Below are 57,131 nucleotides of genomic sequence, written 5' to 3'. Positions count from 1 at the left end.
CGGCGTCTTCGCGGTCGCGTCGACGACCTCCTGCGGCGTCTGCGCGGAGTAGGCGGTCGCCTCGCGCACGTACTGCATCGTCAGCGTCGACGCGCCCTGCTGGTCCCCGCCGTTCTCGTTGTTGACGAACGCCCGCGCGACGCCCTTGAGGTCGACGCCCTTGTGCTCGTAGAACCGGGTGTCCTCGGCGGCCACGATCGCCTGCTGCATGGGGGTGGCCACGTCGGCCAGCGGCACGTCGCGCCGGTTCTCGTCGTACATCATCGCGAGCAGCGTGGTGCCGTCGCTGGCGTAGATGTAGGAGATCTGCGGCGAGGGCAGCACGTCGAGGTTGTCCGACATGTCGTCGAACGTGTCGGCGCCGCCCTTGGCCGCCAGCCCGGTGGCCGCCAGCCCCGGGAACACGGCGGCGGCCACCACCACCCCGGCGAACAATCCACACAACAGCAGGGACGCAAGGGCCTTCAGGGCCGCACCTCGACGCAGACGCACCCTACGAGGTGTACCCGGCGGATTCCCTCGCGACACGTGAAATATGACACCGGCCGTTATGACAACCGAACGTGACGATCACAGCGTGCGCAGATGGAAGCCCCCGTCCACGTCGATGACCTGGCCGGTCGAGAAGGGGAACAGGTCCCGGGCGATCGCGGCGACGGCCCGCCCGACGTCCTGCGGGGTGCCCCACCGGCGGATCGGCGTCACGCCCTCGTCATAAATGAGACGGTCGTACTTCTCCTGCACGCCACCGGTCATGTCGGTGGCGATGATGCCGGGCCGCACCTCGTAGACGTTGATGCCGTGCTCGGCCAGCCGCGCCGCGTACAGCTTCGTCAGCATCGACAGCCCGGCCTTGGTGATGCAGTAGTCGCCGCGGTTCACGCTGGCGGTGTAGGCGCTCATCGACGAGACGGTGACGATCTTCCCCGGCGTGCCGGCCGCGATCATCCGGTTGGCCACGAGCTGCGTGAGGAAGTACGGCCCCTTGAGGTTGATCCCGACGAGCCGGTCGAACGACTCCTCGGAGGCCTCCAGGATGTCGGCCCGCACGGACGGCGCGACGCCGGCGTTGTTGACCAGCAGCGCGATGTCCCCGAACGCCGCGTACGCCTCGTCCACCAGCCGGGCCCGGTCCCGCGCGTCGCCGACGTCGCCCTGCACGACGGCGGCCCTGGCCCCCGCCCGCTCGACCTCGGCGGCCGCCTCGGCGGCGGCGCCGGCGTTGCTCGCGTAGTTCACGATGACGTCGAGCCCGGCCTCGGCCAGCGCGACGGCGATGCCGCGCCCGATGCCGCGGGAGGCCCCGGTGACAAGCGCGGCGCTCACGCCGTCACCTCCGCATCGCTGCGGCGCCGGCGCGAGAGAATCCTGCACTTATGGTGAGCGGCCACTCCGCTTCGCTGCGTACCGCTCACGCCGTCACCTCCGCTTCGCTGCGGCGCCGGCGCGAGAGAATCCTGCACTTATGGTGAGCGGCCACTCCGCTTCGCTGCGTACCGCTCACGCCGTCACCTCCGCTTCGCTGCGGCGCCGGCGCGAGAGAATCCTGCACTTATGGTGAGCGGCCACTCCGCTTCGCTGCGTACCGCTCACGCCACACCGCCGAAGAACGTGTAGTACGGCCCGCTGTCCAGGCGCAGCAGGTAGAGCCCGAGCTCGCGCAGGTGGTAGTCGCCCCACATGCTGGACTCCCCGTTCGGCACCCGCTGCCCGGCGTGGACCTGGTCCCACCCGTTCGGCCGGTGGTACACCGAGTGCAGCAGCAGCCCCTGGTGGTCCGGGTCCGCCGAGAGGTAGGGCTCGGACAGCAGGGTCCGGGCCACGGTGAGCCCGGCCTGGGTGTACCGCGGGTCCTGCAGGTGCCGGCCCAGCCGCAGCAGGCCCTGCGCGGCGATGGCGGCGGCGCTGGAGTCGACGGGCTCGAAGTCGTTGAACGGATCCGCGGCGGCGGACGGGTCGAGCCGGTGGATGCCGGGCGCGCCGGTGTCCCAGTAGGGCACGCCGTCGGCGGGCGTGGAGTCGATGTAGAAGTCGCACGTGGCCCGGGCCGCCTCGGCGAACGTGTCGTCGCCGGAGAACTCGAGCAGCTCGGCGAAGCCGAGCATCGCCCAGGCCAGGCCCCGCGTCCAGGTGGAGAACGGCGAGTAGCCCTGCTGGGTGGAGGGCGCCCGGAACCGCCCGTCGTTGACGTTGAACAGCGCCTCGTGCGCCGTGCGCCCGCGCACGTCGTAGGCGTCGCGGCCGGCGCCGTAGTAGACGTTGTACCGCGCGGTGTTGTACGCGTGCTGGCGCAGCCGGTCGAGCAGGTCGATCCGCTCGTCGTGCTCGCCCATGAGCACATGCCCCAGCCGGTGGGCCACGGCGAGCGAGCGGCACGACCGGATGGTGTCGACGAACAGCGACTGCGGGCCGTTGAACGAGTAGATGTACCCGCTGCCGTCCTCGGTCTTCTGCCACCGCGCGGCCTGGACGGCCCCGGACACCTTGAGCGCCAGCTCCGCCGCGCCCTGGTCGCGCCCGTCGATGCGCCCCTCGGCGTGCAGGCGCAGCAGCGCACCGTAGGTGCTGACGTTGTTGAACCCGTGGTCGTGCACCCCGACGTGGCTCACGTGCGGCGCCATGAGCCGCCGCGTCCACTCCCGCCCCAGCTCGAGGAAGCCGGTGTCCCCGGTGGCGTCGAACTGCAGCAGCGCCGAGCCCACCTGGAAACCCTGGGTCCACTCGGTCCACCCGCGGGCGGTGTAGCGCCCGTCCACGGTGAACACGGGCGCCCCGGAGCCGGCCTCGCCCGCGCCGATCGCCAGGATCTTTCCCGCGGAGAGCTCGAACATCCGCTCCACGCCGGCGAGCAGGTCCTTGCCGGCCAGTCCCTCGTCGATGCGCAACATGCCCCGGATGGTACCTAGGAAAGCCCTTTCCTGGAACCCCGGGGGCGGCGCCATGGCGCGTGCGGCCCGGCGCGGCGGGCATGCGAGGATGAGCGCGATGGAAAACGCGGTGGAGGACGTCGCCGGCCGGTGGGTCGCGGCCTGGACCACGGGCCGCACGGCCGAGCTGTTCCGCTTGCTGGCCGCCGCACCGGCGATCGAGTCCAACCTCGACCCGGACGGCGACTTCATCGAGCTGCTGACCGCCTACGCCGCGGCGCTCGACTCGATCTCGGTCTTCTCGCAGACGGTGCTCGACCGCCGCGCCGCCCTCGTCTACGACTGCGCCCTCGGCGGCGAGACCTTCCGCCTCGCCGAGTTCCTGACGGTGAGCGACGCCGGGCTGGTCACCGAGATCCGCCGCGTCTACGACCTCGACGCGGTCGAGCGGCTCATGCCGCACCTGCTGCTGACCGGCCAGTAGCCCGGACACGGCGACGGCCGGGCCCGGGGGAACGGGTCCGGCCGTCGCGGCGGGATGGGTCACATCGCGCCGGTACGGGTCAGGAGCTCATCGCGGCGGCCGAGACGAAGCTGTAGCCCAGGCCCTGGATGCCCTCGACGGTCTGCTTCAGGTACGAGGTGCCGAGGTACGGGTGGTAGAAGAAGCTCGCCACCCCGTCGCGCACGGCCAGGTTGGCCTTCGCGTTGGCGACCAGGTCGGCCGGCAGCACCGCCGGGTGCTGGTTGAACGGCTCGGGCTCGATGTTGCCGATGTTCTCCGGGACGACCGTCGAGCCGTAGACGTCGCGCACCGTGTACGGGAAGAACTGGCCGACCATGTGCGCCACCGAGTTGTCCACCGTGGTGCCCGACAGCACGCCCGGGAAGTACAGGCCCCGGTCGTAGCGGACGCCGAAGAGCGTGTTGAAGGTCTTGTAGTCCAGCGCGCTCGCCGCGTAGTGCGGGGGCTCGAAGATCGTCGGCTGCGACAGGCCGGCCAGCATCCAGTCGGCGCGCGACGCGGTGACGCGGGCGGTCACGTTCAGGGCCGAGTCGTTCTTCACCGGGCCGTCGTAGATGACCGCGTCGGCGGCGTCGACGTGGGCGAGGAAGAACTCGAAGTCGTTGGCCGAGACGCCGTCGTACGGGTTGTTCAGCGAGTCGAGCTGGTGGGTGTAGCCGTGCATGAGCAGCGTGCCGCCCTTGCTCTGCATGTACTTCAGGGCGCTGACCACCAGTGGCCGCTGCCGCAGCGTGTAGTCCTCGGCCTTGCCATTGTTGTTCACGCCCTTCGGGTCGCGGTAGCGGCTGTAGACGGCGACGGTGAACGGGACCTTCCTGCCGCCGAGGTAGTCGGCGACCGCGCGCAGCTGCGCCGGGTCCGCGTCCGGGCCGACGTCCTCGATGCGCACCAGGGCCCGGTGCCGCGCCGCCGCCTGCGGGGCGAGGGCGTCGTAGAGCAGGTCGGAGAAGGCGAGGTACCGGTCGCTGGACGTGATGTATGAGAACGGGATCTCGCCGATGTACGTCAGGTTGCCGGACCGGATGCCCCACGGGAACTTCGTGCCGTCGGCGCGCACGGCGTCGGCGACGCTGACCGCCTTGGCGCTGTCGTAGACGGCGTAGTCCATGATGCCGGCGTTGTTGCGGGTGTCGCGGGTCAGCGCGGTGCCCTTGTAGTCGACCTCGGCGACGGTGGAGACGTCGAAGCCCTTCCACATGTACCCGTACCTGGTGGCGAAGTCCGCGGAGCGCGCGGTCAGCTGCCAGATGTTGTCGTACAGCCACACGACCGGCTTCGCGGTGCCGAGCACGTCGTCGAGGAACGCGGCCGGGATCGGCTCGTCGTAGGTCGAGCCGACGTAGACCACGGCGCTGTACCGGCTCAGCTCGCCGGCGGTGTAGGTGCCCACCGGGTGCGCGGTCCACGCCCCGAAGTGCGAGACCAGGTTGGTGGCCATCATCGCGTAGTCCTCGCCGAGCCACCCGTACGCGCCGGTGCTGTCGTAGAGGACGAGGGTCTTGGTCGAGGCGCTGGAGCCGGGGGCGCCGGCGCCGGAGGCCACCTTCGCGGCGGTCGCGGCGGCGGCCGGCGCCGCGGCACCGAGCACCGCCGCGAACACCAGGGCGAGCAGAGCGGAGAGCTTACGCATGTGAGTGAGCACCAATCAGACGAGCGAGGCGGACGTCGGCATGGGGGAGGGGATCGGGGCGAGGCCGAGCATGGCGGCGACCGCCTGCTCCGTGCGCTGCGAGGCGAGGCCGTCGCCGTACGGGTTGCCGCTGGCGGTCATCGCCTGGCGCAGCACCGGGTCGTCGAGCAGCCTGGCCGCCTCGGCGACGATGAGGTCCTCGTCGGTGCCGACCAGCTTGGCGCAGCCGGCCTGCAGCGACTCGACGCGCTCGGTGACCTCGCGCAGCACCAGCGCGGGCACCTTGAACGAGGGGGCCTCCTCCTGGATGCCGCCCGAGTCGGTCAGCGCCAGGTAGGCGTGGGACAGCAGCCGGGCCAGGGCCGGGTACGGCAGCGGGTCGGTGATCGTCACCCGCGGTACACCGGCCAGGCCCTGCTCGACCTGGGCGCGGACCGCCGGGTTGGCGTGCGCCGGCAGCACGACGCGGAGGTCCGGGTAGGCCTCGACCAGGCGCCGCACGGCGGCCAGGATGCGGTCGAGGGGCTCGCCCCACGATTCGCGGCGGTGCGCGGTCACCAGGACCAGCCGGGCCTCGCCGTGCTCGGCGGCGTCAACCGCGGCGGCCACGCCGGCGTCGTCGAACGGCAGCTCCTTGGCCGCGATCTCCAGCGCCGCGTCGACCACGGTGTTGCCGGTGATGAGCACGTTGGCCGGGTTGACGCTCTCGTCGAGCAGGTTGGTGGCGGCCAGGGCCGTCGGCGCGAGGTGCAGCGCGGCGAGCTGGCCGACCAGCTTGCGGTTGGCCTCCTCCGGGAACGGCGAGTCCAGGTCGCCGGAGCGCAGGCCGGCCTCGAGGTGCACGACCGGGATGCGCCGCCAGAACGCGGCCATGGCGCCGGCGAGGGTCGTGGTGGTGTCGCCCTGCACGATCACGGCGGCCGGCTTGCGCGTCTCCAGCAGCGCGTCCAGCTGCTTGATCATCTCGGTGAGCAGCTCCGGCTGGCTGCCGGTCACGCGCTGCAGCGGCAGCGTCACGTCGGCCTCGGCGCCGAACGCGGCCAGGGCCTGCGTGACCATCGCCGGGTGCTGGCCGCTGGCGACGAGCACCGGGGCGAGGCGGCCCGCGTCGCGCATCGCGGCGGCGACGGGGGCGAGCTTGATGGCCTCGGGCCGGGTGCCGGCGATCAGGAAGACTTCAGGAAGCATTTGCGTCACCTTGGGGTTCGTAAGTGCCGCATCCGTGCGGAAATTCGAGCTTGTGGGAGCGATGCGAGGCGCCGACAACGCTTTCGGGTTTTGTGGGGGAGCGGAGCGAGCATGGGGGTCCGGGGTGGGAACCCCCCGGCGCGCCCCGAGCGGAGCGAGGCGCCAACAACGCTTTCTATTCAGGCGGCTACGGGCTCGTCGGCCAGGCGCTCGGTCTTCGCCCAGGCCTGCCGCCGGCTGATCTGCCGGCCGATCGCCCGCCAGGTCGCGACCAGGCCGAGCATCAGGAAGAAGGGGTACACCAGCGCCGCCCGCAGCAGCGTGGTGAGCTTTTCGTCGCGCAGCTGGGCGCGGTGCACGAGCGACCAGACCAGCCCCGGGGCGGTCATGCCGATCGCCCAGAACAGCCCGACCTCGCCCATCTGGCCCCACGAGTGGATCATGAAGCTGTCGCCGTGCCCGGGGACGAGCCGCCACATCGCGTAGCCCCACAGGCCGAAGACGGCCGCCGTGCCGAAGGCGTTCATCCACGGCGCGAGCAGGTAGTACAGCATCTCCAGCAGCGCGTGGTTGCGGATCTTCCGGGAGGCGATGAGCCGCGGCACGTAGGAGACGCACTGCAGGTTCCCCTGCGCCCAGCGGGTGCGCTGGCGCACCAGCCGCTTGACGTCGACGAGGCCCTGCTGCTTGACGTGGGCCAGGGACGTGTACCGGATGCGTTCGCCGCCCAGGTGCATGCGCAGCCCCAGCTCCAGGTCCTCGACCAGGCAGTGCGACCAGGGCGCGCCGCCCAGCCGCATCAGCGACGACAGCCGGGCGAACTGCCCGTTGCCGCCGAGCCCGACCGTGCCGGCCGCGTCGCGCAGCAGCTGGCTGGCGTTGGCGACGGCCGCGAACTCGAGGTCCTGCACGGCGCCCAGCACCCGGTTGCGGTTGTGGATGCGCACCCGGACCTGCACCGCGCCGACCTCGGGGTCGCGCATGAGCCGCGAGACCTCGGTGAGCAGGTTGGCACTGCCGCGCCCGTCGCCGTCGATGACGCCGACCGCGACCCGCTCCGGGTCCTCCCCGTTGTGCAGCGTCAGGTCCCGGATGGCCCGGAACGCCGCGTTGAGCGCCTCGCCCTTGCCCTTGCGGGCGTCGGGAAAGTCCCGGCGCAGGACGGTCAGGCCCGGGTGGTCGATGGCGGCCAGGACGTCCGGGGTGCCGTCGTCCGATCCGTCATCGACCACCAGGACCCTGGTGCGCGTGCCCTCCGGGCCGGTCAGCGCCAGTGCGGCGGCGACCGTGTTGCCCACGACCCGCTCCTCGTTGAGGGCGGGCACGACGATCCAGAAGGTCAGCGGTTCGTTGCCGTTCGGCGCGATGGCGTCGCGCCGGCGCCGGCGCCCGGCGGTTGCCGCGTCCCGGGCGGACAGCGCCACCAGGGCCAGGTTGTACGCCGGCCACAGCGTGAGCAGCGTGAAGCCGACCAGAAGGATCGCCGTCATGTGTCAGGCGGCGCTGCGAGTGAACAGGCGGTGCTCGCGGTTGAAGCGGGACGCCCGGACCATCAGGAAGCCGGTGATGACGAGCCCCACCCCGGCGACGACGATGGCGAAGACCGGGCTTCCGGTGACGGGCAGTGACCCGGCGGTCGCGCCGCCCGTCACAACCACGCCGGTGACCTTCGAACCTGACATGACAGCTTCCCCTCGGCTAACCGTTGGTGGTGCGTGACGGCTCCCTGCCGGCAACCGTCGTGCACCTGGTCCGAGAAGCTTGTCGCGCCGCGACGGCGATTACAATGGGTGATGGGGTTCCGGCACCGAAGTCCGACCGAGCGCCCGACAGAGCCCTTACGCAGCCAAAAGTTGGCAGTTACACACCGTGATGAGACGGCGTGCCGTAGCTCTCAGTAAAGATCCCTGGCTGTTGCCAGTTGGTTGCGAACTCGGCCCACAGCTCGAGGGCGACCGCGGCGCTGTCCGGGCGCTCGTCGGGGCGCTTGGCCATGCAGCGGCGGCACAGCTCGGCTACGGAGCGTGGCACCCCCGGTGCGATGACGACCGGGGTGGGCGCGGCCTGCAGGAGCCGGGCGCCGGGCGCGTGCGGGGACCGGCCGGTGAGCATGTGGTACAGCAGGACGCCCAGCGCGTAGACGTCCCAGGCCGGCGCGTTCTGGTCGCGCCCGCCGGCCGAGGGGTGCGCGAACGGCACCGCCAGCCCGAAGTCGATGATCTTGACCCCGGCGGTGGTGAGCATGACGTTGTCGGCGGTCAGGTCGCGGTGCGCGATGCCGCGGCGGTGGGCCACGGCGAGCATCTCGGCGACCGAGGCGGCGATCTCCACCGCCTCCGGCCAGGGCATCCGCCCCTCGGCCAGGCGCGCCTTGAGGGGCACCCCGTTGAGCAGCTCCATCGCGACCGCCGGCACGGACGCGTGGTCCGCGTCGACCTCGCCGAACGCGAAGACCTTCGGCACCGTGGGGTGCCGCATCCGCTGCATGAGGTGGGGCTCGCGGCGCGCCGCCAGGCAGGCCCGCGTGTTGGCCGCGAACGCCGGGGCGAGGATCTTCAGCGCGGCCGGCCGGATCTGCTCGAGGTCGAACGCCTCGTAGACGAGCGACATCCCGCCCCTGGCGATCGGACGGACCAGCAGGTAGCGGTCGAGCACCCTGCGGCCAACCTCGATCCCGGACACAATCGTCGACTATTCCCTATTCGGTCGGGCTCGCGATAGCCCCAGCGTGGTTCGGCACAGCGTAGTTTAGGGCGAATTGCAGGGAGCTTAAGGGTGATCGAAACCGATAGTTGACATCGCGGTAACTCGTGACTGACGCTGACCGCAGGAATCGCTCCCACAGGAGACTTGATGCCTGACGAGCCCGCACCGCCAACCGTCACCGAGGTCGCCGCCGCCGCGGGGGTCTCCGCCGCCACCGTCTCCCGGGTCCTCACGGGCCGGGTCCGGGTCAGCACCTCCGCCCGGGTGCAGGTCCATGACGCCATCGCCCGGCTGGGGTACGTCCGCCACCGGGCCCCGCGCCGCACCGAGCAGGCCGCCGGCCTGCCCGTCGCCGCCGTGGTGTTCGAGCCGGCCGGCCGGCTGTTCCGCGACGGCTACTGCGCGCGCCTGCTGGCCGGCGCCGAGGAGGAGCTGGCCCGCCGCGGCGTGCCGCTGCTGACCATGTCGGCGACCCGCGGCGCCGTCTCCAGCGCCACCCGCTTCCTGACCGCCGGCGGCGTCGGCGGCGTCATGATCGTCGGCGCGCCCGGCGGCCACCCCCTGGCCGTGTCCCTGGCGGCGTCGCTGGTCCCGGTGCGCTCCGCCGGCCGCCCGGAGCTCGCCGTGCCCTACGCCGACGTCGACAACCGCGACGGCGCCCGCCAGGCCGTCGAGCACCTGCTGCTGCGCGGGCGCCGTACGATCGCCGCGATCGCCGGGCCGCCGGACTCGCCGGCGGCGGTCGACCGCCTGGAGGGGTACCGTCGCGCCATGCTCGCCGCCGGCCGCCCGCCCCTCGCCGCGTACGGCGACTTCACCAGCGCCTCGGGCGGCCACGCCGCCGCCTGGCTGCTGGATCGCACCCCGCGCCTCGACGCGCTGTTCGTCGCCTCCGACACCATGGCCGCCGGCGCCCTGCAGGCTCTGCGCAAGGCGGGCCGCCGGGTCCCCGAGGACATCGCCGTGGTCGGCTTCGACGACGCCCCGCTCGCCGCGTTCACCACGCCCGCCCTCACCACGGTCCGCCAGCCCGTGGAGGAGCTCGGCTCGGTGATCGCCGCCCTCCTGCTCGACTCGGATCTCGATCGCGACCCCGAACTGGAGCGAGAGAACCCGATCCTGCCGACGGAGCTCGTTGTGCGGGCCTCCACGTAGGATGCGCCACGCACAGCTGCGGGAGGGCGACATCCTCGCCCGCCGCTACATCCTCAGACAGCCCCTCGGGGCGGGCGGTATGTCGGTGGTCTGGCGGGCCTGGGACTCCACCCTCGAGCGCACCGTCGCCGTCAAGGTCCTCGACGGCCCCATCGCCTCCGACGGCGGCCAGCGCGACCGCATCAAGCGCGAGGCCCGCGCCGCCGCGCGGATCGAACACCCGAACGCCATCGGCGTCTACGACTACGGCGAGACCGTCACCCCGCGCGGCCGGATCGCGGCGTACGTCGTCATGCAGCTGCTCGACGGCGCCTCCCTGGCCGCCCGGCTCGAGGGCGGCCCGCTGCCGTGGCCGGAGGCGGTCGCGGTGGCGGCCACGGTCGCCGACGTCCTGCACGCCGCCCACCGCCGCGGCGTCGTGCACCGCGACGTCACTCCCGAGAACGTCATGCTCACCACCGACGGCGTGCGCCTGCTCGACTTCGGCATCGCCGCCGACATCGGCCAGCGCGAGGAGGCGATGACGTTCGGCACCCCGCCGTACGTGGCCCCCGAACGCCTGGTCGGCGCCCCCGCCAGCGGCGCCACCGACGTCTACGCCCTCGGCGTGCTGCTCTTCGAGATGCTCACCGGCGCCCCGCCGTACCCCGCCGGCACCTGGGAGGAGCTCGAGCGCGCCCTGGCCGCCGAGCGCCGCCCCGCGCTCACCGTCCCGGGCCTGCCCGCCGGCGTGGCCTCCGTGTGCCTGCGCAGCCTCTCGCGCGACCCCTCCCGCCGGCCCACGGCCGCGGAGGCGGCCACGATCCTGGGCGCCGGGACGTCCGCCCCGCTCGCCCGCCGCCGCGCCTGGCTGGCCGTCCCGGTCGTGGTGGCATTGGCGGCGGTACTCGCCGTGCTCCTGCTGCGCGACGACGACCCCGTCCAGCCGCCCGGCGGCAACGCCGCCCCCGCCCCGTCGGTGAGCATCCTGGTGTCGTTCGTCCCCGCCCCGACGGACGGCCCCGGCGCAACTTCTCCGGCCGGGGGCCGCCCGTCGTCGCGCCCGAGCACCCAGCCGTCCGGCGGCCCGGGGGCGTCCCCGGCCGTCTCCGGCTCGCAGACTCCGCAGGCGGCCGGGAAGGCGGTCCTGGACATCGTCGACCGCCGCGCCCAGACCGGCGAGATCCGCTCGGACGTGGCCCTGGACATCCGCAACCAGGTGAACAACCTGCTCTCCGGCGGCGCCGACCTCGCCCGCCGCGTCGACGAGCTGCGGCACAACCTGAGCGACCGCACCCGCGACCATGCCATCAGCGACGCCGCCTACCAGGAGCTCGACGCCGCGGTGGTGAACTTCGGCCGCGCCCTGACCGCCTGAGGGCGCACGCTGAGCGCCCCGGCGGCGACCCCTCTGTGCCGGCGGCCGTCGACGGCAGGCGGAGGCCGCGCCGTCAGCCCTTGTCGGCGCCCTCGTTGGCACCGCGGATGAAGTACCGCTGGAAGATCACGAAGATGACCGCGACCGGGATCGTGGCCAGCAGCGCCGCGCCCAGCTTGAGCGGGTACTGGTTGCCCTTGCCCAGCGAGCCGCTCACCAGGTCGGCCAGGCCGCGCGGCAGCGTGAACAGCGACGGGTCCTGCACCGCGACGAGGGTGTGCGGGAACTCGTTCCACGAGCCCTGGAACGACAGGATCGTGAGGGTGATCAGCGCCGGGCGGGCCATCGGCAGGACGACGGACCAGAAGGTGCGGAACGTGCCGGCCCCGTCGATGTGGGCCGCCTCCTCGACGCTGACCGGGATCGACTCGAAGAACTGCTTCATGATGAACACGCCGGCCGCGTCGGCCAGCAGCGGGACGATCAGGCCGGCGTAGGAGTTGTAGATGCCGAGCTGCTTGAGGACGAGGAACTTCGGGATCAGCAGCACCACGCCGGGCACCGCCATCACCGCGAGGACGGCGCCGAAGACCGCGCCCCGGCCGCGGAAGCGCAGCCGGGCCAGGGCGTAGCCGGCCAGCGAGTCCAGGAACACGCGGCCGGCCGTGACGACGAGGGTCACCAGCACCGAGTTGCCGAGCCAGAGCGGGAAGTCCGTGCCGAACAGCTGGTGGAACCCGGCCAGGTTGACCGCGGCCGGGATCGGCGACAGCGGGTTCGCCGACGCGTCGGCCTCGGTCTTGAACGCGTTGCCGATCTGGATCACGAACGGATAGAGAAAGACCAGGCCGAAGAAGACCAGGATGGCGTACCCCAGGAAGGCACTCACCAGCGCCCGTGGATCCCGGCGGCCGTTCATGCCGCGCTCCCTTCCGCCCGGTCGCGCTCGCGCAGCATCCGGCGTTGCAGCAGCGTGAGCAGGATGATGATGAGGAAGAGCACGAACGAGATGGCCGCGCCCGAGCCGTAGTCGAAGTTGCGGAAGGCCGTGCGGTACGACAGGTAGGCCGGCGTCAGCGTCGTCTTGGCCGGGTCGCCCTGGCTCATCACGTAGATCTGGTCGAACACCTGCCAGGTGCCGATCAGGCCCAGCGTCAGCACCAGGAACATCGTCGGGCGGATCATGGGCAGGGTCACGTGGCGGAACCGCTGCCAGCGCCCGGCCCCGTCCAGGGTGGCCGCCTCCTCCAGGGCCACCGGCACGTCCTGCAGCGCGGCCAGGAACATCAGCATGAACGTGCCCGACGTGGTCCAGACGACGAGCATGATGATGGCGCACATCGCCACGCTCGGCCCGGAGAACCACTCCCACCAGCTCAGGCCGAACGGCCCGCCGCCGGCCAGGGCGGCGGGCGCGTCGTGGACCCCGAACACTCCCAGCAGCAGGTGCACGATCCCGCGGGGATCGGAGAACCACTGCGGGCCGGAGAGGCCGACCATGGACAGCAGCTGGTTGAGCGCCCCCGAGCTGGAGAAGATGAACAGGAACACGACGCTGATCGCCACCGAGCTCGTGACCGACGGGAAGTAGAACGCGGTCCGGAAGAACGACTTGCCCTTGAGCCTGCGGGCGTTGACGATCAGCGCCAGCCCGAGGGCGAGCGCGGTCTGCAGCGGTACGACCAGCGCGACGTAGTACAGGTTGTTGCGCATGGCCGTCATGAAGTCGCGCCGGTCCAGGCTGTCCTCGGTGAACAGCTTGGTGTAGTTGTCGGCGCCCACGAACGGGGTCCCGGCGGTGAACGGGCTGCCCTGCCCGCGCCAGTCGGTCAGGCTGACCCACAGCGCCATGAGGATCGGCAGCAGCATGAACAGGCCGAGGATCAGGATCACCGGGCTGACGAACAGCCAGCCCGCGATCCCTTCGTTGCTACGGATGCCCTTGCCGCGTCGAGACATGGTTGCTTCCTTCTCCCGGTTCGGGCTTGCGTGGTCTCCCCGTTCGGTCGGTGCCGGGTCAGCCCTTGAGGGCGGTCTCGGTGTTCTTCTGCACCCGGGTCAGCAGGGCCTTCGGGTCGCCGCCGGCCAGGCCCTGGATGCCGGTGTCCAGGTCGGCCAGCACGCTGTCCATCTTCGGCGCGTTGACCGGGCCCTGCGCGTAGGCGGCGCCGTCGATGAACGGCTTGTCCGCCGGGAACGCGGCCGTGTACTGGTCCTTGACCGACTGCCGCGACGGCATGACGCCGAACGCCTTGGCGAACGCCATCTGCTGCTCGCCCGCGGTCATCGCCTCGACGAACTTGATCGCCTGGTCCTTGTACTTGCTCTTGGCCGCGATGCCCCAGCAGTTGGTGAACGACAGCGTCGCCTGCGCCTTGGGGCCGGCCGGCAGCGGGTGCACCGTGTACTTCACGTTGGGGAAGTCGGTCTGCAGGGCGCCCTTGATCCAGTTGCCCTCGATCGTCATGGCGGCCTTGCCCTTGCCGAACGCCTCGCCGGCCCAGCCGGAGTCGAGCTGCTTCGGGTACTGCACCAGCTTCTCCGTCAGCAGCATCTTGACGTACTGCAGGGCCTGCAGGTTCTCGGGGCTGTCGGCGGTCGCCTGCTTGCCGTCGGGGCTGAGGAGCCAGCCGCCGGCGCCCTTCATGAACGCGCCGACGCGGTCGCGGGTGTCGCCGAGCGCCATCGGCGTGATGCCGGCGCCCTTGAGCTTCTGCGAGACGGTGGTCAGCTGGTCCCAGGTGGTCGGGACGTCGGCGTCGGTGAGCCCGGCCTTCGCCCACAGGTCGGTGTTGATCTCCAGCGCCAGCGTGGAGAAGTCTTTCGGCGCGCAGTAGAACTTGCCGTCGTACGTGAACGTCTTGCGCAGGCTGTCGTAGAAGTCGTTCCCGTTGCTGATCTTGTCGCCGTACGGCTCGAGCGCGCCGACGCTCGCGTAGTCGGCGAAGCGGCCGGCGTCGACGTAGAACACGTCGGGCGGGGTGCCGCCCGCGAGGGCCTGGCCGAGCTGCTGGGTGAGGTCCTGGGCCGGGGTGACGGTCGCGGTGTTGCCGCTGTCCGAGGCCCACTTGGCCGCGGCGTCCTGCACGGCCTTGGTCTCGGCGGCGCCGGACGAGCCGATCAGGATCTGCAGCGACGCCTTGCCGGACTGCTGCTGCGGGCTGCTCTTGTCGTCGTTGAAGCCGCCACCGCAGGCGGCGGTGCCGAACAACGTTGCCGCCGCGACACCCGCGACGGCGGCTCGGCGGAATCCGGTGTGTTTCATGGTGTTTCTCCTGATCAGGCGGGGGGCGTGTTATGCCGTCTGGCGCAGGACCAGAGCCGGCTGGAGGAGCATGGGTTCGCGGCGCTCGACGGGGTCGCCGTCCAGCGCCGCGACGAGCAGGTTCATGCAGCCGGCCGCGGCTTCGGGGAGCGGCTGGCTGACGCTGGTGAGGCCGACCGCCTGGGCGGCCGGGGTGTCGTCGAAGCCGGTGACGGCGACGGTCGCGCCGGCGGCCCGGACGGCCTGCAGGGCGCCCAGCGCGAGGGAGTCGCTGGCGCAGACCAGCGCGGTCGGCGCCCCGTCGCCGCGCAGCAGCCCGCCCGCGGCCGACGCACCCTGGGCGATCCCGTCCGGGGTACGGCAGTCCAGCGCCGCGTCCGGCTCCAGGCCGGCCGCGCGCATCGCCCGCACCCACCCGGCCCGGCGGTCGTCGCCGACGCCGGAGCCCGTGGGCCAGCCGATGAAGCCGATGCGCCGGTGCCCGGCCGCGATGAGGTGCGCGGTGGCGTCGGCCGTGCCGGAGGCGCCGTCGACGTCCACCCACAGGTGCCGGTCGGGGTTGTCCCACGGCCGGCCGAACGTGACGAACTGGACGCCCCGGGCGGCGAGCCACTCGGTGCGCACGTCGCCGTGGTCGGTGCCGGTCAGCACGAAGGCGTCCAGCTCGTACGAGCTGAGCAGGTCGTCGAAGGTGTCGATCTCGTCGGCCGGCCCGTCGGCGGTGTAGAGCATGACGCGGTAGCCGGCGGTCGCGGCGGCCTCGGTCAGCCCGTGCAGGAAGCGGTCCAGGACCGACCCGTTGATCCCGTCGCGCGTCGGCTCGATGCGCACGGCGATGAGCTGCGAGCGCCCGGTCCGCATCTGGCGGGCGGCCCGGTTGGTCCGGTACCCGAGCGCCTCGATCGCCTCGAGCACCCGCCGCCGCGTATCCTCGCGCACGACATCGGGGCTGTTCAGGACGTTGGACACGGTCTGCCGGCTGACCTGCGCATGCCGCGCGACGGTGGAGATCGTAACCTTTTCCGCCATGTACGCCCTCTACGGTCTTGATCGTTCAAAGGCTGGTATGCAGAATTAGATCGTTCAAAGTTTCGGGGATGTTTCGCACTGTGCACCGCCTGACACCGATCTGTCAAGGAGTCGCTCATGACGCCGCCGCTCCAGCCGCTGCAGCCACTGCTGCACGACCTCGTCGGGGTCGTGCGCGCGCCGGCGAGCGCCCTGAGCGACCCCGCCGGCCAGATTCACCCGGGCGTGGGCGTGCAGGGCGTCTTCCGGGCCGACGCCCGCGTGCTGTCGGGCGCCGAGCTGCGCATCGACGGCCGCGAGCCCGAGCCGATCGCCCAGGCCCCCGAGGGCCCGCACGGCGCCCGGTTCGTCGGCCTGGCCCGCTGGCTCGGCGACCCCGGCCCCGACCCGACCGTCCGCGTCGAGCGGCTGCGCCGCCTGGAGACCGACGGCCTGACCGAGGAGATCCAGGTCCGCTCGACCGCGGCCGTCCCCGTCCGCGCCACCCTCACCATCGACCTGGCCTGCGACCTGGCCCCCATCGAGGTCGTCAAGTCCGGCGGCTCGGCCCCGCCGCTGCCCCCCGCGGCCGAGGCGGACCGCGTCACCTGGCGGGCCGGCGGCATCACCGTCACGGTCACCGGCGAGGACGCCACCGTCACGCCCGGCCCCGCCCTGAGCTGGCCGGTCGACCTGCCCCCCGGCGGCGCCACCACCGTGCGCTGGCACCTGCGCGTCGACGACCCGAAGGCCGTGGTCGCCGCCCCGTCCGGCCCGCCCCCGTGGTCCCGCCCCGAGGTGACGGCCGGCGACCACCGCCTGGCCCGCCTGCTCGAGCGCTCGCTCGACGACGTGCAGTCGCTGCGCCTCACCGAGGCCGGCGACCCGGACGGCACCTTCATCGGCGCCGGCGTGCCCTGGTTCCTCACCTTGTTCGGCCGCGACAGCCTGTGGGCCGCCCGCATGATGCTCCCGCTGGGCACCGACCTGGCCGCCAGCACCCTGCGGGTCCTGGCCCGCCGCCAGGCCACCGCTTCGGACCCGGCCTCCGGCGCCGCCCCCGGCAAGATCATGCACGAGCTGCGCCGCGGCGAGTTCCACCTGGCCCCCGAGGGCCTGCGCCTCCCCGCCGCCTACTACGGCACGGTCGACGCCACGATGCTCTGGACGATCCTGCTGCACGACGCGTGGCGCTGGGGCCTGCCCTCCGACCAGGTCGAGCCGCTGCTGCCGCACCTGGAGGCCGCCCTCGCCTGGCTGTCGGACTCGGCCGACCCGGACGGCGACGGCTTCGTGGAGTACGTCGACACGACGGGCCACGGCCTGTCCAACCAGGGCTGGAAGGACTCCGGCGACGCCGTGCGCTTCCGCGACGGCCGCCACGCCACCGCCCCCATCGCCCTGGTCGAGGTCCAGGGCTACGCCTACCAGGCCGCCCTGGCCGGCGCCGCTCTGCTCGACGCCTTCGACCGCCCCGGCGGCGACCGCTGGCGCGGCTACGCCGCGGACCTGGCCGAGCGCTTCCGCTCCGCCTTCTGGGTCGACGGCCCTCTGGGCGCCCACCCAGCCCTGGCCCTGGACGCCGCCAAACGCCCCGTCGACTCGCTGACCAGCAACATCGCCCACCTGCTGGGCACCGGCCTGCTCACCGCCGAGGAGTCCGCCCAGGTCGCCGCGGTCCTGGCCACCCCGGAGATGTCCGGCGGCTTCGGCCTGCGCACGATGTCCACGTCGGACGCCGGCTTCAGCCCGCTGTCGTACCACTGCGGCTCGATCTGGGCCCACGACACCGCGATCGCCCTGTCGGGCCTGGCCTCCACCGGCCACGCCGCCCCCGCCGCCCACCTCGCCGAGGGCCTGCTGAGCGCGGCCGAGGCCTTCGACTACCGGCTCCCGGAGCTCTACGGCGGCGACGACCGTTCACTGCTCGGCCGCCCCGTGCCCTACCCGGCCGCCTGCTCCCCTCAGGCCTGGTCGGCGGCCGCATCGGTCGCCATCCTGCAGGCCGTCCTCGGCCTCTACCCTGACGTGCCGGCCGGCCGGCTCGAGCTGCGCCCACTGCCAACCCTGCCGTTCGGCCCGGTGACCGCACGTGGCCTGCGCATCGGCGGCGCGTCGGTCGACGTCTCACTGGACGCGACCGGCACCGCCAAGGCCAGCGGCCTCCCCCCAGGCATCACGGTGACACCGTCCTGACGAGAGCCCGTCGCCACGCGAACGCCCAGCATCGGCCTCGGTGTCCCCAACCTGACGGACCGGGTCACCACCGACTACGGGCCCGGCGTGAGCTGGCCCGAGGACCGCAACACGCTGCACTGGCTCGAGAACCGGGGGACGATCCCGGCCGTCGAGGTGTCGGTCGACATCGACGCGAAGGACTGAGCTACTTGTTCTTGTCGACCTCGATCTCGGCCCGGGCCTGGGGGAGCAGCCGGTCCGCGTCGGCGGCGGCGCCGAAGAAGAAGTAGATGATGCCGGTCGCGTACTCGTCGGCCCACAGGCACAGGGTGGTCGGGGTCGCTCCGGCGGTCGCGTCCGCGCACCGGCCCGCGCCCCGCGCCCCGGCGTCGACCGGCCGGAACCGGTACTTGGCGAAGCCCTGCGCCGCCACGTCGTCCAAGAACGCGGAGGGGTCGCGAATGTCGGCGGTCGACGCGGCGAAGAGCATCACGTTCTTCTTGCCGGTCGTGCCGTAGGCGCCGGAGACCGTGGTGCGGCCGGACTCCGCGCCCCACGCGTTGCCCACCTTGGCGCCCTGTTCCTTGATGCCGGCCTCGGTGGCGGGGGCCCGGCCGAGCAGCGTCTTCGGCTGCGCGACGGTGTACGCGACCACCTCCGCCGCGGCCGGCGTGGCGACCGGCGCCGCCGACGTGGGCGACGCGGGCGTCGGCGCGGGCGCGGCGGCCGATGACGCCGGGCCTGCCGCGGCGGAGGACGGGGCCGCGGGCTCGCCGCCGCAGCCGGCCAGCGCGATCATCCCGACCGCCAGAACGCCCACCATCGCTCGCACCGCGGGAGGCTAGCATGATCGTCCGATGGGTGACCTACACGACTACGTGAGGACGGAGATCACCGCGGAGCTGGTGCGGGATCTGGTCCGCGACCAGCACCCCGACCTCGCCGACCGGCCGGTCCGGCTCGGCGCGCGCGGCTGGGACAACCAGCTGTGGCGGCTCGGCGACGACCTGGCCGTGCGGCTGCCCTGGGCGACCGACTCCGCGGACGCGCTGCTGCGCAAGGAGCACGCCTGGCTGCCCGAGCTGGCCCCGCGCCTGCCGCTGCCGATCCCCGTCCCGCAGCGGCTCGGTGAGCCCTCCGAACGGTTCCCCCGGACCTGGATCATCACCACCTGGGTTCCCGGCGCACCCGCCGACCAGGTACCCGTCACGCGCGCGGCGGAGGCGGCGGAGTCCCTCGCCGCGTTCCTGACGGCGCTGCACCGGCCCGCCCTCGGCGGCGCGCCCGCCGGGCGGGGCCGCGGCGGGCCGCTCGCCGAGCGGGACGAGCCGTTCGCCAAGGGGCTGGCCGCCGCCACCGAGCTGGGGCTGGTCGACGATCCGGACGCCGTCCGGGCCGTGTGGGACGACGCGCTCGGCGCGCCGCCGTGGGCGGGGCCGGCGCTGTGGATCCACGCGGACCTGCACCCGGCCAACGTGCTCACCCGGGACGGCACCCTCTGCGGCGTCATCGACTTCGGGGACCTCTGCGCGGGCGACCCGGCGTACGACCTCGCCGCGGTGTGGCTGCTGCTGCCGGACGGCGCCGCCGGCCGGTTCTACGCGGCCTACGAGCCGAGGGCGGACGCCGCCACCATGCGCCGCGCCCGCGGCTGGGCGATGGCCCGCGCCCTCAGCGGCATCCTCATCGGCGACGCCGGCGTCAACGGCCGTCCCGGCGGCAAGGCCACCTGGGGGCCGCCCGCCCGCGCCGCCCTGCAACGCCTCGTTGCCGACGGGCCGGGAGGCCGATAGGGCCCGGCTACAGCATCGGGGTGCGGTAGCGCTCCAGGTAGGCCTCCACGTGCTCGGCGTGGTCGGGCGGGCAGATGATGAAGCCCTGGCCCAGCGGGCAGGCGGCGGCGCGCACCACGTCCACGTGGGACTGCGTCTCCAGTCCGCACGCGATCACGTCGATGCCGAGGCGGCGGGCCAGGCCGACGACGACGTCGACGATCGGGGTGGCCGTACCGTCGCGGCCGGGGTGCTCGCTGAACAGCGCCTGGTCGATCTTCAGCACGTCGATGGGCAGGCGGCGCAGGTGGGCCAGGGCCGTGGGGCCGGTCCCGAAGTGGTCCAGGGCCGTGCGCACGCCCAGGGCGCGCAGGCCGGCCAGCTGCTCGACGGCGTGGGCGTCGTCGGGGAGGGCGGCCTCGGCGACCTCGACGACGAGGGACTCGGCCGGGACGCAGTGGGTGTCGACGGCCGTGGCGACCGCGGCGAGCCAGCCGTCGCCGGCCAGCTGGGCGGCGGTGACGTTCACCGACACCCACATGGGGCGGCCGTCGCGGTGCCAGCGGGAGAGCTGGCGGCAGGCGCGGTGCAGGACCCAGGTGCCGATCTCGTCGGCGATGCCGCCGCCGATCTCCTCGGCGATCGGCAGGAACTCGGCCGGGGGGATCGCGCCCAGGCGCGGGTGGCGCCAGCGCAGCAGGGCCTCGGCGCCGACGGGGGAGCGGGTGGCGAGGTCGGCGACGGGCTGGAAGACGAGGTCCAGCTCGCCGCGGCCGACGACGCCGGGCAGCTGCTGCTCGATCTCCGTGCGGCGCAGCAGTACGGCCTCGAACGACTTGTCGTAGCACTCGACGCGGCCGCCGTCGCGGGTGCGGGAGAGCTGCCGGGCGCGGCGGCGGGCGACGTCGGCGTGGCGCAGGGCCTCCTCGGGGGTGCCGGCGCCCTCCAGGTCGGCGACGCCGGCGTCCGCGGACAGGTGCACGGTCAGGCCGGGGAGCAGGAACGGCTCGGCCAGGGCGGTGGCCAGGCGGGTGGCGAGGGCGAAGGCGGGTACCAGCCGGGCGTCGGTCAGGACCGCGAACGCCGCGTCGCCGAGGCGGGCCGGCACGTCGTCGCGGCCGGCGGCGGTGCGCAGGCGGCGGGCGGCCTCGATCAGCACGGCGGTGGCGACGGCGGGGCCGTGCAGGCCGGCGATGCTGGCGTACCGGTTGAGCTCCAGAACCAGCAGCGAACCGCTGGGCCGTGCGGAGGCCGCGGCGACCAGGCGGCGGCGGTTGGCCAGGCCCGTCTGGTCGTCGGTCCAGGTGACCTCGTCGAGGCTGCGCTGCAGCTGGGCCCGCTCGCCGACGTCGCGGACGTGCACGACCAGGCCGGCGACCTCGGGGGCCGAGCGCTGGTCGCTGACCGTGGACTCGGTCTCGCGCCAGTGGCCGAAGCCGTCGCGGAGGCGGGCGTGGACGAGGACGTGCTGGCGGCCCTCGAGGACGGTGCGCAGGGCGGCCGCGGCCGGTGCGGCGTCGGCCGGGTGCAGCAGGTCGGTGAACGGGCGGGCCAGGGCGTCCTGGTCGGACAGGCCGAACTGGCGGGCCGCGGCGGGGGACTGCCAGCGCACGACGAGGTCGGCGTCGAGCACGATCGCGACGTCGGTCGAGCCGGCGACGAGGGTGCGGAAGCGGGCCTCGCGGCCGGCGAGCGTGCCGGCGTACCGCCGGATGTCCCGCGCGGCCAGCATCTCCCGCACGGCGAGGGCGGCGAACGCGCCGACCCCGAGGGCGACCGAGGTGCCGTCGAAGCGGCCGCCGGTGAGCAGGTGGAACGCCGACACCGCGACGGCCAGCAGCGCCGGGCCGATGAGCAGCGGGTAGCCGGCGAACGAGCCGCCCTCGTCGACGGCGTGGGGGCGGGTCGGCTCGTCGTCGGCGCGGCGGGCGCCGGCGGTGATGAGGAAGGGGCCGGCGACCATCGCCAGGCCGGCCGGGACGAGGCCGGCGGTGACCGCGGCGGGCGCCGCCGTCCAGGCGCTCTCGTGGCCGAGCAGCAGCAGCGCGTACACGTCCACGCCCACGATCGACAGCGCCGCCCCGCCCGCGCAGCCCAGCGCCGCCGGCCGGTGGCGCACCGCGCGCAGCCCGGTGATGACGGCGACCGCGACGGCGACACAGCCGGCGAGGGCGACGGCGAGGCGCAGCGGCGCGGGGCCCGGCGCCGAGCGGCCCAGCGTGAGCACCCAGGCGCAGTAGAAGAGGCTGACCCCGATGCCGGTCCCGTCGAGGAGGCGGCGCAGCCGGGCACCGAGGGTCGGCGCGGTGCCCGGCAGCAGGAGGAGGCCCAGCAGGTACAGCGGCGCGGCGAGCAGCGTCGTCGCGGCCGCGACCGGGCCCGGGTCGAGGGCGGGCAGGCCGGTCACGGCGGCGCCCAGGCCGGTGATGAGCGCGCCCAGCCCGAGGAACCCGGCGCCGCGGCACGGGCCGAAGTCGCGCCGGCCGTGGTGGATGCGCAGCGCGAGCCGGATCAGCGCCCCGGCCTGCACCAGCGCCGCCGCCCCGCTCACCGCGGCGACCGCCGCGAGCCCGAGGACCGGGCCGGCGGCGGCCGCGGCGCCGAGGGCGGCGCCGGCGCAGAGCAGGACGAGCCAGAACGTGCGCGGGTTGCTGACCATCGCGTGGTGCCCGCTTTCACTTCAGGAGCGCTAGGGGTGTGCCCATCCGGTCAAACGACAGGAGCCGCCTGAGGTTACGAGCGTGAGCCGGGATCAGCGCTCCGGGGCGAGGCGGTGGCGCACGGCCCACAGCGCGGCCTCGGTACGCGAGGCGGCGCCGGTCTTGCGCAGCAGGTTGGACACGTGGACGGTCACGGTCCGCACGGAGATCCCGAGCGAGCTCGCGACCTGCTGGTTCGTCATGCCGGCGGCGAGGCACCCGAGCACCTCGAGCTCCCGCGCGGTCAGGTCGCCGCCCGCGCGCAGGCTGTGCAGCAGCGTCTCGGCCTCGGTGAGCCGCCAGCCGGGCCAGTGGGCCAGCAGCGCGACCGCGCGCTCGGCGTGCCGCCGGGCCTCGCCGGCCTTGCCGAGCCGCAGCAGCGCGTGCGCGACCGCCGTGTGCACGGCCGCCTCCTCGGCCCGCGCCGGCACCTCGTCGTCGCCGGCCCCGTCGGCCTCGCCCCCGAGCGCGGCCGGCAGCAGCGCGACGGCCTCGGCGTCGCGCCCGGCGTACACGGCCAGCACCAGCCGCAGCCGCGCCGGCCGGTCGGCGACGCACTCCTCCACGACGGCGGCGGGCACGCCCCCGTGCAGCGCCCAGCGCGCCGCCTCGGCCAGCTGCCCCGCGTCGCACCGCCCCACACAGTCGCGCAACACTTCCGCCGGATTCGCCGGGTGTACCCCCCGAGCCGCCACGGCCACGCGCAGCACCCGGATCAGCCCGGAGTCGCGCCCCTCGGCATCGGCCCGGGCGAGCATCCGCACGGCGAGCGGGTCGTCGCCGCGCTCGAGCGCGAGCAGCCCCGCCCGCGCCGTGAACCCGGCCCGCTCCACCGGATCGCCCTCGATCGGCAGCCGCGACCACACGAGCGCCTCGGCCCGCGCCAGGTCCCCGGCGCGGATCGCGTGCGCGATGCCGAGGCTGGTGGTGCGCCCGGCGCAGAACTCGAGCCCGTACCGCCCGAGGGTCGCCATCGCCTCGTCGAACAGCCGCCACCCGGCGACCTCGCCCAGCCGCGGCAGGCTCACCACGACGAGGTTGTGCACGGCCCGCCCGATCGCCACCGGGTCGCGCTCCCGCGCCGCGAGCTGCCGCGCGGCCCGCAGCAGCGCGACCCCGCGCTCGGCGGCGCCGGTGAGCGCGAGCGCCGTGCCGAGCGTGACCGACGCCGACGCCGTGCCTGCGCCCGCCCGCTCGGCCGCGGCCAGCGCCGCCTCGGCGAGCGCCAGCGCGGACGCGGCACCCTCCATGCGCAGCGCGCTCTCGGCCTCGGCGGCGCGCTGCCGGGCGAGGGAGCCGGGCGACCCGCCGATGGCCGCGGCCCGGTCGAGCGAGCGCCGGTGACCCTCCGGTTCGCCGAGGCACCACCGTACGGCGGCCAGCATCCGGTGCGCGTCGGCCCGCTCGTCGTCGCACGCGCCGGCCTCGTTGATCCAGTCGGCGGCGTAGTCGGCCGCGAGCCCGAACCGCGCGCTCACGAACGCCGCCGCCGCACCGGCCGCCGTCAGGGCCCGCTTCTGTACGCCCACGTCGTCCGCGGTCGCGGCCTCGTCCTCCGGGCCCGGGCGGTCGGGCAGGCGCAGGCCCAGCGCGACGAGGTCCAGGGCGGTCTCGGCGAGGCCCTCGGCCAGGCACGCGGCGGCGCCGCGGACGGCGGCGGCGCGCGCCTCGGCCGTGCGCCCGAGCGCCGCCGCGTGCCGGGCCAGGGCCGCGTCGTCGCCGAGCTCGGCGGCGAGCCCCCGGGCGAGGGTGTGCACCCCGGTCCGTTCCCCCGGCATCGCCCCGGCGGCCAGCGCCTCGCGCAGCAGCGGGTGGCGGAACCGCAGTGAACCGGCCGGCGCCAGGTCCGGCGCGATGAGCAGGATGCCGAGGTCGAGCAGCCGGCGCAGCGCCGGCTCGACGTCGCCGCCGCACACGTGCACGAGCACGTCGCTCTCGACCGGGTCGCCGAGCAGCGCCGCCGCCCGCGCGACCCGCCCGACCAGCGCCGGCTCGCCCGCGACCGGCTCGACCAGCAGCCCCACCACGTGCGCGGGCAGTGGCGCGCTTGCGAGGTCGTCGGCCGTGCCGTACGCGGCGAGCAGCTCCGTCAGCCAGAACGGGTTGCCGCCGGTGCGCCGCAGCGCACCGCGGACGGTCTCGGGCGCGGGCGCGCTGCCGTACCTGGCCTCGATCAGCTCGGCCGTCTCCCGCGCGGTGAAGGGCGCGAGGTGCACCCGCCACACGGACGGCCCGCCCCCGAGCCGCCGCAGCGTCCGCGCCGCGGCGGGGGCGAAGGCCGCCTCCTGCGGCGGCCGGCTCGTGACGAGCAGCAGCGCCGGCAGGCTCTCGGCGGCCGCGGCGAGCTCGGCGACGAGCGCCAGGCTGGCCGGGTCGAGGTCGTGCAGGTCCTCGACCAGGATGATTCCCAGCCGCCCGCCGGGGTGCTCCGGGCAGGCGTCGGCGTCCGCGGGCGCCGCTTCCGGGGCGTCCTGCGGGCCCGCGCCGCGAAACTTCGCGAAATGCCGGATGAGCCCGGACCCGGGGCGCCTGGGGGTATCCGGGTCCGCCGCGGGGTCGTCGCCGAGGTCGCCGCCCGCGCGCTTCGGGGCCTCGGCGTGCAGGAGGGCGCGCACCACGTCGACGGCGGCGCGCAGGGTCGTGGCCGGGGCCAGGCGGGGCTCGGCCGCGTCCGGGGCGCCGTCGGCCGAGCGCTGGGCCAGCCGGTTGAGCAGCGACTCGTCCAGCGGGAGGCCGGCGGCCGGGCGTCCGCTGAGTACCGAAGCCAGCCAGTCATGGGGCGCGGCCCCGAGCGACCGCGCGGCGCCGCGCACGACGGGCGTCGCGGTCAGGTCGAGGCCCGCCAGAGCCTCCGCGACGAGGCGGCTCTTGCCGCTGCCGCCCTCGCCGGTGATCAATATGATGCCTGGTCGCTGCGCCTGCCACGCCTCCGTGATCTCGGCGAGCTGGGCGGCTCGGCCGATGAACGGGGCGGTTGGCATGCGGCCACGATACGCACAAGTGCGTAGAGACGCCCGCCGTCTGCATACGGCACGCTGTCACGCATGGCAGAGGGCGTGGCAGAGGGCGTGATCGACGGGGGTCATCAGCCGCTCGCGTTGCACTGGGCGGCGCGCACCGACGTGGGACTGGTGCGCAGTACCAACCAGGACTCGGTGTTCGCCGGGGACCGGCTCCTCGCCGTCGCCGACGGCATGGGCGGCATGGCGGCCGGTGACGTCGCCAGCCGGCTCGTCATCGAGGCGATGGGCCCGCTGGACGAGGAGTTCGCGGGCAACGACCTGCTCACCGCCCTGCGCACCGCCGTGTCCGACGCCAACCGCCGCATCCGCGACGAGGTCGAGGCCGACCCGGCCAAGCTCGGCATGGGCACCACCCTCACCGCGATCCTGTTCTCCGGCGACCGCATCGGCCTGGTCCACGTCGGCGACTCCCGCGCCTACCTGCTGCGCGGCGAGGAGTTCGCGCAGATCACCAAGGACGACACGTACGTGCAGCTGCTGGTCGACGAGGGCCGCATCACCCTGGAGGAGGCGGCCACGCACCCGCAGCGCTCCCTGGTGAGCCGGGTGCTGCAGGGCCAGCCGACCGATCCGGTGTACTCCGTGACCGCCGCCCGCGCCGGCGACCGCTACCTGCTGTGCAGCGACGGCCTGTCCGGCGTGCTGCGGGCCGAGACCATCGAGGAGGCCCTGCGCGAGTACGCCGACGTCGACGAGTGCGTGGAACGCCTCATCGACCTGGCGCTGCGCGCCGGCGGCCCGGACAACATCACCGCCGTGGTCGCGGACATCGTCGGCGACGACGTGCCGGCCCCGAAGGGCCTGCGCAACCGCCTGCGCTCGTGGCTCGGCCGCGACGAGATCACCGGGGCCCGCCTCCCGGCCTGAGCCGCGCCCGGTCTCCTCCCGGACTGCGTTGCGTCGCGTTGCCTTCCGCGGCCGGTGACGGGTGCGCGGGTGCCTACGTCACCGGGCCCTGCGTTGTCACCGGGCCCTGCGTTGCGTCGCGTTGCCTTCCGCGGCCGGTGACGGGTGCGCGGGTGCCTACGTCACCGGGCCCTGGGTTGCGTCGCGTTGCCTTCCGCGGCCGGTGACGGGTGCGCGGGTGCCTACGTCACCGGGCCCTGCGTTGTCACCGGGCCCTGCGTTGCGTCGCGTTGCCTTCCGCGGCCGGTGACGGGTGCGCGGGTGCCTACGTCACCGGGCCCTGGGTTGCGTCGCGTTGCCTTCCGCGGCCGGTGACGGGTGCGCGGGTGCCTACGTCACCGGGCCCTGCGTTGCGTCGCGTTGCCTTCCGCGGCCGGCGACGGGTGCGCGGGTGCCCACTCGGCGATGCGCTGCGCGGCCCGGGCCGTCGCGCTCGACGGCGTCAGCCGGGCCAGCGCCCGCACGGCCGCGCTCGCCAGGCGCCCCCGGGCGCCCGCGACCCGCCCGACCTGCCACGAGCGCCGCGCGACCAGCGCGACCCGCGGCCGCCGCTCGGCGTCGTAGCGGTGCAGCGCGTCCGCGAGGCCCGCCGCCGTACCGTTGCGGCCGTCCGGCACCAGCCCCGCGAGCGTCACCGCGTCCTCGAGCGCCTGGCACGCCCCCTGCCCGAGGTTCGGCGTCATCGCGTGCGCCGCGTCGCCGACGAGCGCGATCCGCTCCCCGAACCGCATGGGCGCCACCGGATCCAGGTCGAGCAGCGGATGATGCAGCAGCGCCGCGGCGTCGGTGGCCTCCAGCAGCTGCGGGATGGGCGCGTGCCACGAGCCGAACGCCCGCCGCAGCTCCGCCAGCTGTTCCGCTTTCGATGTGGTACGCAGCGGAGCCGGCGCCACCGCATACCAGTACACGCCCCGTCGCCCCATCGGCAGGTACCCGAACCGGAGCCCGTCCGCCCCCATCGTCTCCCCGCCCCCGGGCGCATCGCCCGGCGCGACGGCTCGCCACGAGACCTGACCGCTGTCGCGGATGCGGACCTGCGGGGCGTACCGCATCCGGATCACGCTGCCGATCCCGTCCGCGCCGACGATGAGGTCCGCGTCCAGCTCCCCCGGATCGCTCACCGCGACGCCGGTGCGCACGCGGACCCCGCCGGCGAGGATCTCGTGCAGGTCCGCCCGGTGCACGACGATCGGCCCGCCGCTGGGGTCCATCGCCACCCGGGTCAGCCAGCCCCCGCCCGCGGTGCGCAGCCCGCCCCCGACGACGGGCGCGCCCGCGCCCCGCACGCGGTCGCCGACCCCGAGCCAGTCGAGCGCGCGCAGCGCGTTGGGCCACAGCGACAGCCCCGCCCCCGCCGCCTCGAGCCTGCGCTGCCGCTCGAGCACCGTGACGTCCCACCCGCGCAGCCCCAGCCCGCGGGCCGTGGCCAGCCCGCCGATCCCGCCCCCGACGACGATCGCCCGCATATGCCCCTCGCTTCGCTGATTGCTACACCTGTAGTGACTGCTACATCTGTAGTATGCGCGTCGTGGGCGACGATCGGAAGGGCCGGCTGGCTGACGCCGCGATCGAGGTGCTCGGCACGGAGGGCCTGCGCGCCCTGACCCACCGCGCCGTGGACACCCGGGCCGGCCTGCCGCAGGGCACGTGCAGCTACCACTTCCCGACACGCAACGCGCTGCTGACCGCGACGCTGGAACGCATCGCCGAGCTGGACCTGGCGGAGTCGGCCGACCGCGACCTCGCGTCGGTCCTGACGGCGTGGTCGGGCTCCCCGCGCACGCGGGCCCGCTTCATGCTGATGCTCGACCCTCAGGCGCGCCGCGACCTGGGCGAGTCCGCCGCCCGCCTGGCCGACGCCTTCGTCGACCGCGCGGAACGGTTCATGGGCTCGCGGCCGCGGGCGCGCCTGCTGATCGGCCTGATCGACGGGCTGCTGCTGGACGAGCTGACCCGCGGGCCGGTGCCGGACGAGGAGCGCCGCGATCGCCTGGCCGCGATCGCCCAGCTCTTCCCCGCGGACTTCCCGGTCACGTGACCACGTCGCCCGGCTCGCGCACGGTGCCGCCTTCGTGTCGGCGGCTCGTCGTGGGGCTGCGCGGCGTAGGCACCCGGAGCGCGACCGCGTCCGCGCTGCCGCCGGGGTGCGGCCATGATGCCGCCGGTGCGGGACTGCACATCCGCGCTAGCGCCGCCATGCGGCCATCCGGCCTCGCGGCCATGAACCGCCGCGGCGAGTCTTGGGCCGTGAAGCCGCCGCCGCGGCGAGTCTTGGGCCGTGAAGCCGCCGCCGCGGCGAGTCTTGGGCCGTGAAGCCGCCGCCGCGGCGAGTCTTGGGCCGTGAAGCCGCCGCCGCGGCGAGTCTTGGGCCGTGAAGCCGCCGCCGCGGCGAGTCTTGGGCCGTGAAGCCGCCGCCGCGGCGAGTCTTGGGCCGTGAAGCCGCCGCCGCGGCGAGTCTTGGGCCGTGAAGCCGCCGCCGCGGCGAGTCTTGGGCCGTGAAGCCGCCGCCGCGGCGAGTCTTGGGCCGTGAAGCCGCCGCCGCGGCGAGCCTTGGGCCGTGAAGCCGCCACCGTGGGGAACGCACTAGGGGAGCGGCCCAAAAAGCGCCTTTGCCGGATTTATCTCCTGACAGGGTATAAATCCGACAAGTCGTGGCGCGGAGCGCCCGACTTGTCACAAAAGCCCCCGTTAGCGGGTCGAGCGGCCAACCGCCACCCGACCCGCACGGCCGTAGGTCAGGAGCGGAAGTCGCCCGGCGGAGGAGTGCGCAAGGTCAGGATCAGATCCAGGACCAGGGCCGTCCAGCCGGTCTGGTGAGCCGCCCCCAGCCCCGCCCCCGTGTCGCCGTGGAAGTACTCGTAGAAGAGCAGCAGATCGTGCCACGCCGGGTCGGACTGGAACAGGGGGACGTCGCCGAAGATCGGGCGCACGCCGTGCTCGTCGTTGAGGAACAGCTTCACCAGGCGGTGCGACAGGTCGTCGGCCACCGCGCCCAGCGTGGCCATCTTGCCGCTGTTCGCCGGGTACTCCACCTGCAGGTCGTCGCCGAAGAACTCGGCGAAGCGGCGCACCGCCTCGATCAGGATGTAGTTGACCGGCATCCAGATCGGGCCGCGCCAGTTCGAGTTGCCGCCGAACAGGCCGCTGGTCGACTCGCCGGGCTCGTAGCCGACCGTGTAGGCGTGGTCGCCCAGGTGAACGGTGAACGGCTCGTCCTTGTGCGCCCGCGAGAGCGTGCGCAGGCCGTAGGGGGACAGGAACTCGTCCGGGTCCAGCATGCGCTGCAGGATGCGGATCAGCTGGTCCGGGCCGACCATCGACAGCAATCGCAGCTGCTGGCCGCCGCGGCTCTTCTTCGCGCCGACCACGTCGCCGTACTCCGGCTTGTTGGTCAGGAACCAGCGTAGCCGGGCGGCGACGTCGGGCAGGCGGCGCAGGGTCGAGGAGCTGATGATGGTGGTCGCGGTGAGCGGCAGCAGGCCGACGACCGAGCGCACGCGCAGCGGGATCTGGTGGCCGTCCGCGGTGCGCAGCACGTCGTAGAAGAACGCCTCCTCCTCGTCCCACAGGCCGAACTCGTAGGCGGCGTCGGCGATGTAGGCGAAGTGCTCCAGGAACTTGGCCGCGATGTCCTCGTACACCCGATCGTGCACGGCCAGGGTCAGCGACATGTCGAGGAGGTTGAGCGCGTACATCGCCATCCAGGCGGTGCCGTCGCTCTGCTCGAGGCGGCCGCCGACCGGCAGCGCGGCCGAGCGGTCGAACGGGCCGACGTTGTCCAGGCCGAGGAAGCCGCCCTCGAAGACGTTGTTGCCCTCGGCGTCCTTGCGGTTCACCCACCACGTGAAGTTCAGCAGCAGCTTGTGCAGCACGCGGGCGAGGAAGTCGAAGTCGCGGGAGCCGTCCAGGACGAAGACGCGCAGCGCCGCCCAGGCGTGCACGGGCGGGTTGACGTCGCCGAACGCCCACTCGTACGCCGGGATCTGCCCGTTGGGGTGCATGTACCACTCGCGCAGCAGGAGCAGCAGCTGCTCCTTGGCGAAGCCGGGGTCGACGCGGGCGATGGCGACGCAGTGGAACGCCAGGTCCCAGGCGGCGTACCACGGGTACTCCCACGGATCGGGCATGGACAGCACGTCGCAGCTGTTCATGTGCCACCAGTGGGAGTTGCGGCCGTACCGGCGGGAGTCCGGCGGCGGCTCGGAGACCGGGTCGCCGGTGAGCCAGCGGGCCACGTCGAAGTGGAAGAACTGCTTGCCCCACATGAGCCCGGCGACCGCCTGCCGGACGATCATCTTCTCCTCGGCGCTCGCCGCGGGCGGGACGAGGTCCTCGAAGTACTCGTCGGCCTCGGCCCGGCGCCGGCTCATCGTCGAGTCGAAGTCGGCCTTGAGGTCGGCGGGGGCGAGGTCCTTGGCGCCGGGCGCGTTGAGGTTGAGCCGCAGCCGGATCTCGCGGGTGGCGCCGGCGGGCACGCTCAGCAGGTAGTGCAGGGCGCCCTTGGTGCCGACGCCGGCCGGGTTGACGCTGTCGGTGCCGTGGATGATGTGGTCGTTGATGCCGTCCTTGGGGTACTCCTCGCCGGCCTTGCCCCAGATCCGCGGCCCGTTGGTCTCGTTGTTGCAGAACAGCGGGCGCGGTGCCCCGTCGCCGGTCAGCGCCAGGCGGCCGAGCAGGCGGTGCTCGGCGAGCAGGCCGTTGTCCTTGGCGCGGATCTCCGGGCGGTAGTCGCGGCCGGGCAGGCCCCACGCCCACGTGTTGCGGAACCACAGCGTCGGCAGCACGTGCAGCTCGGCCGCCTCGGGCCCGCGGTTGGTGACGCGGATGCGGATGCACATGTCCGTCGGGCCGGCCTTGGCGTAGTCGACGTCGACCACCCAGAACCGGTCCTCGTCGAAGATGCCGGTGTCGACCAGCTCGTACTCGGGCTCGTTACGCCCCCGGCGGCAGTTCTCGGCGACCAGGTCGTCGTAGGGGAAGGCCCGTTGCGGGTAGTGGTAGCGCCACTGCATCCACGAGTGCGTCGGCGTGGAGTCCACGTACCACCAGTAGTCCTTGACGTCCTCGCCGTGGTTGCCCAGGTCGCCGCCGAGGCCGAACATCCGCTCCTTGAGGATGGGGTCCTGGCCGTTCCACAGCGACAGGGCGAAGCAGAACGTCTGGCGGTCGTCGCAGATGCCCGCCATCCCGTCCTCGTTCCAGCGGTACACCCGGGAGCGGGCCTGATCGTGCGGGAAGTACTCCCAGGCGTTGCCGTGCGGGCTGTAGTCCTCGCGGACCGTCCCCCAGGCACGCTCGGACAGGTAGGGCCCCCAGCCCCGCCATGGGCGCTCCCCGCTGTCGGCTTCGGCCAGCCGTCGGCGCTCGGCGTTCCCATCGTCCTCGATCACGAAGCTATTCTCCGTTGTTCATGTTTCGGTCAAGTTGAGACCCGACCATTCGACCCCCTACGTGGCATTTGTTCCTACACCACATCTCCCCTAGATCAATAATCTTGTGGTGAAGCGCTCGCCGCTCGCCACCCCTTGCCACCAAGATTGTGCGCATGGTGGTGTTCGGTGCGCAGGTATGTGGTGATTTGTCGGCTGGGGCGGCGCGTGAGTGGATTGTCCCCGACGGCACCGGCGGCTACGCGATGGGAACCGTATCCGGGCTGCGGACCCGGCGGTACCACGGGCTGCTCGTCGCCGCCGAACCCGGCCAGCCGGCCCGGCGCCATATGGCCCTCGCCGCCCTCGACCCGGTCGTCACCCTGCCGTCGGGCGCCACGGCCGAGCTCGCCGTGCACGAGTGGGCCGGCGGCGCGATCAGCCCGGCCGGCCACACGCTGCTGGAGCGCTTCGACCTCGTCGACGGGCTGCCCCGCTGGCGCTGGCGGATCGGCCCGGTCGTGCTCGAGCGCGAGCTGGCCATGGTCCACGGCCGGGCCCACCTCGGCGTCGTGCACCGGCTGGTCAGCGCGCCCGGCCCGGTCACGCTCACCCTCAAGGCGCTGGTCACCTGGCGCGACGCGCACGGCGAGCGCACCGCGGACGGGCCCGAGCCGCGGGTGGAGGCGCACGGCGGCGGGGCGGTGGTCGAGGGGGCCTTCCGGATCGACGGTCCATCCTTCACGCGGACTTCGCAGTGGTACCGCGGGGCGCACGCCCGCCTCGAGCGCGACCGCGGCCTGACGAGCGACGAGGACCTCTTCTGCGCCGGCGAGTTCTCGGCCCGCCTGGAGCCCGGCCAGAGCCTCGAGGTGGAGGCCTGGGCCGGCACGGGGGCCGAGGCCCGCGGCGCCGAGCGGATCGTCGCGGCGGCCCGGCGGCGCAACCGCTCGATCACCCACGACGCCGGCGACGACGTCGACCGGGCCCTGGTGCTCGCCGCCGACGCGTTCGTGGTCGCCGGCGCCGCCGGGGCGCCCGACGTCGTGGCCGGGTACCCCTGGTTCGGCACCTGGTCCCGCGACACGATGACGTCCTACGAGGGCCTGTTCCTGTCCACCGGCTGGTACGACGAGGGCCGCGAGCTGCTGCGCGCCTACGCCGCCACGCTCGACGACGGCATGCTGGCCAACACCGCCGACACCGGGCGCACCGAGCACAACACCGTCGACGCCACCCTGTGGTTCCTGCACGCGGTCGACCGGCACGTCTGCGGTACCGGCGACGACGACCTCGCCGCCGAGATCCTCCCGGCGCTCGACGAGATCGTCGCCGCCCACCTGCGCGGGACGCGCTACGGCATCCGGGCCGACGCCGACGGGCTCATCACCCAGGGCGCCCCGGGCGTGGCGCTCACCTGGATGGACGCCCGGGTCGACGGCGTGCCGATCACCCCGCGGGCCGGCAAGCCGGTCGAGGTGAACGCGCTGTGGATCAACGGCCTGGCCGCGATCGGCGCGCTGAAGGAGCGCCTCGGCCGCGACGCCGCCGACGTGCGGGCGCTGCACGAGTGGGCGTCGGCGAGCTTCGAGCGGCGCTTCCCGTACGAGCGGCGGTTGCACTCGGCAACGGCGCCGCGGGACGCGAGGCCCCTCTACGACGTCGTCGACGGGCCCGCCGGCGACGACCCGGCGCTGCGCCCCAACCAGCTGCTGGCGTGGAGCCTGCCCTACGGCCCCATGCGCGGCCGGGCCCTGCCCGAGAGCGTGTCCGCGCTGCTCACGCCGCTCGGGCCGCGCAGCCTGGGCCCGGACGAGCCGGCCTACACCGGCGTGCACGCGGGCGGGCCGGCCCAGCGCGACGCGGGGTACCACCAGGGCACCGTGTGGCCCTGGATGATCGGCCCGTACGCCGACGCCCGCTCGGCCGGGCTCGCGAAGAGTCCCGAGGAGCTCCTGCGGGGGATCGAGGCGCATCTGTGGGAGTGGGGTGTGGGCTCGGTCAGCGAGACCGCGGACGGGGACCCGCCGCACCGGGCGACGGGATGCCCGTTCCAGGCCTGGTCGGTCGCGGAGGTCCTGCGCGTACGAAGGAATGTCGGCTGACCGTTACACCCTAGAAATGAGATTTGCCGCCCTGGTAACCCTCGCCGGGCAGGATGAGTCTCAAACCCACCCAACTGGTCACTCGCGCGGGCGATACCGCGTGTGTAATCGCTGCCGTGTGGGTACGTAGGCGAGCGTTTTGATCAACGATCACAAGTGGGGGCGGCCACGTGAGCGAGACCATCGGAACCGGGAACCGACAACCGTTGCGCATTCTGATGCTCTCGTGGGAGTACCCGCCGGTGGTGGTGGGCGGCCTGGGACGGCACGTCCACGCGCTGGCGACGTCGCTGGTGACGGCGGGCCACGAGGTGACGGTCGTGACGCGGCACGCCCCGGGCGCGCCGCTGGAGGAGTACTCGGAGGGCGTGCGCATCGTGCGGGCCGCCGAGGACCCGCCGCTGTTCCCGCTGTCGACCTCCACGCTGCTGGCGTGGACGATGGCGTTCAACCACACCCTGACCCGGGCGGCGCTGCGGGCGGCGGCCACCGGGGAGTACGACCTCATCCACGCCCACGACTGGCTGGTCACCCACACCGCGGTGACCCTCAAGGAGTGCCTCGACCTGCCGCTGGTGGCCACCATCCACGCCACCGAGGCGGGCCGGCACCAGGGCTGGCTGCCGGACGAGATGAACAAGTGCATCCACTCCGTCGAGTGGTGGCTCGGGCACGAGGCGTGCCGGGTGATCGTGTGCTCGGAGTACATGCGCTGGGAGGTCACCCGGCTGCTCGACCTCGCCCCGGCGCGGGTGTCGGTGGTGGCCAACGGCGTGGACGCCAGCGTCTGGCGGGCGCCGTCGCGGGCGGTCAACGCGGCCCGGGCGCGCTTCGCCGGCGAGGGACCGCTGCTGGGCTACGCCGGCCGCCTGGTCTACGAGAAGGGCGTGCAGGACCTCATCGCCGCGCTGCCGGAGCTGCGCGCCCGGCACAACGGCCTGCGGGTCGTGATCGCCGGCGACGGGCCGCACCGCGCCGAGCTGCAGGAGGAGGTACGCCGCCTGCGCCTGCAGCGGGCCGTGTCCTTCGCCGGGTTCATGGGCGAGGGCGAGCTGCCGGCGCTCATGGCGGCCACCGACGCGCTGGTCGTGCCGAGCATCTACGAGCCGTTCGGCATGGTGGCACTGGAGGGCGCGTCGGCCGGCGCGCCGCTGGCGGTCGCCGCCACCGGCGGCCTGGCCGAGATCGTCGAGCCCGGTGTGACCGGCGTGACGTTCCCGGCCAAGACCCCGGAGGCGCTCGCGGCGTCGGTCGGCACCCTGCTGGAGGACGAGCCGTTCGCCCGCCGGGTCGCCCAGCAGGCGCGGTCCATGGTGAGCGAGCGCTACGGCTGGCCGACCATCGCCGCCAACACCGCCGACGCCTACGCCACGGCGATCACGGAGGCGCCGGGCTTCGCCGCGAAGCAGGCCGCGGCCATCCTCGAGCACGGCCGGCCGCAGATCGTCGTACCGGACGGTAACCTGCTGACGCTGTAGCCCTATGGGCCGACAGCTCGGCTTTTCTGATGGCCCCGGCAGTGCTATTTTGCCGGGGTCGGTCACATTTTGGGTCTCGCCACCGCAGACGTTGAACGGTACGGTTCCGAGGTACAGCGACCGGAATCGATCAGGAAACGGCAACTGGCTTGAGCGGCAGCGCCGACGAGGTCCTCGGCAACAGGTACCGGCTCATCGCACCCGTCGGCACCGGCGGCATGGCGGTCGTGTGGCGGGCCCGCGACCTCGTCCTCGACCGGGACGTCGCGATCAAGCTCCTCGCCGGCGAGCTGGCCGGCAATCCCGGCAACCGGGAGCGGATCCGGGCCGAGGCGCAGGTCGTCGCGCGGCTGCAGCACCCCAACATCACCGCCGTGCACGACTACGGCGAGGCCGGCGACGTCGCCGCGGGCCGCAACGGCCGCCGCCCGTACGTCGTCATGGAGCTCCTCGAGGGCGAGCTGCTGTCCGACCGCCTGCGCTCCGGCCCGATGTCGTGGCGGCGGGCCACCCAGATCTGCGCCCAGGTCGCCGCCGGCCTCGCCGCCGCGCACGAGCGCGGGGTCGTGCACCGCGACATCAAGCCCAGCAACATCATGCTCACCCCGGCCGGCGCGAAGATCCTCGACTTCGGTGTCGCCGGGCTCACCGGCTCCTACGACCCCGACGACGAGCGCGACGGCACCGTCTTCGGCACCCCGGCCTACCTGGCCCCGGAGCGGCTGCTCGGCGGCGGCGTCATCCCGGCCACCGACGTGTACACCGTGGGCCTGCTCGCGTACCGCTGCCTGACCGACCGGCTGCCCTGGCACGCGGACACGCCGACGCAGATGATCGCCAACCACGTGTACGAGCCGCCCCACCCGCTGCCGGAGATCGCCGGCCTGCCCGGCGAGGTGGCCCGGCTGATCGGCCGCTGCCTGGCCAAGGACCCCGACGCCCGCCCGCCGGCGGCCGAGGTCGCCCGGGTCCTCGCCGCCGCGACCGGCATCCACGTCGTGCTGCCCGGCGAGGACGGCTCCTCCACCCAGGAGGTGCACGTCCCGCCGACGGCCGAGCCCGAGCCGCCGCGGCGCGCGCTGCCGCCGTCGCCGCACCGCAACCACGGCGACCGGCGCGCGGCCCGGCGCACCTGGGCCGCCGTCGCCGCGACGGTCGCCGCCGCCGGCGTCACCACCGGCATGATCGTGTGGAAGCCGTGGGCGCCCAAGCCCGGCTGCAACATCGACTTCTACCTGCACCCGCAGTTCGTCGCCAACGTCACCATGCCGTTCGAGGCCCGGGTGACCGTCGCCAACGTCGGCAACCGCACGCTGGCGCCCTGGACCCTGCAGTTCGTGTTCCGCAGCGGCCAGATCGTCGAACGCGTCGTGGGCGTCGGCACCTTCCAGCCCGGCGCCGGCACCCAGGTCGTCACCGGCCCGTCGCTGCCGCCCGGCAAGGCGGTCACCTTCGGCGTGTGGGGCCACGGCGGCGGCAGCGCCGGGCGCCCGCCCGGCCCGCCCAGCGACTTCGTGCTCAACGACGTCGCCTGCGACGTGCGCATCGCGATGCGCGAACCGGACGAGGAGCTGCCGGCCATCACCGACGTCGGCGACGCGCCGGCGGAGAAGTCGCGGCCCCCGACGGGTCAGCCCTTCGGGCCTCCGCCGGGCGGCGGCCCCGGAGGCCCCGGCGGCCCGCCCGGCGACCCCAACGACCCCAACGGCGGCCCGCCGCCCAGCCGTCCGCCGCGCGCGACCGCGCTGGGCGGCCCCGCCCCGGCGCCGCACTCCCGGCTCTGATGGCCGCGCCCGGCCAGCCGGCGGGCCCCGTCGGCTTCGTGTTCGGCGGCGGGGGAGTGCTCGGCGCCTACGAGGTCGGCATGGCCCGCGCCCTGCTGCACCACGGCATCCGCCCCGACCTTGTCGTCGGGACGTCCATCGGCGCGTTCAACGGCGCCGCGGTGGCCGCCGCGCCCGACGAGCGCGCGGCCGAGCGGCTGACCGAGCTGTGGTCGTCGGCGCAGGCCCGCACGGTGTACGGCGACTCGCTGCCCCGCCAGCTCGGCCGCTTCGCCCGGCGGACCCACCTGCACTCCCCGGCCCCGCTGCGCCGCCTGCTCGAGCGCGAGCTCGGCGCGGACACGACGTTCGAGGACCTCCCGGTGCCGTTCCACTGCTGCGCCGCCAGCATCGAGCGCGCCGCCGAGCACTGGTTCTGCACGGGCCCGCTCATCGAGGCGGTGCTGGCCTCGTCCGCCGTGCCGGGCCTGCTGCCGCCCGTACACCTGGGAAATGAGCACTTCATCGACGGCGGCATCGTCAATTCCGTCCCCGTCGGCCGGGCCGTGGCCCTCGGCGCCCGGACCGTCTACGTCATGCAGGTGGGCCGCATCGAGCGCCCGCTGCGCGTGCCCCGCCGCCCGTGGGAGGTCGCGCAGGTCGCGTTCGAGGTCGCCCGCCGCCACCGCTTCGCCCGCGAGCTCGCCGAGGCCCCGCCGGACGTCGCCGTGCACGTGCTGCCCACCGGCGGCGGCTCCGCGCGCGACGACTCCCCGCTGTCGTACCGCAGGATCGGCCTGGCCCGCGGCCGCATCGAGCGCGCCTACGAGGCCACCCGCGCGTACCTGGAGGCGCGGGACTGATGCCCCCGCACTGGTTCCGCCGCCTCGTGCTCACCCCCGCCGCGCTCGTGCTGATCACCGCGTTCCTGGCCACGATGCCCGTGTGGCTGCTGCTGGCCCTGCTCCTCGCCCCGTTCGGCTCGGGCCGCCGCCGCGCGCTGCGCGTGTCGTGGATGGTCGCGGTGTACTGCTTCCTCGAGGTCGTCGCGCTCATCGTGCTGTTCGGGCTCTGGGTCGGCAGCGGCTTCGGCTGGCGCCTGCGCTCCCCGCGGTTCCAGCGCGCCCATTACGTCCTCACCGGGCTGTTCCTGCGAATCCTGTACGCCCAGGCCCGCTTCGCCCTCGGCGTCAAGGTCGACGTCGTCGGCACCGACCCCGACGTGGCCGCGCCCGGCCAGCCCGAGCTGGTCTTCTGCCGCCACGCCGGCCCCGGCGACTCGTTCCTGCTGGTCCACGCGCTCGTCAACTGGTTCGACCGCGAGCCGCGCATCGTGCTCAAGCGGACGCTGCAGTGGGACCCGGTCATCGACGTGGTGCTCAACCGCCTGCCCAACCACTTCGTCACGGTCGCCGAGGACAGCGAGGACCGCATCGCCGCCCTGGCCACCGGCCTGGACGAGAACGACGCCCTGGTGCTGTTCCCGGAGGGCGGCAACTTCACCCCGAGCCGCCGCGAGCGCGCCATCCGCCGCCTGCACGACCTGGGCCTGCACGCGATGGCCGCACGCGCCGAGCGCATGCGCCACGTCCTGGCCCCGCGCCCCGGCGGCACCCTCGCCGCCCTGGACGCCGCCCCCGAGGCCGGCGTGATCTGGGTGGCGCACACGGGCCTGGACAAGCTCCTGACCGTCGGCGACGTCTGGCGCCACCTCCCGCTCGACCTGACCATCACGATGCGCTGGTGGTCGGTCGAGCCCGAGGACGTCCCGGCCGGCCGCGACCAGCGCGTCGAGTGGCTGTACGAGTGGTGGGCCCGCATCGACGACTGGATCGACCAACCCGGGGGGTGATCGCCGGCGCCGCCGCGTGGGGAACAATGGTCGGATGCGATTCGGGCTTCTGGGCACGGGACACTGGGCGACGGTCACGCAGGCGGCCGCGCTCTCCACACACCCCTCGGCGACGCTGGCCGGGGTCTGGGGCCGCAGCCCGGACAAGGCGGCCGACCTGGGCTCGAAGTACGGGGTCCCCGCCTACGGCGACGTCGACGCCCTGCTGGCCGACGTCGACGCCGTGGCGATCGCGCTGCCCCCCGACGTGCAGGCCCCCCTGGCGGTGCGCGCCGCGAAGGCCGGCAAGCACCTGCTCCTGGACAAGCCCCTGGCCCTCGACCCGGCCGCCGCCGACGAGGTGGTGGCCGCCGCCGGCGCGGCCGGGGTCGCGACCGTCGTCTTCTTCACCAACCGCTTCGTCCCGTCGATCGAGACGTTCCTGACCGAGAACGCGCGGCTCGGCGGCTGGTACGCGGCCCACGGCACGATGTACACCTCCATCTTCCAGCCCGGAAACCCCTACTCCGGCTCGGTCTGGCGCAAGCAGCACGGCGGCCTGTGGGACCTCGGCCCGCACGCGCTGTCGGTGGTACTGCCCCTGCTCGGCCCGGTGGTCGACCTCTCCGCCGCCGAGGGCCCGCGCGACACCGCCCACCTGCTGCTGCGCCACGAGGGCGGCGCCGCGAGCACGCTCTCGCTCACGCTGGACGCCGCCCCCGACGCGACGAGCTTCGGCTTCGCGTACTTCGGCGAGCACGGCGCGAAGACCCTCCCCGAGTGGGACACCACCCAGGTCGAGGCCTTCGGCGCCGCGGTGTCGGCGCTGCTGGACGCCGCCACGACGGGCGTGCCGCACCCGTGCGACGCCGCCTTCGGCGCCCAGGTGGTGCGCATCCTCTCGGCCGCCGAGCGCGCCCGCAGGACGTCGACGATCGTGACCGTCTAGCGGCCGGCCGGGCCGCGGTCTAGCGCATCCGCCCGATCGCGGCCCGCAGCCGGCCCAGGTCGCGGAGGCGCCGCTCGTACGTCACGGCGAACCCCACGAGCAGCGCCCCCGCGATCGCCAGCGGCGCCCACCGCGGCAGGTAGTCCCAGTACAGCGAGGCCTCGTGCAGCGCCACGACGGCGCTCACGCCCCCGCCGATCTGGATGGGCGCCCGCAGCCGCAGCCGCGCCCCGGCCAGGACGACCGCGACCGCCACGGCCCCGACCAGCAGCCGCCGCACCGGCTCGCCCGGGTGCACGAGCACGAGCGCGACGCTGGGCAGGAACCCGGCGAACAGCCCGGGACCGAACGCCGTCCAGCTGGTCACGCCGGGCCGCCGCCCCGCCACGACCCACCCGGCGACGAGCGCGACGGCGGCCACGGGGACGGTGTACGCCTCGGTGAGCGAGACGCCGCCGGCCACCAGCACCAGCTCGTACGCGAGCACCTCCGCCCCCATCCCCAGCGCGGTGTAGGCGACCCGCTCGGGCCCGGCGAGCGCCCGCAGCCCGAGCGCCACGCCCCACAGCCCCAGCACGCCGGCGGCCACGCCCGCGTACCCGGCGGCGAGCAGCACGGCGACCAGGGCGATGCCGTGCGCGACCCCTTCGAGCACCCGCCCCTCGAACCCGGGCGTGCCCCGCCGCAGCGCCCGTCCCCCGGCGAGGGCGAGCGCGGCCGCGAGCAGCACCCAGTACGCCGCCGCCCGCAGCGGCAGGTCCGCCGCCCGCGCCGCCGCGAACGCCAGGGCCGCGGCGCCCACCCCGGCGACCGGCCACGCCACGACGCGCGCGGCGACGGTCCGCCCGGCGAGCCCGGCGACGAACGCGGCGGCCACGATCGCCGACAGCCCGCAGAGGGTCGCGGCCGGCGTGGCCAGCAGCCCGGCCAGCCCCGGGACGATGCCGAACCAGCCCGTCACCCCGCCCGCCGCGGTGGCGCGGGCCGGCCGCCGCAGCGCCGCCGCCAGCGCGGTGAGCAGCCCGGCGGCGAGCGTGACGGCGGGCACCGCGGGCCACGGCGCCTCGACGGCGGCGCACCCGAGGATCGCGGCCAGGCTCACGGCCGGCGCGGCCGGCGCCCAGGCGTCCGCGCCGACCCGCCGCCCGACCGCGACGAGCAGCGCGGCCAGGACCGCGAGGGTGCAGGCCGCCGCGCCCGCGCCGAACGCGGGTCCTCCGAGCGCCCATCCGGTACCCCCGGTGCCGATCCCGGCGCCGCCGGGTGCCCCGCGCCAGATCGCCCCGAGCCACTCCAGCGGCCGCAGGAGCACCCCGCCGACGGCCGGTAGCAGCGACACCACGGCCAGCACCAGCGGCACGAGGGCAGGCACCGCGTGCCCGGGCCGCGCCCCTTCGCCCCGGCCGGGTTCGCCCTCGCCGGGCGGTTGGGGCCGTGCAGGCTGCGCCTCCTCGCCCTGGGCGGTTTCGCCTTCGCGGGGCTCAGGCCGCGCCGGTTGCGCCTCCTCGCCCTCGGCGGTTTCGCCTTCGCGAGGCGGCTGGGGCCGCGACTGCTGCGCCTTCTCGCCCTGGGCGGTTTCGCCTTCGCGCAGCTTGCCCGGGCCGGGCGGCGCCGGTGCGGGGGAGCGGAAGGCGTGCGCGGCGAGCCAGGTGGCGGCGAGGGAGCCCGCGGCGTACAGGCCGAACCACGTCACGCCGCCGTGCGCCGCCGACTGGGCCGTCGCGGCGAGGGAGACCGCGGCGCCGGCCGTTGCGGTGGCGACGGTGCCGGCGTTGCGTGCGCGGTTGCGCAGCGCGAACGCCGCCGCGGTCACCACGGCCAGGCCGAGCGTCGCGCCGAGGAGGGCGGGCGGGAGGGGGCCGGATCCCGCGGTACCGAGGCCGCTGAGACGTCCGGCGGCGGCGGCCGCGACGGGCACGCCGAGCAGGGCCACGACGGCGGCCGGGAGGCTCAGCCGCCGATCGGCCGCGCGGACGGCGACCACCGTGGACAGTCCACTGAGGACGGCATAGACCGCCAGCGTCGTCGCCGGCGTGGCGAGCCCGGCGAGCGCCAGATGCCCGGCCACGAACGGGATCGCGGCCACCGCCATCCGCTCCGCGCGCAGGACCGCGGCGACGAGCACCAGCAGTACCAATCCGTCCACAATGGACACGATCGCCGGGTCGGCGGACGGGAGCGCCGCGGGGGCGGCGAAGGCGACGAGGACGGCCGCCGTCCACGGCACCGCGCGGTGGCGCACCAGCAGCCAGAGCGCGGCGCCGAGCAGGGCCAGGCCGGCGGGCTCCTGCCAGTCGAACAGCCGGTACGGCAGGATGTGCGCCGCCCCCGGCCGCCACGCGGGCAGCCCGCCGAACGCGGTCTGCACGGCGGCGACGACGGCGAAGTACGCGTACGGGGCGGCGAACGCGCCCGCGACCACGACGGCGCCCGCCCGCGCGCCCGGCCGGAACCGCCGCGGCACCACGACCGCCGCCGCGGCGATGAGCAGCGCGAGCCCGGCGAACGCGGCGTAGCGCCCGCCCGGGAACACCTCGGCGGCCAGCCGCGCCCCGGCGAGCGCGACGATGCCGGTGGCGATCCCCGCGCCCGCCGCCACGGTGCGCGGATGCGCCAGCCCGGCCGCCACGACCAGCGCTGCGAGCAGCGCCATGACCCCGAAGATCCGCGCGGCCGCCGCCACGCCGTCCGCAGTGGACAGTGCGTGCAGCCCCGGCGGCAGCGCCGACAGCACCGCGGCGCCGGCCGCGATCCAGGCGAGCCGCTCGACGGTGCGCGCGAGCAGCACCCCGATCGCCGCCACGCACACGAACACGAGCGTCCACCCGGTCACCCCGAACCCGCGGTGCAGCGCGAGCAGCGGCAGTACCGGCTGCACCGCGAGGACGGCGGCCAGCCGCGCCGCCCGCAGCCGGGTGGCCGCCGCGTACCCGCCGGCGACCGCGCCGGTCACCAGGAACGTCAGCCCGGCGTACGTGCCCGGCCGGGCCAGGCCCGCGAGCCCGAACAGGTCGGCGTACCACGCGGCGTACCCGTCGAGCAGCACCAGCAGCAGCCCGAGCGCGGCGAACGTCTCGCCGGTCGCCCGCAGCCCGCGCCGCAGCGCGACCGGCGGCGCCGCGAGCGCCAGCAGGGTGACCACGCCGAGGATGGCGGCCCGCCCGAGCACCCCGAAGCTGGCCCAGGCGACCACGGCGAAGACGATGGCCGCGCTGCCGAGCAGCAGCCCGCCGAAGACGAAGAGCAGGTTCTGCACGGTACGCGCCGGAGTCTCCGGCCCCCGCCCGCCCCCGGTCGCGGCGCTCGCTGGGGCGATCTGCGGGATTACGGGCGGAAGCTGCGGTTTCGTGGCGACGGCGGCTCCCGCGGCGGCGGCTCTCGCAGCGGCGGCGGCGTTCGCGGCGGCGACGGCGTTCGCGGCGACGGCGGCGTTCGCGGCGACGGCGGCCTTGACCCGCGCTGCGAGCATGTTGCGCTGCGACTGCACGGCGTTGAAGTGCTGCACCGCGGCGCCGAGGCGGGCGCGGGCCTCCTCGACCACGGCGTACAGCTCGATGGTGCGCCCGTTGAGCCGCACCACCTCGGCGGCGTCGGGAAAGGGCGGGCGCCCGCAGCCGCCGCACCCGGACTCGAGGTCCGCCGGCGCGCCGCAGAACGGGCACGGATAGGTCACCATGCCGATCAGCATGCGGCCCCCCGGCAACCGGCGAATCGGCTGCGCTACTCAACCGCCCCTGAGTACCCCGCCTTCCGGCGAAACCACGGTAGCGGCATGCTGTCGGGATGCGGTTACTGACCGAGGCCGAATACAAGGCGACAATGGAGCCCGAACCGATACGCATCGGTCCGGACGACGAACCCCCGTTCGACTTCTGGCCCTACTTCGACGAGGTCCCCGAGTCCGACCTGGCCGGCCACGACTTCTCCGACGGCAACGTCACGTACGCGTGGCACATGCCACAGCGCAACCTGCAACATGTCCTCGTAAACTGCGAGAAGCCGAACGTGTTCCTGGTGCTCGTCCTGGACCTGACCACGAAGTCGGTCTACGGCCACTACCTTCTGGACATCATGAGCGTGTAGCTCCCCGCCTATCCGTCCAGCCCCCGCTCGATCGCATACCGCACAAGATCCACCCGGCTGTGCAGCTGCAACTTCCCGAGCGTGTTCTGCACGTGGTTCTGCACAGTCCGGTGCGACAGCACCAGCCGCTCGGCGATCTCCCGGTACGTCACGCCCTTCGCCACGAGCCGCAGCACCTCGGTCTCCCGCTCGGTCAGCCGCGGCGCATCGGGATCCTCGGCTCGCGTGACGCTCGCCAGCCGCCGGAACTCCCCGAGCACCAGCCCCGCCAGCCCTGGCGTGAACACCGGATCCCCGTCGGCCGTGCGCCGCACCGCGGCCAGGAACTCCTCCCGCGCCGCCGACTTGACCAGATACCCGGTGGCGCCGGCCTTGACGGCATCGAGCACGTCCTGCTGCTCCCCGCTGGCCGAGAGCATGAGAATCCGCGCCTCCGGACAGGACGCGAGGATGCCCTGGATGACCTCGACCCCGGACCGGTCCGGCAACTGCAGGTCGAGCACGACGACATCGGGCCGCACGGACCCGGCGATCCGCACCGCCTGGGCCCCTTCCCCGACGGCCGCTACGACTTCGTACCCGCCTTCGGCGAGGTCCCGGGCCACCCCTTCGCGCCACATGGGGTGGTCGTCGACCACCATGACCCGCAGCTTCGCCCCGACGTCCACCCAAGCACGATAAACGCCATCCGCCGCCGACCGGCCCTCCGCACACCCCAGATCCCACAATCCGCACGAGCCCGCGCCCTTCGACCCGCCTCCAACGTCGAACCCCCACCGCGCGCCGCCCTGTGCGACCTCACGCTGCGCGCCGCGCTGTGCGGCCTCACGCTGCGCGCCGCGCTGTGCGGCCTCACGCTGCGCGCCGCGCTGTGCGGCCTCACGCTGCGCGCCGCGCTGTGCGGCCTCACGCTGCGCGCCGCGCTGTGCGGCTCCGCGCGACCGGGGCTGGTGTTGGTTGGACTCGCGTTGCGGACTGTGTTTGCGGCCTCACGCGGCGCGGCGTGGTGGTCGTTCCTGCCTCGCGGGGCCGTGCTGGGCGGCCTTGCGCGGTGCGGCGTGTGGTCGGGCTCGTGCTGCGCAGCGGGTGGCCGGCGCGCGGACCGGTCAGCGCGGTATCTGCAGCTCGACCTCGGTCCCGGAGCCCGGGCCTGAGGTCACGGTGACGGTACCGCCCAGGTCGCGCACCCGCCCGCGGATCGACTGCGCCACCCCCAGTCGTCCGGCCCGTTCGGCCTCCGCCAGCCGCCCCTCGGGTATGCCCCGGCCGTTGTCGCGAACCGTGACCGTGACGGTGTCGTCGAGCTCCTCCAGCAGGATCCACGCCCTGGCCCCGTCACCGGCATGGCGCGACACGTTGTCCAGCGCCGCCGCCACCGCCGCGGCCACCTCGGCGGCGACGGGGGAGGGCAGCAGCACCTGGGTGGCGGGCGCGGCGACCGTGACCGTGGACGAAGCGTGCGGGTCGATGAGCGAGCGCAGGTCGACGACGTCGGCCTCCGACCAGTCCGCCGCACCGTCGGCGAACGCGGAGGCGGAGGCGGCCACGAGCGCCCCGCCGAGCGGCGAGCCCGGGGCCGAAGGGCCGTAGGGGGAGGGGCCGGCGGCCGAGTGACCCGCGCCCCCGGGCCGAAGCGGCGCCGCGGTCCTGCGGTCACCGTCGGCCCGGCGGTCACCATCGGCCCGTCGGCCGCCGCCGCGGCGCGATGCGACCGGCAGCCAAGCCCACGCCTTCCGGAAGCCAGCGCCAGTAGCCGCCGTGTCGGCCGCGCTTGCTGAACTGCCCGCGCTCGTGGGAACCGGCGCGCCCTCAGTGCCTGCCGGCCTGCCTGCACCCAGGGGATTCGCCGCGCCCTCGGCGGTTGACGAGTTGGCGGCGCCCGCGGGAGGCGGTGTGTCGGCGGCGCTTGCCGAGCCGGCTACGCCCGCGGGAGGCGGTATGTCGGCGGCGGTTGACGAGTTGGCGGCGCCCGCGGGAGGTGGTGTGTCGGCGGCGGTTGACGAGTTGGCGGCGCCCGCGGGAGGTGGTGTGTCGGCGGCGCTTGCCGAGCCAGCGGCGCCCGCGGGACGGGGTGTGTCGGCGGCGCTTGCCGAGCCAGCGGCGCCCGCGGGACGGGGTGTGTCGGCGGCGCCTGACGAGCCAGCCGCGCCGGCGGGAGATGGTGTGCCGGCGGCGGTTGACGAGTGAGCCGAGTGCCCGGGAAGTGGTGTGCTGGCGGCGCTTGCTGAGGCCGGCGCGGGCGCGGGGAGTGATGTGGCCGCGGGGGCGTGGGGTGCTGTCCGGGGCGGGCGGCCGGTGGAGCGGGACGTGGACGGGGTGGCGAGTGCGGCGGCGCGGGCGGCGGCGGTGCGGTACGAGCCGTGCGGGGGAGGGGCGGTGCGCCGGGGCGGGGGAGGGGCCGACGTGACCAGGGCGCGCAGCACCGATTCCTGCTCGCCGGCCAGGCGGCCGAGCTCGGCGGCCTCGCCGCCCAGTTCCGTGCCGCGGCGCTGGACCAGGGCCAGGACCTGCAGCACCGAGTCGTGGATGCCGCGGGCCAGGCGCTCGCGCTCGCGGGTGGCGGCCTCGAGCTCGATCGCGCGCTGCATGCGGGACTCGGCGTCGTTGGCCAGGCGGGCGATGTGGCCGACGCCGATGCCGGCCAGGATCATCAGGACCGGGCCGTTGGCGGTGGCCTGGCTGAAGCCGTCGCGGACGACCACGTCGGCGGCGCTGAGCAGGATCGCGGCGATCGCGCCGCGGCGGCGGCCGCCCGAGATGGCCCAGGCGACGACCGGGCTGGCTACCCAGGCCATGGGGAGGGTGGGGGCGCCGACGCCGAGGCCCGCGGGGTTGACGATCCAGCGGGAGGCGAGCAGGCAGCCGGCGGCGACGATCAGGTCGGCGGCGAGCAGGGGCCAGCCGCGGCGCTCCGGGCGCGCGTACGCGAGGCTGCTCACCGCCGTCCAGGCCGCCATGACGGCGACGATCAGCCAGCCGCCGGCGGGCCATGCATAGTGGCGGAAGTTGTTGACCATCAGCACGGCGGCGTAACCGAGCGCGGCGAGGCGGAAGACCATCAGCGCCCGCCAGAGCGGGCCCACCAGGCCCGGTGCCGCCTCCCGCCCACTGCCGCGTGCCATGATCAACCCCGCCGCCCCGCAGCCGAGCCAAAGCCAGGCAGCGGGCGCACCGGCCTCGGCGCCGCGATCGGACCGGAGTCGGGCAGCGTCCGCCGCAAAGAGCCAATCGGACCGAGGCCGGGCAGTGCCCACCGCAAAAAGCCAATCGGACCGAGGCCGGGCAGGGTCCGCCGCAAAGTGCTGGGAAGACCGGGGCCGGGCAGCGTCCACCGCGGCGAGCCGGCCGAGCCGGGCGCCGGAACGAGGACGCTGCCGTGCGCCACCATCGTCAGACCCAGTGCACCGGCGGCAGGCCGGCCTCGTCGAGGGCCGCGTTCACCTGGCTGAAGGGCCGCGAGCCGAGGAAGCCCGCCGGGTTCATCGGGCTCGGGTGGCCGGCCTCGATGACCCGGTGCTGCGGGTTCGTGACCAGCACGGCCTTCTTGCGGGCGTAGCCGCCCCACAGCACGAACACCACCCGGCGGTCGAAGGAGTTGAGGGCCTGGATCGCCGCGTCCGTGAAGTGCTCCCAGCCCTTGCCCGCGTGCGAGGCGGCCTTGCCGGCGCGGACCGTCAGGACCGCGTTGAGCAGCAGGACGCCGTCGGCGGCCCACGGGGTGAGGTCGCCGTTGGACGGCGGGGTGACGCCCAGGTCCTCGCGCATCTCCTTGTAGACGTTGCGCAGCGACGGGGGGACCGACACCCCGGGGCGGACCGAGAAGCTCAGGCCGTGGGCCTGGCCCTCCTTGAAGTAGGGGTCCTGGCCCAGGATGAGCACGCGCGCCTGCTCCGGCGGGCAGAGGCGGAAGGCGGTGAAGAGGTCGGGCAGCGGCGGGTAGACGGGGCCGGCCGCATACTCGGCCTCCACGAACGTCTGCAGGCGTTGCACGACCTCCACGTCGAGGTGCGGCTTCATCACGTCACGCCAACCGGCGGGGAGGAGCTCGAGCAGATCCAACGACATGCACGCACTGTACGAGCCACGTACGACATTTTCTGTACCGGCCAAAAAGGGCATTTATCCGATAAAATCGGACCATGACCCAGGTCGGACCGGTCGGCAGCGGTGGTGAGCCGCTCACCGTGCTGTGGAACTGGCGCCAGCGGCTGGAGCAAACGGACGAACAAGAAAAAGAACAGAAGCCCCGACAAAAGCCGGAAAACGCCAGGCCACGGACCAGCATGACACAGGACGGGCCCGCGGATGGGCCGAAACTGGGTGATCAGGGCTATCTTGCGCGGCTGCAGGCGCGGCTGCGTGACGCCGCCGGCGATGTGCCCGGCGTCGTGCGGCGGCTTTCCGCGGTACCGCCGGAAAATCAGACGGATCTGCACCGGGCGATCGCCGCGGACCCGGCGGCGTCGCAACGCGGGTTTGCGTGGCTGCTGGAGCACTTCGACCGGCCGGGCACGGTGGTGGCGGCGCTCGGGCGGCTCGCGCCGGCGCTCGACGCGCTGCTGAAGGGGCACCACCAGCAGCTCGACGTCTTCGGCGACGCCGTCATCGCCGCCGTGCGCGAGGAGCGCGGGGAGCGCTGGGGCGACGAGGACGCCGCGGCGTGGCGCGACGGCTGGCGCTTCGCGGTCGGGTGGCTGCGCCAGGGGGCGGCGCTGCACCAGGGCGAGGCGCCGTTCTGGACCGGTACCGTGCTCGGGCACGACCGGCGCCGCGACGACGTGGCCGTGCTGACCGTCGGCACCGACCTGCCCTACCCGTTCCGGGCCGGGCAGCGGGCGATCGTCGAGTACCCCGGGGTCCCGGGCGCCTGGCGGCCGTGCTGGATCGGCGACCCGCCGGCCGCCGACAACCACATCGAGATCCACGTCCAGGCGCTGCCGGGCGACCGCGCCACGTCGGCCCTGGTCCGCGACGCGCGGGTCGGCGACCCGATCCGCCTGCACCGCGCCGAGGGCGACTTCGTCATCGAGCGCGGCGCCACCGGCGCGGTGCTCATCGTCGCCGAGGACGTGCACGTCACGCCGGTCAAGGCACTGCTGTCCGAGCTCGCCGCGCAGGGCGACGAGCGGGTCGTGCACCTGTTCTGGGGCGTGTCGACCCGCGACGACCTCTACGACCTCGAGTCGCTGCGCGAGCACGCCGCCCGCTGCGCGCACGCCACCGTCCACCCCGTCGTCGCGCGCGGGCCCGCCCACCCGTACCTCAGCGGCTCCCTGCCCCAGGTCGTCGTCGACTTCGGCGAGTGGACCACCCACGACGTGTACGTCAGCGGCACACCGCTTGCCGTCGGCGTCATGCGCAACATGCTGCTGCAACGCAACGTCGACGCCCGCCGGATCCACGCCTTCACGTTGTGAGCGACGCCGTCACGACCGTGTTGCCGCGGTAGCCCGACGTCTGCCGGTCGAAGCTGCCGCCGCAGGTCACCAGCTGCAGCCGCGCCCCGTCCACCGGCCCGTACACCAGCCCCGCGGGAAACGCGGTCTTGTCGTACAGCCGCACCGTGTCGACCCGGAACGTCGCGGTCGAACCGTCCTCGCGCTGGACCGACACCGCATCGCCGGGCTTGAGCCGGCCCAGCGAGTAGAAGACGGCCGGCCCGGTGGCGGCCGTGTCGACGTGCCCGACCAGCACCGCGTTGCCGCGCTCGCCGGGCGTCGGCCCGCGGCGGTACCACCCGACGTCCCCCGCCTCCTTGAGCGACGGCGGCTGCAGCATCCCGTCCGCGTCGACGTCGACCCGCCGCACCGGCGCGTCCACGCCGATCGCCGCGATCACCACCCGCGTCGGCGCTGCCGCCCCGCTCAGGTAGGCGCCGGAGACGCCGGCGACCCCGGACCCGGCCGGCACGAACGGCGGCGCGGAGCCCAGCGACTCGCCGATCATGATCACGCCGGTCACCACCAGCGCGATGATCAGCAGCGCGGGCAGCCCCCGCCAGCGCCCGTCCGGCCGGACGAGCAGTCTCAAGCGGGCCGGCGCCGCAAGACGAACGCGCCGGCGGCGCCGATGGCCAGCAGCCCACCGCCGGCGGCCATGAGCGCGTGGTTCGTCGGGTGCGCCGTGGCGCCGCCGCCGGTCGGGACCCCGCCCGTCGGCGCGACCACGAGTTGTACCACCGCCGACGTGCCGTCCCCGCAGTCGATGCTGACGTTGAATGTCCCCTCCTGCGTGCTGGCCGGGATCGTGGTCGTCACGGAGAAGACGCCCGAGGTCTTGCCCGGCTCCATCGGGATGCGCTCCGGCAGGCCCAGCGCCGCGCCGGCCACGTCCGCCTCGCGTACTCCCTCCGCGCACACGATGCTGAACGTGACCTGCCCTCCCGGGTTCACCGTGTCCGGCGAGACCGCACCACTGGGGCCGGCGGAAGGGGCGAGGGCGACCACGCCGAGCGCAGCGAGGAGAGTCTGCATGTGTACATCTCATCGAATACCGGGGTGAACAGGACACACCCCGGCGGGGCGGTGGGACGATTGGCGTAGGAAATGTCGCACTGACGCGCCCCGCCGCGCGCCCCGGGCTGTACATCTGAAATCCTGCCCGAAGGCGCCATAAGCGCCGGTCGTGGGCAATGGCGGCCGCGGCCAGGAGCCGGACTGCGGGACGAGACGGGAACGACGCGCATGAGTGAGTACAACATCACATACCCCGACGGCGAGCTCGAGCTCAAGGTACGCAAGGCCACCGAGGGCCCGTCAGGGCTGGAGGTCGGGTCGCTGCTCAAGCAGACCGGCCAGGTCACGCTGGACACCGGCTTCGTCAATACGGCCTCGTGCGTCTCGTCGATCACCTACATCGACGGCGACGAGGGCATCCTGCGCTACCGCGGCTACCCGATCGAACAGCTGGCCCAGGGCTCCAGCTTCCTGGAAAGCTCCTACCTGCTCATCCACGGCGAGCTGCCCAGCGCGTCGCAGCTGGAGAACTTCACGAGCCGCATCCAGCACCACACGCTGCTGCACGAGGAGATGCGCCGCTTCTTCGACGGCTTCCCCCGCGACGCCCACCCCATGGCGGTGCTCTCGTCGGCCGTCAGTGCGCTGTCGACCTTCTACCAGGACAGCCTCAACCCGTTCGACGAGGAGCAGGTGGAGATCTCCACCATCCGGCTCATGGCCAAGGTGCCGACGATCGCGTCGTACGCGTACAAGAAGGCCATCGGGCAGCCCATGCTGTACCCGGACAACTCCCTCGGCTACGTCGAGAACTTCCTGCGCATGACGTTCGGCGTCCCCGCCACGCCGTACGAGATCGACCCCGTCATGGTCAAGGTCCTCGACATGCTCCTGCTGCTGCACGCCGACCACGAGCAGAACTGCTCGACCTCCACGGTCCGCCTCGTCGGCTCCAGCCAGGCCAACCTCTTCGCGTCGGTCTCGGCCGGCGTCAACGCGCTCTTCGGCCCGCTGCACGGCGGCGCCAACCAGGCCGTGCTGGAGATGCTGCAGGACATCCAGGCCGACGGCGGCGACGTCGCGTCGTTCGTGCGCAAGGTCAAGAACAAGGAGGCCGGCGTCCGGCTCATGGGCTTCGGGCACCGGGTCTACAAGAACTACGACCCCCGCGCCGCGCTGGTCAAGAAGGCCGCCCAGGAGGTCCTGGGCCGCATGGCGCAGCCCGACCCGCTGCTCGACCTGGCCATGGAGCTCGAGGAGATCGCCCTCGCGGACGACTTCTTCGTGTCCCGCAAGCTGTACCCCAACGTCGACTTCTACACCGGCCTGATCTACAAGGCGATGGGCTTCCCGACGACGATGTTCACGGTGCTCTTCGCCCTCGGCCGCCTGCCCGGCTGGATCGCCCAGTGGCGCGAGATGATCAACGACCCGGAGACCAAGATCGGCCGTCCGCGCCAGGTCTACACCGGCTACGGCGCCCGGGATTACACCCCGATTGCCGCCCGGTAAAGACCCGCTGCGCGGAGCGGTTCTTGCTCGTTTGTCTACTTGACGGAGATCGACCCCAGCTGTCTCATACATGAGTCCGTCTGGGGTCGTTGTCCGTTTTCGACAGGAGCATTCGGAGCAGCATGAGCGCGCCAACGTTGTCGCCGCTACTCACCGCGGCGGTGCAGGACCGGACGTCAGGGGCTACCGGCGTGGCCCGGCAGGTGCTCGACGGCCTGGCCGAGTTCGTGCACGACCCGGCGACCCTGCGCGCGATGGTGGCCCCGCTGCCCGGACTCCTGCCCGGGTACGCCTCGATGTGGCACATCGCGCGCGCGGCCAACGGCGACCACCCGGGCCCGGCCCTGGCCGCCATCCGCGAGCAGCTCGACCGCGACGTTGAGCGCTCCGTGTCCGTGGCCACGCGGGTGCTGCAGCAGCGCGGCGGCTGGGTGCGCACCGCGCCGAGCAGCGCCCTGGTCAAGGCGACCGTGGCCGGCCTGCCCGCGGGCACCGTCGACGCGCCCGGCACCGAGGGCCTGGAGCCGGTCACCGGCGTGGCCGGCGCCGACGCGATCAGCCCGACCCGCGTGCTCAACATCAAGGGCACCCTGGAGCTGGCCCGGGCCATCCCGACGATCGTCGTGACGACGTCGCTCAAGCTGGTGCCGGAGGACGTCTTCGAGGGCCTGGGCTCCCCCCTGTTCGAGCGGATCCCGCTCGACGCCTTCTGGGCCGTCGTCCTCGACGGCGAGCTGCTGACGCCGGCCGAGGCCGGCCGCCGCGCCGCCCGACTCGCCTGAGGCAGAATCCCTGCGCGGCAACCGGTTGTGCGATCGTGTGCGGTCGTGTGCTCCACATTGGACAGATCCGCACGGTCGGGAATACGGCACGAATTGGGGGCTGTGCAGCGGTCGGCCGGGGGAGTACATTTCGTGCAACCCAAGGACGGCCGGGGCCGCCGCTTCCCCCGTGGCGGCGGCCCCGGTCCTTGATCGAGGTTTGTCCCTCGCGGGGCCCGGAGACCACGACAGGCATGAGTGCCGTCGTCACCCGAGAGCCGACCGTCCAGGGCCCGCCGCCGCGAACCGTCTACGCCGTCGGTGGCATCGTCCTCGCCGCAATCCTCGTCGCCGCCGTCGTGGCCCTCGCGGCCTGGCCGTTCGTCAGCCGTCGCACCGCCGGGAACCACGTCGTCAGCGGGCTCGTGGCGGGGCGGGAGGAGGCCACGCTGGACCTGCTCACCGGCGTCACCGCCGTCACCGTCAGCGCCGAGGACCTGGGCGACACGCTGTACCGCGTGGAAAGCCCCCAGACCCCGACCGCCACCGAGTCCACCGCCGACCGCGGGCGCATCGACGTCGCCGTGAACGGCGCCGACGCGTCGGTCATCATCAAGCTCAACCGCGACGTGCGCTGGACGCTGCGGTTCACCGGCGGTGCCCAGCGCAACGGGGCCGATCTGCACGACCTGCGCCACCTCGCCGGCGTGCAGTACGTCGGCGGCGTCTCCACGATCGAGCTCTCCCTGCCCCCGGCCGACGGCGCCGTGCCCGTGCGGGTCGGCGGCGGCGCGGACGCCGTGCGCATCCACGCCACCGGCCGCGCCCCCGCCCGCGTGCGCGCCGGCGGGGGAGCCGGCACGGTCACCGTCGACGGCGAGGCGCACACCGGCGTGACGGCCGGCTCGGTGTTCGCCGGCCCCGGCTGGGACGACGCCCACGACCGTTACGACGTGGACGCCACCGGCGGGGTGTCCACCATCACGGTGGACCGCAACAGGTAGGGGCTCAGCCGCCGAGGTCGGCGGGTGCGCCGGACACGGGGGCGTCGTCGGGCAGGTCGGGCAGGCCGAACAGCTCGGTCAGCCCGGTGATCTGCAGCAGCCGGTGCACGAACGGGGAGGGGCTGCGCACCTCCATCGTCCCGCCGACCTCGCGGGTCTTGTTGTTCATCGCGACCAGCGTCCCGATGCCGATCGAGTCCATGAACGGCACCCGCTGCAGGTCGACCGTGAGCCGGCTGGGGCGGTACGTCTCGATGTTCTCGAGTACCACAGCCCGCAGTGCCCCGACCGTCGCCGCCTCCAGCGGCCCTAACACTTCCACCACGATCGTGCCGCCCGGAACGTCGCCGGAGCGGTGCGTCCGGACCATTGCGTCGCCCATTCGACTCGCGTACCCAGCCCGCCGAAGCGGAAACGTCACGGGTTGGCCGAGATCAACAACGGCAGGGTCAGCCCGTACGCGCACAGCAGCACGCAAGCCTCCGGCCGGGTGATCCGGCTGCCGCGCTTCAGCAGCAGCCAGGCCAGCACGCCTGCGGCGACCATCGCGGTGACCGCCGCGAAGCCGAACGGCGCGATCCGCTCGCCGCCCGCCGCCAGGCCCACCACCGCGCCGCCGATGAGGCTGTTGAACAGGTTGCTGCCCAGCAGGTTGCCGACCATCAGATCGCCCTCGCCGCGGCGCTGGGCCTGCACCGACGTCATCAGCTCCGGCAGCGACGTGCCGCCGGCCACCAGCGTGAAGCCGATGACGGTGTCGCTGACGCCCCAGTGGTGGGCCAGCGTCGAGGCGTTGGCCACCACCAGCTGCGCGCCGCCGAGCGTCGCGGCCAGCCCGAGCACGATCCGGGTCACCTCGACCCACCAGCGGCCCGGCTTCGGCGCGGGCTCGACGAACGCCGCGACGTCGTCGGGCAGGGGATCATCCGGCGGTACCCGCGACAGCCGCACCAGCAGCACCAGCGCGCCGATACTGAGCAGCGCCAGCAGTACACCGGCCACGAGCTTGAGCCCGACCAGGGCGAACGCCCCGAACACGCTGACCCCGGCGACCATCAGCGGGGCCTCCCGCACGGGCACCGAGGAGCGCACCAGCACCGGCGAGACGACCGCGACGACGCCCAGGATCAGCGTCACGTTGAGGATGTTGGACCCGACCAGGTTGCCCAGCGCCAGACCCGCGTTGCCGCGCACCGCCGCGGTGCCCGACACGACGAACTCCGGCGCGCTCGTGCCCAGGCCGATGACGACGACCCCGACGATGACCGGCGCCACCCGCAGCACCGTCGCGAGGCGCCCCGCGCCCACGACGAGCTGGTCGGCGCCCACGGTCAGCAGCAGCAGGCCGGCGATGCCGATCCCGGCGACGAACAGGGTCGACATCCGCCTCCTCCCAGCGATGGCCCGGCAGGACACCATACTCGGCCGGGACCACCCCGGCTCGCCCCGCCGGGGCCGCCCCGAGCGGTTGCGTTCGGTACACGATCCACTGCTCAGCGCAGTGAGGGTGAGGATCGGCGGGCGTCACAGTCGGAAATACGAAGCGGTTCCGGCGGATTGACCGCCGCCACGGCTGGCGCAAAGGCGCGGAGGGCCTTAAAGTTTTCATCGAGACCGGCGTCTTCCCCCGTGGATGCCGGTCTCACCATTTTCTGGGGCCTCTCGCGCGCCCGGTCCGGGGCTGTCTCCACAGTGGACGTCACGGTACATTGACCCCGGCGGAGGGAGCGGTCGAGTGCGTTGTCCACGTTGCGGGGCCGACGGCGTCGACGCCGCGGGCTACTGCGTCCAGTGCCGGCTCTACCGCGGGCCGGTCGCCGCGCCGCCGCCCCCGATGGCCGGGCAGTTCCCCGTCTACGCGGCACCGCCGCCGCCCGCGCGGCGCAATCCGCTGCTGATCCCCGGCATCATCTTCGGCGTCATCGCCGTGCTCCTCGTCGGCGCGGTGATCGTCTACGCGGCGACCGCCGGTGGCGGCGGCGAGCAGAGCGCCGCCCCGCCCGACGCCAACCCGGTCGTCGTCACCAGCGAGACCGGCACGCCGGCCGCGCTGCCCACGACCGACGACCCGGCCCCCAGCGACGAGCCGAGCGCCTCCGCGTCGGCCCGCCCCAGCGCCTCCGCCGCCCCCTGCGTCGCCGGCGTCTGGCTGGAGGAGAAGCACGACGAGATGGTGACCGTGCGCAACACCGGCACCTTCCTCTTCACCGGCGGCGGCGCCTACCACCGCTACAGCGACACCGGCCGGGTCGTCATCGACTACGGCGACGGCATGCACCTGCGCGGCAGCAACGGCGGCACCACCTTCGACTACGTCTTCGCGGGCTTCATCTCCTACCAGTGGAAGGTCGAGAACGGCGTCATCACGTACTCCGCCCCGCGCCCCGACGGCACCGAGACCTTCATCCGCAACGGCCACACCGACTACTCCGGCAAGCTCGAGGCCCGCATCCCGGCCCCGCAGCGGGTCAACTGCGGCTCGGTCGCCATGAGCCTCACCAGCAACATCACGGCGATCCAGCTCAAGCGCACCAGCCCCGCACCCTGACCGGGCGTCTTGCTCAGGTCCGCCCCCCACCGGCCGATCTCGCTGGTGAGGAGGGGCCTGCATGGACAACAAGCTCGCCATGGTCATCGACGACTCGCGCGCGATGAGGGGCATCCTGAAACGGATCCTGCTGCCGCTCGGCTTCGAGGTCCGCGAGGCCACGAACGGCAAGGACGCCCTCGACCAGATCTGGGACGACGACCTCAAGCCGGCGCTGGCGCTCATCGACTGGAACATGCCGGAGATGAACGGGCTGGAGTTCGTCATGGCCGTACGCAAGCAGAAGCATCTGCGGCAGATGACGCTCATGATGGTGACCACCGAGAGCGAACACGGACAGATCGTGCGCGCCCTCGCCGCCGGGGCGCACGAGTATGTGATCAAACCGTTCACAGCGGAAGCAATCGTCGACAAGCTGACCTACCTGGGGCTCGTCCCGCTGGCCGGCGCCGAGCCCGCCGTCACGGCGTGATCTGGGATCTTGACCTGAAACGCAATGTTCTCGGTCCGATAGGCGACGGAAGAACGCCAGACGCCGAACTACCGTGCGACACATGACGATCGACTTCCCGAACGGCTGGTGGGGTACGGACCTGGGCATCGCCCGGGCGAGCGTGGGTACCTACGAGCTCTACCCCACCGAGACCCTGCCGATCGTGGACGAGTCGCGTTTCGACGGCACCTTCTCCTGGCTGGTGCCCGGCGCGCCGCACGACCCGCTGCGGGCCATGGAGGTGGCCGCCCTCTCCGAGCACATCGCGCTGCCGGAGCCGTTCAAGCGCTTCATGAGCAGCCAGGTGCTGATGGACGCCATCCCGTCGTGCACCGGCTGCGACTTCGACCTGGCCCCGCGCCCGGTCCCGAGCCCCGTCGAGCCCGCCGCCCAGCTCGTGCGGTTCCTGCGCGACCAGCGTGACACCGTCATCTGGTACCTCTACCTGCGCCCCGGCGCCGAGCCGTTCGTCATCGCCGCGCCGTGGCTGTTGGAGATCG

Annotated in this window: 45 protein-coding genes and 1 pseudogene (2 of these 46 only partly in view); 21 read left to right on the top strand and 25 right to left on the bottom strand. The window is 73.9% G+C overall.

Features of this window, described 5'->3' with window-relative positions; genetic code table 11:
• From ACQEVU_RS39200 to ACQEVU_RS39190, 3 genes are all read right to left on the bottom strand, one after another.
• Positions 1-492: the 5' end (the start) of a transglycosylase domain-containing protein gene (locus ACQEVU_RS39200; RefSeq protein ID WP_433332821.1), read on the bottom strand. 1,668 nt of this gene lie to the left of the window's left edge; only the first 492 of its 2,160 coding nucleotides appear in the window; the start codon lies at positions 490-492; its stop codon lies beyond the left edge, outside the window.
• A 78-nt stretch (positions 493-570) separates the two neighbouring features.
• The gene (locus ACQEVU_RS39195) at positions 571-1,326 is read right to left on the bottom strand and encodes a 3-ketoacyl-ACP reductase (RefSeq protein ID WP_433332819.1); all 756 of its coding nucleotides are present in this window, start codon (positions 1,324-1,326) and stop codon (positions 571-573) included.
• Between the two features lie 263 nt (positions 1,327-1,589).
• Positions 1,590-2,888 (bottom strand): hypothetical protein, encoded by a 1,299-nt coding sequence (locus tag ACQEVU_RS39190; RefSeq protein ID WP_433332817.1) that lies wholly within the window; start codon positions 2,886-2,888, stop codon positions 1,590-1,592.
• Between the two features lie 97 nt (positions 2,889-2,985).
• Here ACQEVU_RS39190 and ACQEVU_RS39185 point away from each other — a divergent pair, with 97 nt between their 5' ends.
• Entirely contained in the window at positions 2,986-3,351 is a 366-nt protein-coding gene (locus ACQEVU_RS39185; RefSeq protein ID WP_433332815.1) for a hypothetical protein, read from the top strand.
• 79 nt (positions 3,352-3,430) lie between these two features.
• Here the strand turns inward: ACQEVU_RS39185 and ACQEVU_RS39180 are convergent, their stop codons facing one another.
• The 5 genes from ACQEVU_RS39180 to ACQEVU_RS39160 form a co-directional block, all read right to left on the bottom strand.
• Entirely contained in the window at positions 3,431-5,023 is a 1,593-nt protein-coding gene (locus tag ACQEVU_RS39180; protein ID WP_433332813.1) for a DUF2334 domain-containing protein, read from the bottom strand.
• 15 nt (positions 5,024-5,038) lie between these two features.
• Complete coding sequence (wecB, locus tag ACQEVU_RS39175) at positions 5,039-6,211, bottom strand: non-hydrolyzing UDP-N-acetylglucosamine 2-epimerase (protein WP_433332811.1); 1,173 nt, start codon at positions 6,209-6,211, stop codon at positions 5,039-5,041.
• A gap of 179 nt (positions 6,212-6,390) precedes the next feature.
• Entirely contained in the window at positions 6,391-7,701 is a 1,311-nt protein-coding gene (locus tag ACQEVU_RS39170; protein WP_433332809.1) for a glycosyltransferase, read from the bottom strand.
• Between the two features lie 3 nt (positions 7,702-7,704).
• Positions 7,705-7,893, bottom strand: a complete 189-nt coding sequence (locus tag ACQEVU_RS39165; RefSeq protein ID WP_433332807.1) for a hypothetical protein — start codon at positions 7,891-7,893, stop codon at positions 7,705-7,707.
• Between the two features lie 178 nt (positions 7,894-8,071).
• Complete coding sequence (locus tag ACQEVU_RS39160; protein WP_433332805.1) at positions 8,072-8,866, bottom strand: serine/threonine-protein kinase; 795 nt, start codon at positions 8,864-8,866, stop codon at positions 8,072-8,074.
• Between the two features lie 198 nt (positions 8,867-9,064).
• Here ACQEVU_RS39160 and ACQEVU_RS39155 point away from each other — a divergent pair, with 198 nt between their 5' ends.
• Positions 9,065-10,072, top strand: coding sequence for a LacI family DNA-binding transcriptional regulator (locus ACQEVU_RS39155; protein ID WP_433332803.1), 1,008 nt, complete (start codon positions 9,065-9,067; stop codon positions 10,070-10,072).
• 1 nt (position 10,073) lies between these two features.
• The gene (locus tag ACQEVU_RS39150) at positions 10,074-11,429 is read left to right on the top strand and encodes a protein kinase domain-containing protein (RefSeq protein ID WP_433332801.1); all 1,356 of its coding nucleotides are present in this window, start codon (positions 10,074-10,076) and stop codon (positions 11,427-11,429) included.
• Between the two features lie 73 nt (positions 11,430-11,502).
• Here ACQEVU_RS39150 and ACQEVU_RS39145 read toward each other — a convergent pair whose 3' ends face one another.
• The 4 genes from ACQEVU_RS39145 to ACQEVU_RS39130 are packed head-to-tail and all read right to left on the bottom strand — an operon-like array spanning position 11,503 to position 15,723.
• Positions 11,503-12,348: a carbohydrate ABC transporter permease gene (locus tag ACQEVU_RS39145; protein WP_433332799.1), complete on the bottom strand. Its 846-nt coding sequence runs from the start codon at positions 12,346-12,348 to the stop codon at positions 11,503-11,505.
• Positions 12,345-13,388, bottom strand: coding sequence for a carbohydrate ABC transporter permease (locus ACQEVU_RS39140; protein WP_433332797.1), 1,044 nt, complete (start codon positions 13,386-13,388; stop codon positions 12,345-12,347). Before ACQEVU_RS39140 ends, ACQEVU_RS39145 begins: the two co-directional genes overlap by 4 nt.
• A gap of 58 nt (positions 13,389-13,446) precedes the next feature.
• Positions 13,447-14,694 carry a sugar ABC transporter substrate-binding protein gene (locus ACQEVU_RS39135; RefSeq protein ID WP_433332795.1) on the bottom strand — a complete coding sequence of 416 codons (1,248 nt, stop codon included), beginning with the start codon at positions 14,692-14,694 and terminating at the stop codon, positions 13,447-13,449.
• A gap of 30 nt (positions 14,695-14,724) precedes the next feature.
• Positions 14,725-15,723, bottom strand: a complete 999-nt coding sequence (locus ACQEVU_RS39130; protein WP_433332793.1) for a LacI family DNA-binding transcriptional regulator — start codon at positions 15,721-15,723, stop codon at positions 14,725-14,727.
• Positions 15,724-15,840: 117 nt separating this feature from the next.
• Between ACQEVU_RS39130 and ACQEVU_RS39125 the strand changes: the two genes are divergently transcribed.
• Entirely contained in the window at positions 15,841-17,898 is a 2,058-nt protein-coding gene (locus ACQEVU_RS39125; RefSeq protein ID WP_433332791.1) for an amylo-alpha-1,6-glucosidase, read from the top strand.
• 187 nt (positions 17,899-18,085) lie between these two features.
• On the opposite strand, the gene ACQEVU_RS39120 is transcribed toward ACQEVU_RS39125, so the two are convergent.
• Positions 18,086-18,703 carry a hypothetical protein gene (locus ACQEVU_RS39120; RefSeq protein ID WP_433332789.1) on the bottom strand — a complete coding sequence of 206 codons (618 nt, stop codon included), beginning with the start codon at positions 18,701-18,703 and terminating at the stop codon, positions 18,086-18,088.
• Between the two features lie 34 nt (positions 18,704-18,737).
• On the opposite strand from ACQEVU_RS39120, the gene ACQEVU_RS39115 reads away from it, so the two are divergent.
• Positions 18,738-19,673: an aminoglycoside phosphotransferase family protein gene (locus ACQEVU_RS39115; RefSeq protein WP_433332787.1), complete on the top strand. Its 936-nt coding sequence runs from the start codon at positions 18,738-18,740 to the stop codon at positions 19,671-19,673.
• Between the two features lie 7 nt (positions 19,674-19,680).
• Here ACQEVU_RS39115 and ACQEVU_RS39110 read toward each other — a convergent pair whose 3' ends face one another.
• Both ACQEVU_RS39110 and ACQEVU_RS39105 read right to left on the bottom strand, forming a co-directional pair.
• On the bottom strand, positions 19,681-22,311 hold the full coding sequence (locus ACQEVU_RS39110) for a putative bifunctional diguanylate cyclase/phosphodiesterase (protein ID WP_433332785.1): 2,631 nt from the start codon (positions 22,309-22,311) through the stop codon (positions 19,681-19,683).
• Between the two features lie 93 nt (positions 22,312-22,404).
• On the bottom strand, positions 22,405-25,332 hold the full coding sequence (locus ACQEVU_RS39105; protein WP_433332783.1) for a LuxR C-terminal-related transcriptional regulator: 2,928 nt from the start codon (positions 25,330-25,332) through the stop codon (positions 22,405-22,407).
• Between the two features lie 63 nt (positions 25,333-25,395).
• Here ACQEVU_RS39105 and ACQEVU_RS39100 point away from each other — a divergent pair.
• Positions 25,396-26,160, top strand: a pseudogene (locus ACQEVU_RS39100) (PP2C family protein-serine/threonine phosphatase); the annotation flags it as partial.
• Positions 26,161-26,615: 455 nt separating this feature from the next.
• Here ACQEVU_RS39100 and ACQEVU_RS39095 read toward each other — a convergent pair.
• Positions 26,616-27,746 carry an FAD-dependent monooxygenase gene (locus ACQEVU_RS39095; RefSeq protein WP_433332781.1) on the bottom strand — a complete coding sequence of 377 codons (1,131 nt, stop codon included), beginning with the start codon at positions 27,744-27,746 and terminating at the stop codon, positions 26,616-26,618.
• Positions 27,747-27,808: 62 nt separating this feature from the next.
• Here ACQEVU_RS39095 and ACQEVU_RS39090 point away from each other — a divergent pair, with 62 nt between their 5' ends.
• On the top strand, positions 27,809-28,318 hold the full coding sequence (locus ACQEVU_RS39090; protein WP_433332779.1) for a TetR/AcrR family transcriptional regulator: 510 nt from the start codon (positions 27,809-27,811) through the stop codon (positions 28,316-28,318).
• A gap of 697 nt (positions 28,319-29,015) precedes the next feature.
• Here the strand turns inward: ACQEVU_RS39090 and ACQEVU_RS39085 are convergent.
• Positions 29,016-31,670 (bottom strand): MGH1-like glycoside hydrolase domain-containing protein, encoded by a 2,655-nt coding sequence (locus ACQEVU_RS39085; RefSeq protein WP_433332777.1) that lies wholly within the window; start codon positions 31,668-31,670, stop codon positions 29,016-29,018.
• A 155-nt stretch (positions 31,671-31,825) separates the two neighbouring features.
• On the opposite strand from ACQEVU_RS39085, the gene ACQEVU_RS39080 reads away from it, so the two are divergent.
• The 6 genes from ACQEVU_RS39080 to ACQEVU_RS39055 all read left to right on the top strand — a co-directional run bounded on the left by ACQEVU_RS39080 (position 31,826) and on the right by ACQEVU_RS39055 (position 39,775).
• Positions 31,826-33,754, top strand: coding sequence for an amylo-alpha-1,6-glucosidase (locus ACQEVU_RS39080; RefSeq protein ID WP_433332775.1), 1,929 nt, complete (start codon positions 31,826-31,828; stop codon positions 33,752-33,754).
• Between the two features lie 218 nt (positions 33,755-33,972).
• Positions 33,973-35,232: a glycosyltransferase family 4 protein gene (locus ACQEVU_RS39075; protein ID WP_433335246.1), complete on the top strand. Its 1,260-nt coding sequence runs from the start codon at positions 33,973-33,975 to the stop codon at positions 35,230-35,232.
• Between the two features lie 149 nt (positions 35,233-35,381).
• Positions 35,382-37,016 (top strand): protein kinase domain-containing protein, encoded by a 1,635-nt coding sequence (locus tag ACQEVU_RS39070; protein ID WP_433332773.1) that lies wholly within the window; start codon positions 35,382-35,384, stop codon positions 37,014-37,016.
• Positions 37,016-37,858: a patatin-like phospholipase family protein gene (locus tag ACQEVU_RS39065; protein WP_433332771.1), complete on the top strand. Its 843-nt coding sequence runs from the start codon at positions 37,016-37,018 to the stop codon at positions 37,856-37,858. The genes ACQEVU_RS39070 and ACQEVU_RS39065 overlap by 1 nt, the downstream gene beginning before the upstream one ends.
• Positions 37,858-38,847 (top strand): lysophospholipid acyltransferase family protein, encoded by a 990-nt coding sequence (locus ACQEVU_RS39060; RefSeq protein WP_433332769.1) that lies wholly within the window; start codon positions 37,858-37,860, stop codon positions 38,845-38,847. The genes ACQEVU_RS39065 and ACQEVU_RS39060 overlap by 1 nt, the downstream gene beginning before the upstream one ends.
• Before the next feature lie 34 nt (positions 38,848-38,881).
• Positions 38,882-39,775: a Gfo/Idh/MocA family protein gene (locus ACQEVU_RS39055; protein WP_433332767.1), complete on the top strand. Its 894-nt coding sequence runs from the start codon at positions 38,882-38,884 to the stop codon at positions 39,773-39,775.
• A gap of 19 nt (positions 39,776-39,794) precedes the next feature.
• Here the strand turns inward: ACQEVU_RS39055 and ACQEVU_RS39050 are convergent, their stop codons facing one another.
• Positions 39,795-43,451 (bottom strand): SCO7613 C-terminal domain-containing membrane protein, encoded by a 3,657-nt coding sequence (locus ACQEVU_RS39050; protein WP_433332765.1) that lies wholly within the window; start codon positions 43,449-43,451, stop codon positions 39,795-39,797.
• A 107-nt stretch (positions 43,452-43,558) separates the two neighbouring features.
• On the opposite strand from ACQEVU_RS39050, the gene ACQEVU_RS39045 reads away from it, so the two are divergent.
• Positions 43,559-43,858, top strand: coding sequence for a hypothetical protein (locus ACQEVU_RS39045; protein WP_433332763.1), 300 nt, complete (start codon positions 43,559-43,561; stop codon positions 43,856-43,858).
• An 8-nt stretch (positions 43,859-43,866) separates the two neighbouring features.
• On the opposite strand, the gene ACQEVU_RS39040 is transcribed toward ACQEVU_RS39045, so the two are convergent.
• The 3 genes from ACQEVU_RS39040 to ung form a co-directional block, all read right to left on the bottom strand.
• Positions 43,867-44,499 carry a response regulator gene (locus ACQEVU_RS39040; protein ID WP_433335244.1) on the bottom strand — a complete coding sequence of 211 codons (633 nt, stop codon included), beginning with the start codon at positions 44,497-44,499 and terminating at the stop codon, positions 43,867-43,869.
• Between the two features lie 465 nt (positions 44,500-44,964).
• Entirely contained in the window at positions 44,965-46,980 is a 2,016-nt protein-coding gene (locus tag ACQEVU_RS39035; RefSeq protein ID WP_433332761.1) for a DUF5931 domain-containing protein, read from the bottom strand.
• Between the two features lie 268 nt (positions 46,981-47,248).
• On the bottom strand, positions 47,249-47,923 hold the full coding sequence (gene ung / locus ACQEVU_RS39030) for a uracil-DNA glycosylase (RefSeq protein ID WP_433332760.1): 675 nt from the start codon (positions 47,921-47,923) through the stop codon (positions 47,249-47,251).
• Between the two features lie 74 nt (positions 47,924-47,997).
• On the opposite strand from ung, the gene ACQEVU_RS39025 reads away from it, so the two are divergent.
• Complete coding sequence (locus ACQEVU_RS39025) at positions 47,998-49,275, top strand: hypothetical protein (RefSeq protein WP_433332759.1); 1,278 nt, start codon at positions 47,998-48,000, stop codon at positions 49,273-49,275.
• Here ACQEVU_RS39025 and ACQEVU_RS39020 read toward each other — a convergent pair.
• A complete protein-coding gene (locus ACQEVU_RS39020; RefSeq protein WP_433332757.1) occupies positions 49,265-49,888 on the bottom strand; it encodes a class F sortase in 624 nt (207 codons plus the stop codon). The genes ACQEVU_RS39025 and ACQEVU_RS39020 overlap by 11 nt on opposite strands.
• Entirely contained in the window at positions 49,885-50,331 is a 447-nt protein-coding gene (locus tag ACQEVU_RS39015) for a hypothetical protein (RefSeq protein WP_433332755.1), read from the bottom strand. Before ACQEVU_RS39015 ends, ACQEVU_RS39020 begins: the two co-directional genes overlap by 4 nt.
• A gap of 210 nt (positions 50,332-50,541) precedes the next feature.
• Between ACQEVU_RS39015 and ACQEVU_RS39010 the strand changes: the two genes are divergently transcribed.
• From ACQEVU_RS39010 to ACQEVU_RS39000, 3 genes are all read left to right on the top strand, one after another.
• A complete protein-coding gene (locus ACQEVU_RS39010) occupies positions 50,542-51,825 on the top strand; it encodes a citrate synthase (protein ID WP_433332753.1) in 1,284 nt (427 codons plus the stop codon).
• Between the two features lie 122 nt (positions 51,826-51,947).
• The gene (locus tag ACQEVU_RS39005) at positions 51,948-52,607 is read left to right on the top strand and encodes a hypothetical protein (RefSeq protein ID WP_433332751.1); all 660 of its coding nucleotides are present in this window, start codon (positions 51,948-51,950) and stop codon (positions 52,605-52,607) included.
• A 233-nt stretch (positions 52,608-52,840) separates the two neighbouring features.
• Positions 52,841-53,590: a hypothetical protein gene (locus tag ACQEVU_RS39000; protein WP_433332749.1), complete on the top strand. Its 750-nt coding sequence runs from the start codon at positions 52,841-52,843 to the stop codon at positions 53,588-53,590.
• Between the two features lie 4 nt (positions 53,591-53,594).
• Here the strand turns inward: ACQEVU_RS39000 and ACQEVU_RS38995 are convergent, their stop codons facing one another.
• Both ACQEVU_RS38995 and ACQEVU_RS38990 read right to left on the bottom strand, forming a co-directional pair.
• Positions 53,595-53,972 (bottom strand): STAS domain-containing protein, encoded by a 378-nt coding sequence (locus ACQEVU_RS38995; RefSeq protein WP_433332747.1) that lies wholly within the window; start codon positions 53,970-53,972, stop codon positions 53,595-53,597.
• Between the two features lie 35 nt (positions 53,973-54,007).
• On the bottom strand, positions 54,008-54,973 hold the full coding sequence (locus ACQEVU_RS38990) for a sodium:calcium antiporter (RefSeq protein WP_433332745.1): 966 nt from the start codon (positions 54,971-54,973) through the stop codon (positions 54,008-54,010).
• Positions 54,974-55,325: 352 nt separating this feature from the next.
• Here ACQEVU_RS38990 and ACQEVU_RS38985 point away from each other — a divergent pair, with 352 nt between their 5' ends.
• From ACQEVU_RS38985 to ACQEVU_RS38975, 3 genes are all read left to right on the top strand, one after another.
• Positions 55,326-56,138, top strand: coding sequence for a hypothetical protein (locus ACQEVU_RS38985; RefSeq protein WP_433332743.1), 813 nt, complete (start codon positions 55,326-55,328; stop codon positions 56,136-56,138).
• A gap of 61 nt (positions 56,139-56,199) precedes the next feature.
• The gene (locus ACQEVU_RS38980; RefSeq protein ID WP_433332741.1) at positions 56,200-56,610 is read left to right on the top strand and encodes a response regulator; all 411 of its coding nucleotides are present in this window, start codon (positions 56,200-56,202) and stop codon (positions 56,608-56,610) included.
• An 82-nt stretch (positions 56,611-56,692) separates the two neighbouring features.
• Positions 56,693-57,131 carry the 5' portion of a hypothetical protein gene (locus ACQEVU_RS38975; RefSeq protein WP_433332739.1) on the top strand. It continues 182 nt past the right edge of the window, so only the first 439 of its 621 coding nucleotides appear in the window; its start codon is at positions 56,693-56,695; the stop codon falls past the right edge of the window.

The organism is Dactylosporangium sp. CA-139066 (genome assembly GCF_050936175.1).
GTDB lineage: Bacteria > Actinomycetota > Actinomycetes > Mycobacteriales > Micromonosporaceae > Dactylosporangium.
The sequence above is the reverse complement of the archived record's forward strand: the minus strand, read 5'-3'. Positions and strand labels throughout refer to the sequence as shown.

Bases quoted from the DNA above. Each gene is read 5' to 3' on its own strand.
- wecB (WP_433332811.1), bottom strand. From the start codon at position 6,211: ATGCTTCCTGAAGTCTTCCTGATCGCCGGCACCCGGCCCGAGGCCATC.
- ACQEVU_RS38995 (WP_433332747.1), bottom strand. From the start codon at position 53,972: ATGGGCGACGCAATGGTCCGGACGCACCGCTCCGGCGACGTTCCGGGC.
- ung (WP_433332760.1), bottom strand. From the start codon at position 47,923: ATGTCGTTGGATCTGCTCGAGCTCCTCCCCGCCGGTTGGCGTGACGTG.
- ACQEVU_RS39110 (WP_433332785.1), bottom strand. From the start codon at position 22,311: ATGGTCAGCAACCCGCGCACGTTCTGGCTCGTCCTGCTCTGCGCCGGC.
- ACQEVU_RS39135 (WP_433332795.1), bottom strand. From the start codon at position 14,694: ATGAAACACACCGGATTCCGCCGAGCCGCCGTCGCGGGTGTCGCGGCG.
- ACQEVU_RS39145 (WP_433332799.1), bottom strand. From the start codon at position 12,348: ATGAACGGCCGCCGGGATCCACGGGCGCTGGTGAGTGCCTTCCTGGGG.
- ACQEVU_RS39015 (WP_433332755.1), bottom strand. From the start codon at position 50,331: ATGCAGACTCTCCTCGCTGCGCTCGGCGTGGTCGCCCTCGCCCCTTCC.
- ACQEVU_RS39040 (WP_433335244.1), bottom strand. From the start codon at position 44,499: ATGGTGGTCGACGACCACCCCATGTGGCGCGAAGGGGTGGCCCGGGAC.
- ACQEVU_RS39055 (WP_433332767.1), top strand. From the start codon at position 38,882: ATGCGATTCGGGCTTCTGGGCACGGGACACTGGGCGACGGTCACGCAG.
- ACQEVU_RS39035 (WP_433332761.1), bottom strand. From the start codon at position 46,980: ATGGCACGCGGCAGTGGGCGGGAGGCGGCACCGGGCCTGGTGGGCCCG.
- ACQEVU_RS39190 (WP_433332817.1), bottom strand. From the start codon at position 2,888: ATGTTGCGCATCGACGAGGGACTGGCCGGCAAGGACCTGCTCGCCGGC.
- ACQEVU_RS39140 (WP_433332797.1), bottom strand. From the start codon at position 13,388: ATGTCTCGACGCGGCAAGGGCATCCGTAGCAACGAAGGGATCGCGGGC.
- ACQEVU_RS39125 (WP_433332791.1), top strand. From the start codon at position 15,841: ATGACGCCGCCGCTCCAGCCGCTGCAGCCACTGCTGCACGACCTCGTC.
- ACQEVU_RS39095 (WP_433332781.1), bottom strand. From the start codon at position 27,746: ATGCGGGCGATCGTCGTCGGGGGCGGGATCGGCGGGCTGGCCACGGCC.
- ACQEVU_RS39065 (WP_433332771.1), top strand. From the start codon at position 37,016: ATGGCCGCGCCCGGCCAGCCGGCGGGCCCCGTCGGCTTCGTGTTCGGC.
- ACQEVU_RS39060 (WP_433332769.1), top strand. From the start codon at position 37,858: ATGCCCCCGCACTGGTTCCGCCGCCTCGTGCTCACCCCCGCCGCGCTC.
- ACQEVU_RS39075 (WP_433335246.1), top strand. From the start codon at position 33,973: ATGCTCTCGTGGGAGTACCCGCCGGTGGTGGTGGGCGGCCTGGGACGG.
- ACQEVU_RS39130 (WP_433332793.1), bottom strand. From the start codon at position 15,723: ATGGCGGAAAAGGTTACGATCTCCACCGTCGCGCGGCATGCGCAGGTC.
- ACQEVU_RS39120 (WP_433332789.1), bottom strand. From the start codon at position 18,703: ATGGTGGGCGTTCTGGCGGTCGGGATGATCGCGCTGGCCGGCTGCGGC.
- ACQEVU_RS39185 (WP_433332815.1), top strand. From the start codon at position 2,986: ATGGAAAACGCGGTGGAGGACGTCGCCGGCCGGTGGGTCGCGGCCTGG.
- ACQEVU_RS39010 (WP_433332753.1), top strand. From the start codon at position 50,542: ATGAGTGAGTACAACATCACATACCCCGACGGCGAGCTCGAGCTCAAG.
- ACQEVU_RS39170 (WP_433332809.1), bottom strand. From the start codon at position 7,701: ATGACGGCGATCCTTCTGGTCGGCTTCACGCTGCTCACGCTGTGGCCG.
- ACQEVU_RS39115 (WP_433332787.1), top strand. From the start codon at position 18,738: ATGGGTGACCTACACGACTACGTGAGGACGGAGATCACCGCGGAGCTG.
- ACQEVU_RS38990 (WP_433332745.1), bottom strand. From the start codon at position 54,973: ATGTCGACCCTGTTCGTCGCCGGGATCGGCATCGCCGGCCTGCTGCTG.
- ACQEVU_RS38980 (WP_433332741.1), top strand. From the start codon at position 56,200: ATGGACAACAAGCTCGCCATGGTCATCGACGACTCGCGCGCGATGAGG.
- ACQEVU_RS39105 (WP_433332783.1), bottom strand. From the start codon at position 25,332: ATGCCAACCGCCCCGTTCATCGGCCGAGCCGCCCAGCTCGCCGAGATC.
- ACQEVU_RS39150 (WP_433332801.1), top strand. From the start codon at position 10,074: ATGCGCCACGCACAGCTGCGGGAGGGCGACATCCTCGCCCGCCGCTAC.
- ACQEVU_RS39155 (WP_433332803.1), top strand. From the start codon at position 9,065: ATGCCTGACGAGCCCGCACCGCCAACCGTCACCGAGGTCGCCGCCGCC.
- ACQEVU_RS39045 (WP_433332763.1), top strand. From the start codon at position 43,559: ATGCGGTTACTGACCGAGGCCGAATACAAGGCGACAATGGAGCCCGAA.
- ACQEVU_RS39180 (WP_433332813.1), bottom strand. From the start codon at position 5,023: ATGCGTAAGCTCTCCGCTCTGCTCGCCCTGGTGTTCGCGGCGGTGCTC.
- ACQEVU_RS39000 (WP_433332749.1), top strand. From the start codon at position 52,841: ATGAGTGCCGTCGTCACCCGAGAGCCGACCGTCCAGGGCCCGCCGCCG.
- ACQEVU_RS39025 (WP_433332759.1), top strand. From the start codon at position 47,998: ATGACCCAGGTCGGACCGGTCGGCAGCGGTGGTGAGCCGCTCACCGTG.
- ACQEVU_RS39080 (WP_433332775.1), top strand. From the start codon at position 31,826: ATGGTGGTGTTCGGTGCGCAGGTATGTGGTGATTTGTCGGCTGGGGCG.
- ACQEVU_RS39050 (WP_433332765.1), bottom strand. From the start codon at position 43,451: ATGGTGACCTATCCGTGCCCGTTCTGCGGCGCGCCGGCGGACCTCGAG.
- ACQEVU_RS39165 (WP_433332807.1), bottom strand. From the start codon at position 7,893: ATGTCAGGTTCGAAGGTCACCGGCGTGGTTGTGACGGGCGGCGCGACC.
- ACQEVU_RS39005 (WP_433332751.1), top strand. From the start codon at position 51,948: ATGAGCGCGCCAACGTTGTCGCCGCTACTCACCGCGGCGGTGCAGGAC.